This window comes from Streptomyces sp. NPDC051561, from assembly GCF_044454195.1.
Taxonomy (GTDB): Bacteria; Actinomycetota; Actinomycetes; order Streptomycetales; family Streptomycetaceae; genus Streptomyces.
On record NZ_JBITDM010000001.1, the window covers coordinates 56,212 to 113,882 of the forward strand.

General features: G+C 71.1%; 47 protein-coding genes and 2 pseudogenes (2 of these 49 only partly in view). 24 read left to right on the forward strand and 25 right to left on the reverse strand.

Annotated features, from left to right (window positions below; translation table 11 throughout):
• Positions 1 to 906 carry the start of a ThiF family adenylyltransferase gene (locus ACIA73_RS00255; RefSeq protein ID WP_399435947.1) on the reverse strand. 975 nt of this gene lie to the left of the window's left edge, so only the first 906 of its 1,881 coding nucleotides appear in the window; the start codon lies at positions 904 to 906; its stop codon lies beyond the left edge, outside the window.
• A gap of 337 nt (positions 907 to 1,243) precedes the next feature.
• On the opposite strand from ACIA73_RS00255, the gene ACIA73_RS00260 reads away from it, so the two are divergent.
• From ACIA73_RS00260 to ACIA73_RS00270, 3 genes are all read left to right on the forward strand, one after another.
• Positions 1,244 to 1,789, forward strand: a complete 546-nt coding sequence (locus ACIA73_RS00260; RefSeq protein WP_399435948.1) for an EF-hand domain-containing protein — start codon at positions 1,244 to 1,246, stop codon at positions 1,787 to 1,789.
• Between the two features lie 119 nt (positions 1,790 to 1,908).
• A complete protein-coding gene (locus ACIA73_RS00265; RefSeq protein ID WP_399435949.1) occupies positions 1,909 to 2,697 on the forward strand; it encodes an AAA family ATPase in 789 nt (262 codons plus the stop codon).
• A 234-nt stretch (positions 2,698 to 2,931) separates the two neighbouring features.
• Entirely contained in the window at positions 2,932 to 3,663 is a 732-nt protein-coding gene (locus ACIA73_RS00270) for a hypothetical protein (protein ID WP_399435950.1), read from the forward strand.
• 492 nt (positions 3,664 to 4,155) lie between these two features.
• Here ACIA73_RS00270 and ACIA73_RS00275 read toward each other — a convergent pair whose 3' ends face one another.
• The 3 genes from ACIA73_RS00275 to ACIA73_RS00285 all read right to left on the reverse strand — a co-directional run bounded on the left by ACIA73_RS00275 (position 4,156) and on the right by ACIA73_RS00285 (position 6,386).
• Complete coding sequence (locus ACIA73_RS00275; protein WP_399435952.1) at positions 4,156 to 4,518, reverse strand: DUF1304 domain-containing protein; 363 nt, start codon at positions 4,516 to 4,518, stop codon at positions 4,156 to 4,158.
• A gap of 338 nt (positions 4,519 to 4,856) precedes the next feature.
• Positions 4,857 to 5,180 (reverse strand): hypothetical protein, encoded by a 324-nt coding sequence (locus tag ACIA73_RS00280; protein ID WP_399435954.1) that lies wholly within the window; start codon positions 5,178 to 5,180, stop codon positions 4,857 to 4,859.
• A 141-nt stretch (positions 5,181 to 5,321) separates the two neighbouring features.
• Positions 5,322 to 6,386 (reverse strand): LacI family DNA-binding transcriptional regulator, encoded by a 1,065-nt coding sequence (locus ACIA73_RS00285; RefSeq protein ID WP_399435955.1) that lies wholly within the window; start codon positions 6,384 to 6,386, stop codon positions 5,322 to 5,324.
• 343 nt (positions 6,387 to 6,729) lie between these two features.
• Here ACIA73_RS00285 and ACIA73_RS00290 point away from each other — a divergent pair, with 343 nt between their 5' ends.
• The 4 genes from ACIA73_RS00290 (at position 6,730) to ACIA73_RS00305 (ending at position 9,619) form a co-directional block, all read left to right on the forward strand.
• On the forward strand, positions 6,730 to 7,083 hold the full coding sequence (locus ACIA73_RS00290; protein ID WP_399435956.1) for a hypothetical protein: 354 nt from the start codon (positions 6,730 to 6,732) through the stop codon (positions 7,081 to 7,083).
• 162 nt (positions 7,084 to 7,245) lie between these two features.
• On the forward strand, positions 7,246 to 7,770 hold the full coding sequence (locus ACIA73_RS00295; RefSeq protein WP_399435957.1) for a hypothetical protein: 525 nt from the start codon (positions 7,246 to 7,248) through the stop codon (positions 7,768 to 7,770).
• Between the two features lie 88 nt (positions 7,771 to 7,858).
• Positions 7,859 to 9,367 (forward strand): DUF4246 domain-containing protein, encoded by a 1,509-nt coding sequence (locus ACIA73_RS00300; protein ID WP_399435958.1) that lies wholly within the window; start codon positions 7,859 to 7,861, stop codon positions 9,365 to 9,367.
• A gap of 54 nt (positions 9,368 to 9,421) precedes the next feature.
• Entirely contained in the window at positions 9,422 to 9,619 is a 198-nt protein-coding gene (locus tag ACIA73_RS00305; protein ID WP_399435959.1) for a DUF3224 domain-containing protein, read from the forward strand.
• Positions 9,620 to 9,707: 88 nt separating this feature from the next.
• On the opposite strand, the gene ACIA73_RS00310 is transcribed toward ACIA73_RS00305, so the two are convergent.
• On the reverse strand, positions 9,708 to 10,979 hold the full coding sequence (locus tag ACIA73_RS00310) for an MFS transporter (RefSeq protein ID WP_399435960.1): 1,272 nt from the start codon (positions 10,977 to 10,979) through the stop codon (positions 9,708 to 9,710).
• A gap of 305 nt (positions 10,980 to 11,284) precedes the next feature.
• Between ACIA73_RS00310 and ACIA73_RS00315 the strand changes: the two genes are divergently transcribed.
• The 4 genes and pseudogenes from ACIA73_RS00315 to ACIA73_RS00330 all read left to right on the forward strand — a co-directional run.
• Entirely contained in the window at positions 11,285 to 13,201 is a 1,917-nt protein-coding gene (locus ACIA73_RS00315) for a transglycosylase domain-containing protein (protein WP_399435961.1), read from the forward strand.
• Positions 13,202 to 13,310: 109 nt separating this feature from the next.
• A complete protein-coding gene (locus ACIA73_RS00320) occupies positions 13,311 to 14,606 on the forward strand; it encodes a hypothetical protein (RefSeq protein WP_399435962.1) in 1,296 nt (431 codons plus the stop codon).
• A 9-nt stretch (positions 14,607 to 14,615) separates the two neighbouring features.
• Positions 14,616 to 14,699: pseudogene (locus ACIA73_RS00325) on the forward strand (AraC family transcriptional regulator); the annotation flags it as partial.
• Positions 14,700 to 14,762: 63 nt separating this feature from the next.
• Positions 14,763 to 14,882: pseudogene (locus ACIA73_RS00330) on the forward strand (cupin domain-containing protein); the annotation flags it as partial.
• On the opposite strand, the gene ACIA73_RS00335 reads toward ACIA73_RS00330, so the two are convergent.
• Positions 14,864 to 15,658 carry a hypothetical protein gene (locus ACIA73_RS00335; RefSeq protein WP_399435963.1) on the reverse strand — a complete coding sequence of 265 codons (795 nt, stop codon included), beginning with the start codon at positions 15,656 to 15,658 and terminating at the stop codon, positions 14,864 to 14,866. The pseudogene ACIA73_RS00330 and the gene ACIA73_RS00335 sit on opposite strands and share 19 nt — an antisense overlap.
• Before the next feature lie 202 nt (positions 15,659 to 15,860).
• On the opposite strand from ACIA73_RS00335, the gene ACIA73_RS00340 reads away from it, so the two are divergent.
• The 5 genes from ACIA73_RS00340 to ACIA73_RS00360 are packed head-to-tail and all read left to right on the forward strand — an operon-like array spanning position 15,861 to position 28,774.
• Positions 15,861 to 16,721: a DUF4132 domain-containing protein gene (locus ACIA73_RS00340; protein WP_399435964.1), complete on the forward strand. Its 861-nt coding sequence runs from the start codon at positions 15,861 to 15,863 to the stop codon at positions 16,719 to 16,721.
• A complete protein-coding gene (locus tag ACIA73_RS00345) occupies positions 16,718 to 21,889 on the forward strand; it encodes a hypothetical protein (protein WP_399435965.1) in 5,172 nt (1,723 codons plus the stop codon). The genes ACIA73_RS00340 and ACIA73_RS00345 overlap by 4 nt, the downstream gene beginning before the upstream one ends.
• Positions 21,886 to 23,112 (forward strand): AAA family ATPase, encoded by a 1,227-nt coding sequence (locus tag ACIA73_RS00350; RefSeq protein ID WP_399435966.1) that lies wholly within the window; start codon positions 21,886 to 21,888, stop codon positions 23,110 to 23,112. The genes ACIA73_RS00345 and ACIA73_RS00350 overlap by 4 nt, the downstream gene beginning before the upstream one ends.
• Before the next feature lie 3 nt (positions 23,113 to 23,115).
• Positions 23,116 to 26,835: a DUF5682 family protein gene (locus tag ACIA73_RS00355; RefSeq protein ID WP_399435967.1), complete on the forward strand. Its 3,720-nt coding sequence runs from the start codon at positions 23,116 to 23,118 to the stop codon at positions 26,833 to 26,835.
• A gap of 16 nt (positions 26,836 to 26,851) precedes the next feature.
• Complete coding sequence (locus ACIA73_RS00360; protein WP_399435968.1) at positions 26,852 to 28,774, forward strand: hypothetical protein; 1,923 nt, start codon at positions 26,852 to 26,854, stop codon at positions 28,772 to 28,774.
• Positions 28,775 to 28,818: 44 nt separating this feature from the next.
• On the opposite strand, the gene ACIA73_RS00365 is transcribed toward ACIA73_RS00360, so the two are convergent.
• Entirely contained in the window at positions 28,819 to 29,493 is a 675-nt protein-coding gene (locus ACIA73_RS00365; protein WP_399435969.1) for a molybdopterin-dependent oxidoreductase, read from the reverse strand.
• Between the two features lie 201 nt (positions 29,494 to 29,694).
• Between ACIA73_RS00365 and ACIA73_RS00370 the strand changes: the two genes are divergently transcribed.
• Positions 29,695 to 30,180: a DUF6314 family protein gene (locus tag ACIA73_RS00370; RefSeq protein WP_399435970.1), complete on the forward strand. Its 486-nt coding sequence runs from the start codon at positions 29,695 to 29,697 to the stop codon at positions 30,178 to 30,180.
• A gap of 228 nt (positions 30,181 to 30,408) precedes the next feature.
• Positions 30,409 to 31,113, forward strand: coding sequence for a hypothetical protein (locus ACIA73_RS00375; protein ID WP_399435971.1), 705 nt, complete (start codon positions 30,409 to 30,411; stop codon positions 31,111 to 31,113).
• A gap of 127 nt (positions 31,114 to 31,240) precedes the next feature.
• On the opposite strand, the gene ACIA73_RS00380 is transcribed toward ACIA73_RS00375, so the two are convergent.
• Together ACIA73_RS00380 and nirB are read right to left on the reverse strand one after the other, a co-directional pair.
• Positions 31,241 to 32,686, reverse strand: coding sequence for a NarK family nitrate/nitrite MFS transporter (locus ACIA73_RS00380; RefSeq protein ID WP_399435972.1), 1,446 nt, complete (start codon positions 32,684 to 32,686; stop codon positions 31,241 to 31,243).
• Positions 32,683 to 35,499, reverse strand: coding sequence for a nitrite reductase large subunit NirB (gene nirB / locus ACIA73_RS00385; RefSeq protein WP_399435973.1), 2,817 nt, complete (start codon positions 35,497 to 35,499; stop codon positions 32,683 to 32,685). Before nirB ends, ACIA73_RS00380 begins: the two co-directional genes overlap by 4 nt.
• Positions 35,500 to 35,664: 165 nt before the next feature.
• Between nirB and ACIA73_RS00390 the strand changes: the two genes are divergently transcribed.
• On the forward strand, positions 35,665 to 36,483 hold the full coding sequence (locus ACIA73_RS00390) for a sirohydrochlorin chelatase (RefSeq protein WP_399435974.1): 819 nt from the start codon (positions 35,665 to 35,667) through the stop codon (positions 36,481 to 36,483).
• Between the two features lie 127 nt (positions 36,484 to 36,610).
• Here the strand turns inward: ACIA73_RS00390 and ACIA73_RS00395 are convergent, their stop codons facing one another.
• The 16 genes from ACIA73_RS00395 to ACIA73_RS00470 form a co-directional block, all read right to left on the reverse strand.
• A complete protein-coding gene (locus tag ACIA73_RS00395; RefSeq protein ID WP_399435975.1) occupies positions 36,611 to 37,900 on the reverse strand; it encodes an MFS transporter in 1,290 nt (429 codons plus the stop codon).
• 96 nt (positions 37,901 to 37,996) lie between these two features.
• Positions 37,997 to 38,551, reverse strand: coding sequence for a DUF3291 domain-containing protein (locus ACIA73_RS00400; RefSeq protein WP_399435976.1), 555 nt, complete (start codon positions 38,549 to 38,551; stop codon positions 37,997 to 37,999).
• A gap of 52 nt (positions 38,552 to 38,603) precedes the next feature.
• Positions 38,604 to 39,014 carry a hypothetical protein gene (locus ACIA73_RS00405; RefSeq protein ID WP_399435977.1) on the reverse strand — a complete coding sequence of 137 codons (411 nt, stop codon included), beginning with the start codon at positions 39,012 to 39,014 and terminating at the stop codon, positions 38,604 to 38,606.
• A gap of 305 nt (positions 39,015 to 39,319) precedes the next feature.
• Complete coding sequence (gene ectB / locus ACIA73_RS00410) at positions 39,320 to 40,633, reverse strand: diaminobutyrate--2-oxoglutarate transaminase (protein ID WP_399436729.1); 1,314 nt, start codon at positions 40,631 to 40,633, stop codon at positions 39,320 to 39,322.
• 114 nt (positions 40,634 to 40,747) lie between these two features.
• Entirely contained in the window at positions 40,748 to 40,882 is a 135-nt protein-coding gene (locus ACIA73_RS00415; RefSeq protein ID WP_399435978.1) for a hypothetical protein, read from the reverse strand.
• A 341-nt stretch (positions 40,883 to 41,223) separates the two neighbouring features.
• Positions 41,224 to 41,493 (reverse strand): hypothetical protein, encoded by a 270-nt coding sequence (locus ACIA73_RS00420; protein WP_399435979.1) that lies wholly within the window; start codon positions 41,491 to 41,493, stop codon positions 41,224 to 41,226.
• A gap of 222 nt (positions 41,494 to 41,715) precedes the next feature.
• Positions 41,716 to 42,744 (reverse strand): hypothetical protein, encoded by a 1,029-nt coding sequence (locus ACIA73_RS00425; protein WP_399435980.1) that lies wholly within the window; start codon positions 42,742 to 42,744, stop codon positions 41,716 to 41,718.
• Entirely contained in the window at positions 42,741 to 44,408 is a 1,668-nt protein-coding gene (locus ACIA73_RS00430; RefSeq protein WP_399435981.1) for a methionine--tRNA ligase, read from the reverse strand. Before ACIA73_RS00430 ends, ACIA73_RS00425 begins: the two co-directional genes overlap by 4 nt.
• A gap of 128 nt (positions 44,409 to 44,536) precedes the next feature.
• Positions 44,537 to 45,400 carry a serine O-acetyltransferase EpsC gene (epsC, locus tag ACIA73_RS00435; RefSeq protein WP_399435982.1) on the reverse strand — a complete coding sequence of 288 codons (864 nt, stop codon included), beginning with the start codon at positions 45,398 to 45,400 and terminating at the stop codon, positions 44,537 to 44,539.
• Positions 45,387 to 46,595: an NAD(P)/FAD-dependent oxidoreductase gene (locus tag ACIA73_RS00440; RefSeq protein ID WP_399435983.1), complete on the reverse strand. Its 1,209-nt coding sequence runs from the start codon at positions 46,593 to 46,595 to the stop codon at positions 45,387 to 45,389. Before ACIA73_RS00440 ends, epsC begins: the two co-directional genes overlap by 14 nt.
• Positions 46,592 to 47,092 carry a cupin domain-containing protein gene (locus ACIA73_RS00445; protein ID WP_399435984.1) on the reverse strand — a complete coding sequence of 167 codons (501 nt, stop codon included), beginning with the start codon at positions 47,090 to 47,092 and terminating at the stop codon, positions 46,592 to 46,594. The genes ACIA73_RS00440 and ACIA73_RS00445 overlap by 4 nt, the downstream gene beginning before the upstream one ends.
• A 54-nt stretch (positions 47,093 to 47,146) precedes the next feature.
• Positions 47,147 to 48,484 (reverse strand): SidA/IucD/PvdA family monooxygenase, encoded by a 1,338-nt coding sequence (locus ACIA73_RS00450; protein WP_399435985.1) that lies wholly within the window; start codon positions 48,482 to 48,484, stop codon positions 47,147 to 47,149.
• A 40-nt stretch (positions 48,485 to 48,524) separates the two neighbouring features.
• Positions 48,525 to 49,895 (reverse strand): SidA/IucD/PvdA family monooxygenase, encoded by a 1,371-nt coding sequence (locus ACIA73_RS00455; protein WP_399435986.1) that lies wholly within the window; start codon positions 49,893 to 49,895, stop codon positions 48,525 to 48,527.
• A 514-nt stretch (positions 49,896 to 50,409) separates the two neighbouring features.
• Entirely contained in the window at positions 50,410 to 51,408 is a 999-nt protein-coding gene (locus ACIA73_RS00460) for a hypothetical protein (RefSeq protein WP_399435987.1), read from the reverse strand.
• A gap of 216 nt (positions 51,409 to 51,624) precedes the next feature.
• Entirely contained in the window at positions 51,625 to 52,842 is a 1,218-nt protein-coding gene (locus ACIA73_RS00465) for a hypothetical protein (protein WP_399435988.1), read from the reverse strand.
• 58 nt (positions 52,843 to 52,900) lie between these two features.
• Positions 52,901 to 53,281 (reverse strand): hypothetical protein, encoded by a 381-nt coding sequence (locus ACIA73_RS00470; protein ID WP_399435989.1) that lies wholly within the window; start codon positions 53,279 to 53,281, stop codon positions 52,901 to 52,903.
• 1,140 nt (positions 53,282 to 54,421) lie between these two features.
• Between ACIA73_RS00470 and ACIA73_RS00475 the strand changes: the two genes are divergently transcribed.
• From ACIA73_RS00475 to ACIA73_RS00495, 5 genes are all read left to right on the forward strand, one after another.
• Positions 54,422 to 54,802: a hypothetical protein gene (locus ACIA73_RS00475; RefSeq protein WP_399435990.1), complete on the forward strand. Its 381-nt coding sequence runs from the start codon at positions 54,422 to 54,424 to the stop codon at positions 54,800 to 54,802.
• Positions 54,803 to 54,898: 96 nt separating this feature from the next.
• On the forward strand, positions 54,899 to 55,282 hold the full coding sequence (locus ACIA73_RS00480; protein WP_399435991.1) for a hypothetical protein: 384 nt from the start codon (positions 54,899 to 54,901) through the stop codon (positions 55,280 to 55,282).
• 82 nt (positions 55,283 to 55,364) lie between these two features.
• Positions 55,365 to 55,739 (forward strand): hypothetical protein, encoded by a 375-nt coding sequence (locus ACIA73_RS00485; RefSeq protein ID WP_399435992.1) that lies wholly within the window; start codon positions 55,365 to 55,367, stop codon positions 55,737 to 55,739.
• An 80-nt stretch (positions 55,740 to 55,819) separates the two neighbouring features.
• Complete coding sequence (locus ACIA73_RS00490; RefSeq protein WP_399435993.1) at positions 55,820 to 56,200, forward strand: hypothetical protein; 381 nt, start codon at positions 55,820 to 55,822, stop codon at positions 56,198 to 56,200.
• A 313-nt stretch (positions 56,201 to 56,513) separates the two neighbouring features.
• Positions 56,514 to 57,671, forward strand: partial view of a hypothetical protein gene (locus ACIA73_RS00495; protein ID WP_399435994.1) — the 5' portion only. The gene runs 231 nt beyond the window's last position; the window shows 1,158 of its 1,389 coding nt (coding positions 1-1,158); it begins with the start codon at positions 56,514 to 56,516; the stop codon falls past the right edge of the window.

The following is a 57,671-nucleotide window of genomic DNA, read 5'->3' on the forward strand; positions in this document are numbered from 1 at the left end:
CTCCATGGTGTCCAGCACCTCGCGGACCGCACCCGATTCGAGGAGTTCCAGCAGGCGTGCCTCGTCCTGTGCGCGCCCGAGGTCGAAGTGCACGGGCTGCCAGCACGGTTCGGCGCCGTCGCTGCGCAGGCTCATGGCGGCAAGCCGCTCCGAGCAGGCGCGGAACCCGTTTCGCGATCCGCGCCCGGCCCCGGCCCCGGCCCGACGATCGCCGCCGAGTCCGGCCTTCCGTGCGGAGACCGTCGCGGCCGGGAAGACGTTCTCCAACTGCTCGACGAGTCCGGCATGTTCGCCCGCCGGGAATGCGGACCTGTACAGCATGATCACCACGTCCTCGGTGTACCGCTCGACGTAGCGGCGGCTCCCGGGAATCGGGCGAAAGCCGAACCGCTCGTGGAATCGGTCCTGGCCGTCCGCGGTACCAGAGGTGCCGATCATCGCCTTGGCGCCCAGGCAGCGTGCGGCAGCGATCGCGAAGGCATTGAGGTAGACCCCCAGACCCAGCTTGCGTGCCTGGTGCTCGACCACCAGGCGGCTGTGCTCGAACGTTTCGGCAGCGCCGAATCCGCACTCCCGGAGCAGCTCCTCGTAGCGCTCCGTACCCAGGTAGGCCCGCGTCTGGAAGAGGTCGCCCGTTTCGGGGGTGGAGAGCCGCACATAGCCCAGCGGGGGGCCGCCCGGCTCTCGCCTCCCGACGAAGTGCCAGGCACCGAGGTCCAGATCCTGGTCGTCGGCGTACCCGCCGTCCGTCGTACGGAAGTCGGGGCGGCGGCCGTGGTCGAAGAGAATCCTCGCCCTCAGCTCCCTGACGCGCCCGACGGCCTCCGCCTCCCCCTGCCCCTCTCCTGAGAGACGGAACGCGGATACGTGCCAAGGCCCGCCATCGACCCCGGGAAAAACGTTCATCCCTGGTAACCCTTTTCAGCTCTCATGGTCGTGCGCGCCCGGCGCACGCAGCGCATCGACGATCACAACGAGCGCCCCGCCGAACGGTTTCGCAATTCCGCACACCTCTGTCCAGGTCGGCCTTTCCTGCCGGTGGGGGGGAGGCCGCCGGCGTTGCCGATCGCGGAAAGCGGCTCACACGATCGGGTGGATCGCTCCGGGCCGATGAGCCGACCGGGTGACTCGCAGTACCGGCCGGGCCGGTGGCCTCTGCGATCGTTCCTCCCGTCCAGATCTCCCCCTGGCCCAGCCCGCCGCGCTACGGCAGCCCTGGGTCCCGCCAGTGAAGGAACGATTCATGCCCGATGTCATCCAGGACAAGTGCGACCGCCTTTTCGCGCTCTACGACGCTGACGGCAACGGCCACCTCGATCACGAGGACGTCAAGATCATGGTCAACCGGATCCTGATCGGCACCAACGTTCCGGCCGGCTCTCCGAAAGCCACCACGCTGCAGGCGGACTACGACGCGTGGTGGCAGGCGCTGCTCGCGCATGCCGATATCAACGGCGACGGAGTCATCACGCGGGACGAGTTCCGAGCCACGATGACCGGACTGTCCGCCGACAACCCGGCTCTGCACGGCACCGTCCGCAAGGCTGTGGACGCGGTGTTCACCGCCCTGGACTCCGACGACGACAACGCGATCCCGGCAGCCGCCCTGGTCGCGATGTTCACTCGCGGCGGTCTGAACCAGGACGACGCGGCAGAGGCCGCTCGCGTATTCGACCTCGACGGCGACGGAACCATCACCCGGGAGGAGTACGCCACACGCTGGCTGGACTTCTTCACCGCCGACGACCCCGAGGCCCCCGCGAGCCGCATCCTCGGCAAACTTTCCTGACCCCCCAAGCCATTTCCTGACCACCCCCCCAAGCCATACCGACGGTGCCCCCGTACTTATTACGGGGGCTACCGGCACCGCTCGGTCCGCTCCTCCTCGCACGAGGAAACGCCTGGACCGTGGGAGGGCGGATCCGTAAACTTCGCTTCCGGTTCGCGGAAGCACGCTCGACCGCGCTGTTCCAGCTCGCCACCGGGCTGCCTGCCGCGGTCCTCGCCCGCACCCTCGGGATCGGCATCGACATCGCCGTCACATGCCAGCGGGACACAGCCGCAGGCAGCCTGTTCGGAAGGGCCATGATGACCAGCAGTGCGAAGGCGTCGTCCAACGCGGGCGAGCACGGCAGTCCAGAGTTCCCGCAGCGCGAACAGGCGATCATCCTCATCACCGGCATCCAGGCTTCTGGGAAATCGACGGTCGCGCAGGCACTGGCCGAGCGGCTGCCGCGCTCCGTGCACGTACGCGGCGACCAGTTCCGCCGCATGGTGGTCAACGGCCGCTCCGACATGACCGCCACCCCCAGTGACGAAGCCGTCCGCCAACTGAGGCTCCGTCACCAGCTGACCGCACGCACCAGCGACGACTACTTCCGAGCCGGCTTCACCGTGGTCGTACAGGACGTCATCCTCGGCGAGCACCTCGCCCGGACCGTCGCGCAGTTCCGCGGCGCTCCCCTGCTGGTCGTCGTCCTCGCACCGGAGCCCGGCGCTGTCCTGGAGCGCGAAGCCGGCAGAACCAAGAACGCCTACGACACACTGAGCGTCCACATGCTCGACAAGGTCCTTCGCGAGGAAACCGCACAGCTCGGACTCTGGATCGACACCTCGTTCCAGACTCCCGCCGAGACCGTGGACGAGATCCTTGCCCGCGCCTGGACCGAAGCCCGCATCGGGGAGCCAACAGCCTGATCCAGCAGGCATTTTGCGGCTCGGCCCAGCCGACGCCCATGAGAAGGTCGCTCAGATGGTTCGATGGCCTTACGGCGGTACGGCGCTACAGCCCCCACGGGGTGCGCCCCGACTCTTCCGGCCAGGGGGCAGGGCGCGACGAGCGTGTCGGCGGGAGCCACGGCTCCTGCCGGAGAGGACACGGCGGGCGAATAATCGGATGTGCGTGCGGCGCGGGGTTGTTAGGTTCGCCGTGTGCCGAAGCTGAATCAGATCATCGCAGTCGAAAAGGGCGTCAAGTCCAAGGCCCTCCAGGAGCTCACCCAGGCTCACCAGGACGTGCAGAAGCCCGCCCTGCTAGCCGGTATCTCCCGGACCTACCAGCCCAAGGACGAGGAGGGCGAGCAGCTGCCGCCCGAGTCCACGCGGGTGCAGATCAAGGCCGAGGACGCCCTGCGGGCGACTGCCGGAACACTGACGCGGCTCTTCGACGTGACCGCGACGAAGGACTGGGCGAACCGGTCCGCGGTCGCGGACGTGGTGGTCGACGGTACGGTGCTGTTGCCCCAGGTGCCCGTTCCGTACCTGTTGTTCCTGGAGAAGCAACTCACCGACCTGCACACCTTCGTGCGCAAACTGCCGGTGCTCGACGCCTCCGAGTCGTGGAACCTGGACCCTTCGACGGACTCGTGGAAGACGGACGCGGTGCGGACCATTCGCACCAAGAAGGTTCCGCGCAATCACGTGAAGGCCGAGGCTACGGAGAAGCACCCGGCGCAGGTCGAGGTGTACTACGAGGACGTCCCGGTCGGTTACTGGACCACGGTGAAGTTCTCCGGCGCGCTGCCCGCCCGGCGGGTCAACGAACTTCTCGACCGGGTCGAGAAGCTCCAGCAGTCCGTCAAGTTCGCCCGCGAGGAGGCGAACAGCACCGAGGTCACCGACCAGCGGGTCGGCGACGCGGTATTCGGCTACCTCTTCCGGTAGCCCCACATACGCCCTCCGTCGCGAGCGGAGGGTGCGCGATGAGCGCAAGCTGAAACTGATGTTGAAGCTGATGAAGGGGTGTCAGTTGGGGGTTCGAATCCCTCTCCCCGCACCACGTGCGGGGATGGCCCAAGCCTGGCAGAGGCGGCCCCATGAAACTCAGATTCTCGCTCCAGTCTCAGTATTCGCCGCCGAACACCGGATCGACCGAGCGTGGGCGAACATCGACGGATGGGGGTTCAAGTCCCCTCGGCGCCTCTCTCGTGGCGCTGTAGTTCAAAGGCAGAACACGTCGATCTCAATATGACCCGCGGTTCTTAAACGCCGCCGGTGTGCGCAAATGGGTGGCAAGCTGGAGCCCGGGAGCTGGACATGCTCCCGGGCTCCGTCACGTTCCTGCCCGCGGCTTGTGCGGTGACCGGGGAGGTCCGCCGGGCGTGCGGCGTTGACGATGCGCTCGGGGATGTCCGGCTGGGCGAGGAAGAGACCGTGTCAGTGCGCGGCGAGCACCAGTGCCAGGCCGGCCACCGCGGGGACGGTCTGGACGAAGAAGATCTTCCGACTGGCCGTCGCGGCACCGTACGCACCGGCTACGGCCACGCACACCAGGAAGAAGACCTGCGCCTGGAAGCCCACCGGGTCGGCTGCCACCACGCCCCATACCAGCCCAGCGGCGAGGAAGCCGTTGTAGAGCCCTTGGTTGGCCGCGAGTGCCTTCGTTTCCGACGCGAACTGGACGCTGGTCCCGAAGGCGGCGCGGGCCCTCGGGCCGGTCCACAGGAACATCTCCAGGACCAGGATGTAGAGGTGGAGCGCTGCGATGAGCAGCACCACTCCGGTTGCGATGATCGACATGGGCACAGCCTCTCCCACGCGGCCCCCGGCCGGTCGCGGCGCCGGGCTCGTGTCGTGACGAAAGGATTCCGCTGCGGGTTCGCAGCCCTGGCCCTCCCGTTCAGAGCCTGTGTCTAAACCCCGGCCGGGCGCCCGCCGTCTGGCACGCACGCTCGCGGCGTTGCCGAAACGCCCTAGTAGCTCCTTCCCCGAGCTCTCAACTTCGTTCGAGCAGGGGAGACCCCAGCGAGGACCTTCCAGCGCCTTGCGATCGCACGCACCAGACAACGTTCGCTGATCCGACCGGGGTTTAGACACAGGCTCTCAGCTTCTCCGACGGGCCGCCGTGGCGCGCTGGATCAGGAACTGGTGCGCGCCGTCATCTTGGACTTGTACGCGTCGTTCTCCAGGGTGACGAGTTTGATGCGCACCTTGGGGTTCTTGGCCTCGAACGCCTTGGCCCGCTCGGGCCAGACGGATTTCGATGGCTCCGTGGTCTGGATGCTCCACAGTTCCACGACAGTTCGGCCCTCACTGTCGGTGGTGGACCCGGAGTCCGAGCAGGCGGACAGACCGGCCATACCGAGTCCGGCCACTGTCGCGGCCCCCAGAAGCCGGCGGCGGGGAAAGGAGGAGGACGCGGCGCCGAACGCGGATGCGGCGACTCGATCGGAGGCTGACACAGCACACCTTCCGGAAGTGTTCCGAGAATTATCGCGAGACGGACACGGAAGTTACGGGCATGCGGAAGGGGGTGTCAACGGCCCTGTCCGAACAGGCCGTTGACACCCCTGCCGAGCCCCTCGGCGGAAGCTAACGTTCCGCTAAACGCGTCGCGGGTTCGTCGTGCTCGCCCTGATCACCAACTCCGTCGAAAGCTCCACCCGCGGCGAGGCGGGCTCCACCGACCGGGCCAGGTCCAGCACCGCGCGGGCCGCCAACTTGCCCATGTCGGAGAGGGGTTGACGGACCGTCGTGAGGGGCGGGGACGACCAGCGCACCTCCGGCAGGTCGTCGAAGCCGACAATGCTCATGTCCTCCGGTACGCGCAGGCCGCGCTGACGCAGTGCCTCGATCGCGCCGAGCGCCATCTGGTCGCTGGCCGCGAAGATCGCGGTGGGCGGCTCGTCCAGGTCGAGCAGTCGATTCGTACCGGTGAAGCCGGACTCGTGGTAGAAGTCGCCGGGCACGATCAGCTCGTCGTCGACCGGCGCCCCGCCCACGTCGAGTGCGGCACGGTAGCCGTCGAGGCGGGCCCGGGAGCACAGCAGCCTGGGCGGGCCCGCGATGAATCCGATCCTGCGGTGGCCGAGCCCGAGCAGGTGCTCCGTGGCGGCCATGCCGCCGGCCCAGTTGGTGGCGCCGACGGTGAACACTTCCGTGGCGGGCGAACCGGCCGGGTCGATCACCACCAACGGCACGCCCAGCCGCCGCAGTTCGTCGTGGAGACCGGGACCGGGTTCGAGCATGGAGGTCACCAGGATCACGCCGTCCGAGGCGCGGGCCCGCAGGTTGGTCATCCACTGGCGGGCCGCGCCCGCCCGGTCGTGGATCGCGGAGACCACGGTGCCCATACCCTGCTCGTGCGCGACCTCCTCCACACCCCGGATGATTTCCACGGCCCAGGGACTGTCGAGGTCGTTGAAGACCAGGTCGAGCAGGGCCGCCCGAGCCCCCGGAGCCCCCGGGCGACGCCGGTAGCCGTGCCGGTGCAGCAGGTCCTCGACGCGGGCCCGGGTGCCGGGCGAGACGTCGGAACGCCCGTTGACGACGCGCGAGACGGTGGGCACGGACACTCCGGCCTCCCGCGCGATCTCGCTGATCGTCACCTTGGCCGCGCCCTCCGGGCCCTGCGTGCCTGTAGTGCGCTGGGCGCGTTTCCCGGCCACAGTCCCCCACCTCCGTAGCTGCGCGTCCGGAAGGGCTCCGGGCGCCTTCCGGAAACCGTAGGACATGCCCTCCGCCTTCTGCCGGCCGCCCCGCCCTGTCGTCCGACTCCTCGAACGTAGTCGGTCGTCTCCTCGCTCAGGCCACGGCGGGCTCGGAAGCCGGGTCTGCCGGAGGGGCAGAGGCCGCGTCTTCCGGAGGCGCAGCTGTCTGCAGGCCTCACAATCTGGTCAACTTGTTGGCCAATATTGACGCGTTCAGGTCATGAGGTTCCGGGCTAGCGTGCCGATCGATCAGTACAGCGATCAGTGCCTTCGTCACGTCCGACCAACACATGGGGAGCACATGAAGACAAAGCTGGCCACGGCGGCCGTTCTCGGTATGGCCGCACTCGGAACGGCCCTGGCCGCTCCCGCCGCCCACGCCGCCCCTTCCTCCCCCACGGGGGCCCTGGCCTGCCAGAACTGGACCGTGAGCAGCCCCGAGGGCAAGGCCTCCGGCACCCAGTGCGACAACGGCGTCGTCTCCGGCTGGGTGGAGGACACCAAGGCCGACGGCCGCTGCCCCTACGTGAGGCTCACCACCAGCAGCGGCACCAGGAACAGCCCGTCGGCCGGCCCCATGGGGGCCAGGGTGCACTTCTCCTACTCCGGGATCTTTGGCTCCGTGAAGTACACCATGGGTTACGTCAACTGCTGATCCGGCCCAAGCCCTGCGGAAGCGGGGGCTCCGGCTACCACCGGCGCGAGCCCCCGCCCTCCCACCCAACAGCCGTCAATCACCCTCTGTGCCGGATGAGTCGACGAGGTGCCGCCGGAATTGACGAGCAAGGGAGGCAACGGTGCTGGCATCGTGCCGCCCGTGACAGCGAGAGATGGTGCGTCCGAACCCGGTGCCCCCGTACGCCGCGCTCCGATGAGCCTGGAAGAGGCAGCATGGCTCTATCGGGCCGACGAGGTGTGCCCGAAGGACCTGCCGATGACCGCTGCCGAAGCACTCGCCGCAGGGGTGGACTCTCCGGCACTCCGCGAGCTCGCCGGGTTGCCGCGCAACGCGGACTCCCGGGACCTGTGTGACGCATTCGAGCAGGCGCTCGCGGAACTGGAGATCGCGCTGCCCGAGCCCGCTCCGGCCCGGCGCCATGCCCTCCGCCGACTGGCTGTCAGGTTTGCCGCCGGGGAGGTGGACCTCGCCGAGCTGGCGTCGGACATCTGGTGGGACATGGAGGCCGGGACCGCCGCGGAGCAGGCATTCCTGGAACTGCTCCGGACGTGTGCGTGCTGCAGCGCCTACACGCTGGGGCTCGACGAGAAGGCGTGGAAGTCCCAGCTGCGCCTCGCAGCGCTCGCTCTGGCCTCGCACTCAACGGTCGGGCCGAACTGCTGAGGTGGACTGGGGGCAGGGGCCAACTGCCGTGTCGGACCGCTGACGTATCCTTCCGGCCGCCCCACAACGACGGTAAGGACCATGCTCCGTGACTGACCTTTCTCCCTTCCCCCTGCCCTTTCTCACTTCCCCGATGACGGCGTATGCGGAGCCCCGCACGCTGCGCGAGCTGGAAATGATGCAGTGCAGCGCTCTGATCCGGACGAAGCCGGAGTGGTTCGTGAAGAGGAACGACCCGGAGATCGTCGCCAGGTGGACGCGGGAGGCGGTTGGCCAGGGCATGACGGAGGCTCAGGTCCGTTACGTGCTGGCAGAGTTGGCGTACTACGACGGGCTGCGGGACGAACGGACCGGCGTGGAGGTGTCGGCCGTGGACGGGGTGTGGCACTCGGACACCCTGGTCGAGGAGGGGCTGCGCGAGCGGCTGCGTGCGGCGGTCCGGGTTCTGGAGGAGGTCCCCGAGGAGGAGAGGGACTGGCACCCCGGCTCCGGCGGTCAGGTGCTGGACCTGGTGCATCCCTCGCTGTTCTGCCTCGTGCGAGGGGTGAGCGGAGGCCCCGAGCAGGCGTGGCAGCATCCGGAGGTGCGTGGCGCGCAGTACGAGTACTCGAAGCGGTTCCAGTGGCTGCCCACGGACGTCGAGGTCGCGGAGGGCGGCGAGGTCGCCTTCCGGTCGTACGTGAACAACGTCCACCCCGTAACTCACCGCGAACTGGCGGACGTCCTGCCCGATCTCTTCGCGCGCCTGCGTCCCCTGCTGGAGAACGTCCTCACCGATCTGCGGCGGCCGCGCCCCGCGCGGATCAGGGCCAACCCCTATGGGTGGTACGACGGCACCGAGCCCGTCGAGCCCGAGGGCGAGGACGGCGACGAGGGCTACGAAGAGGCCTACCTGGAGTACGAGAGGGCCCAGGACAACTGGTGGTACGACCGCGTTCCGGCGGTCCCGGACGCCCCGGAGTTCGTCGCGCCCGAACCGGTCGACGCGTCCGCGCGTGTGGACCTGCGGGGCCGTCGCCTCCAGGTCATCGTGAAGCTGGCCACCATCCACCTCACGCCGGAGGAGCCCGAGTACGCCGGCGGCTCCTGGCACGTCGAGGGGATGATGAACGAGCAGATCGTCTCCACCGGCATCTACTACTGGGACAACGAGAACATCACCGAGAGCCGGCTGGGCTTCCGGGCGGCACTCGACGACCCGGACTACGAACAGAACGACAGCACCGGCATGAGCGACGTCTACGGGCTCAGCAACGAGGACCCCCTCAACCAGGAGCTGGGAGCGGTGGAGACCCCGGAAGGCCGCTTCCTGGCCTTCCCGAACACCCTCCAGCACCGCGTCGGCTCCTTCCGCCTCGTGGACCCCTCCCGGCCGGGACATCGCAAGATCCTCGCGTTCTTCCTGGTCGATCCCTCAACGACGATCGTCTCGACCTCCGACGTACCGCCGCAGCAGCCGTGGGCCACCGCGACCTCGACCATGACGCTGGAGCAGGCCAAGGGCTTCCGTGAGGAGCTCATGCAGGAGCGGAAGTTCTTCGTCACCTCGCACAACAACGAGCTCTACGAGCGGGAGTTCTCCCTGTGCGAGCACTGACTCTCCCTGTGCGAGCAATGAGCCGATGTCGGTGCTGCGGCATACGATCCGGGGATGCGTGCTTCAGGAACGTTCACAGTTGCGGAGTTCACGCCCGCGCCGGTGCCCAGCCCGCCGATTGAGACCGCGGTGTCCGTGGGGGTGTCCACGATGGAGAAGAAGTACGAAGGTGAGGTGGCCGGAACCGGAGGGATGAAGGTCGACACGGACGGCACGCATCGGATCTGGTTCAACTACGAACTCGCACAGTGATCCGGCACGTGAGGCGCGAAGCCATGGGCGGATCGATCTTTCTCCTGACAGGATCTTGAGCTGACGCACCCCCTCGGCATGTTCTGTCTCAGGAGGGTTTGCGGGCGGCGGGCTTCGCGGCCTCGGCGCTCACCCGTACTCCTCGGAGGAGCACCGGGAGCCACAGGAGACATGCCAGCAGGGGGACCGCCGCGTAGGCGGCCATGCCCGTACTGGGGCCGAGGCCGTCCATGAGCGCGCCGAGGACGAGATAGCCGGTGCCGATGAGCGCCGACTCCACGAACGCGATCATCGACAGCAGGCTCGCCCGGTGGCGTGACGGCACGGCCTCGTTGAACACGTTGTCCACGATCACCGCGGTGATCTCGGGAATCCCGACCAGGACCAGGAACGCGGCGATGGTGACGCCGAGAAGGCCGAGGCCGCTCAGGCCGAGCGCCGCGGCGAGCGTCAGCAGGGACACCGGGACGACGTACCGGTGGCCGATGCGCCGGTCCGCGCGGTCCGAGAGCAACGGGGTGAGCCCGCCGACGAGGAATCCGGCCGCGATGACCACGCTGACCAGCGCGGGGCCCGCTCCTTGGGCGGAGAGGGTCTGCTGGGTGAAGATGATGTACGGCGTCAGCGTCGCATGCATCAGTCCGGACACCACGACGAGCGTCACGAGCACCGGGGTGGCGACCCGGAGCATCGCCCGCCATGCCGTGGCATCGGTGTGCTTCTCCTCGGCTGCGTCCTGCTCGTCGACGGCGTCCGCGCCGCGGATCTCGGGAACCCGTGACATCAGAACCACCACGGCCAGGACGAGGCAAGCGGCCGAACCTGCGTAGACAACTCCCCAGGAGATCCTCTGCAGTTGGCCGCCGAGGACGATGGCGGCGCCCGAGGTGACGGTCCCCAGCATGGTGAACCGGGACCTGATCCTGACGTAGCCGGCCGTCGCGCCGCGGCGCACGAGCAGGTCGTACAGCAGGGCGGTCTCCGAACCTGACACGCATGCCATGCCCACGCCCTGGGCGATGAACAGCGTCAGGAACACCCAGTAGGACGAGAACGCCACCTGACCGAGCAGGCACCCGGCTATCAGCAGCTGGCCGATGACGATGGCGGCGCGCCTGCCGATACGGTCGGCGATGACTCCCGTCGGCAGCTCCGCGAGTCCGCTGACCAGGTAGAGAAGTGTCTGGAGCAGGGCAACTTGGCCTGCGGAAAAGCCCCGTTGGAGGAGGAAGAGGATGAACACGCCGCGTTGGAAGAGGGTGTTGGCGAGCACGGCGTACACAGAGAAGGGCCGCGTGACACTTCGTGCCGTCTGGTCGACTCGTGTCGGCCCGCCGAGGGGTTCCGTGGTGCCGGGCATGCTGCGGGCTCCCTCGTGCGGGTCGGGTGGCGAACGATACGTCGAAGTCGAAATTCGGGCACGGGATCGAAATTCCGGCCCTTTACCGGCCGTTCACACTCTGGCGCTGGTGGGACGGCGACACCTTCCTGTTATCTTTACGTGACTTCGCGGCATGACTCTCCGTGACGCTTCGGCCTGGGATCGCTATCAGCAGGACGGGAATGACCAAGCACGACAGATTCGACTTCAACAGGGCAACGCAGGTCGCACGGGGGGCACTGGCACCGGGGCGGGGCAGGAGGAAGCGGTCCAGGACGCGGTTCATGAAGCTGCGGCTGCCCGGGAGGCCGGACTATCCCCGGTCCGGGCGGCGCGGCTGGCGTCGATGGGTGCCCTCGTGGCGCCAAGTGCTGGGCGCGGCAATGGCGTTCATCGGTCTGCTGACGGCGACCGTGGCCCTCGCGTACGCCCGCACGGAGATACCCGACGACCTCAATGCCTTCGCCACCCAGCAGGACAACGTCTATTACTGGGCGGATGGCAGTCCCATGGCGCGCACCGGTTGGGTGAGCCGCCAGGAGATGAGCCTGGAGAAGGTACCCGAGCACGTGCGCGGGGCGGTGCTGGCCGCGGAGAACAACGGCTTCTACTCGGATCCCGGTGTCTCGGTCCAGGGGGTCACACGGGCGTTCTGGCAGACGGTCAGCGGTGGGGACACGCAGGGCGGGTCCACCATCACCCAGCAGTACGTGAAGAACGTCTATCTCTCACAGGACCGCTCCTTCACGCGCAAGTTCACCGAGATGCTCATGGCGGTCAAGCTCGACCGGCAGCGGAGCAAGGACCAGATCCTGGAGGACTACCTCAACACCAGCTGGTTCGGGCGTGGTTCCTACGGGCTGCAGCGAGCCTCCCAGGCGTACTACGGCAAAGAGGTCACCCAGCTCAACGCCAGCGAGGGCGCGTTCCTCGCCGCCATGCTCAAGGGCGCGGCGCTCTACGACCCCGCTCTGGGCCCCGCCAACCGCAAGCGCGCCATCGAGCGATGGAAGTGGACGCTGGACCGCATGGTGGACGTGGGCAGGCTGAGCCGGGCCGAGCGAGCGACGTACACCGAGTTTCCCGAACCCAGGGCGACCCCCAGGACGACCAGCGCCAGCGGGCAGGACGGATATCTGGTGGCGCTCGCGGAGTCGTATGCGAAGCGCACGGGAAAGATTCCGGATGCGGCCTTCGACCTCGGCGGCTACCAGATCTACACGACCTTCGAGAAGCCGCGGATGACCGCTCTGACCGGAGCGGTCAAGAAGTCGCGCGACAGCCTGGATCCGAAGGGCCGGGTCACCGACCGGTACGCCAAGTTCGGGGCCGCCACGGTCGCTTCCGACGGGCGGATACTCGCCGTGTACGGGGGCCCCGACTTCCAGCGGCAGGCCTTCAACGAGTCCAACACGGCCACGGTCCCCGCGGGTTCGGCGTTCACCCCCTTCGTCTACGCCGCCGCCCTGGAGCACGGCGTACGGCGCGCGCGCACCGGCCCCCGCACTCCCGTCTTCCCCGCGACCGTGTACGACGGGAACGACGACGTGCCGCTGATGACCCCGGAGGGCCCCTACTGGGACCGGGGCGGCAAGATGGTCAAGGGCCAGAACGCCGGCAACCGCTCGTACGGGCGCATCCCCCTGCGGGAAGCGGTGACACGGGGCGCGAACACCCCCTTCCTCCAGCTCGGCATGGACGTCGGGCTCGATCTGGTGCGGGCAACCGCCGAGAGGTCCGGGATGCTCGCCTCCAACTTCGGCCCGCCGGTGCCCGCCTTCTCCCTGGGCAACTCCACTCCGAGCGCCATCCGGATGGCCGGTGCCTACGGCGTGTTCGCGACCGGCATGCACACGGATCCGTACTCGGTCGGGAAGATCACCCGCAACGGCGAGCCGGTGCCGCTGCCCCGCCCGCGCTCGGCGCGCGCCCTGAGCCGGGCCGTGGCGGGCCAGGTCACCGAAGCGCTCACCCGTACCGGCGATGACTTCGCCGGCAAGACGGGCGTCACCCCTGATGACACCGCGCGCTGGTACGTCGGCTCCACCAAGGCGGCGTCCACGGCCGTCGTCGTCTACCGCATGGACCTCTCCAAGAGCCTCGCCCCCCTGCCTCTGGACACGCTGGGACGCAGTCCAGCGGCCGCCGGGAAGATGCCGGCCGAGATCTGGGGCCGGTACACGGCCGCCCTGCGGCGGTGACACGCGCGGTGAAACCGTCGCCCCGGTCCGCTCCCCCGCTGTCCTGTGAGTCCTCTGTCCTGTGTGCCCCCTGTCGGGACCTGTGTGTCCTCTGTCTGGAGCAGTCGCGATGATCTGGAAGAAGTCGGCCACGCTGCGCGCTCGGATCCGAACCCGGCCCAGCATCAGTCTCGGTGTCGCCGGGGTGCTCGTCGCCTCGCTGACCACCGCGGTCGCCGTCTCGGCTTCGGACGACTCGTCGGGCGAGGCCACGAACTCCGCGGCCGGATCGCAGGCGACCGCCGCAGCCCCGAAGCCCACCGCGGGGAAGAAACCGTCGGGTACCGGCAAGGACAAGGAGGAGAAGTGGGACGGGAAGGTGCGGGTGCTGGGCGACGGCTCCACGTCGTACACCGGCCCGCAGCCGGGCCAGTTGAAGGCGAAGCGCCTCAAGCCGGGTGAGAAGCCGCCCCAGTTCGTGGTGTTCTCCTGGGACGGCGCGCTGGAGAGCGACAACCGGCTGTTCTCCCGCTTCCGGCGCGTGGCGAAGGAGAACAAGGCGCACATGACGTTCTTCCTCACCGGCATCTATCTGCTGCCCAAGGAGAAGAAGGACCTGTACGCGCCGCCGCAGCACAAGACCGGCGCGGCGGCCATCTCGTACCCGACGGACGAGCACATCCGCATGACGCTGGAGCAGCTCGGCGGGGCCTGGAAGGAGGGGAACGAGATCGGGTCGCACTTCAACGGCCACTTCTGCGGCAAGAAGGGCGGCGGTGACTGGAGTGCGGCGGAGTGGACGTCGGAGATCGACCAGTTCTACTCCTTCGTGCAGAACTGGAAGACGAACACGGGCATGAAGGAACTCGCTCCGCTGCCCTTCGATCCCACCCTGGAGGTCGTGGGCGGGCGGGCACCCTGTCTGGAGGGGCAGAAGACCCTCATACCGGCGACCAAGCCCTTCGGCTGGCGCTACGACGCCAGCTCCGCGGGGGACTTCCAGATCTGGCCCGCCAAGAAGAACGGCGTGTGGGACCTGCCGCTGCAACTGCTGCCCTTCCCCGAGAAGCAGTTCCAGGTGCTCTCCATGGACTTCAACTTCCTCTACAACCAGTCGAAGGAGAGCACCCAGGGGGACCCGGCGATGTACCAGGTCTGGCGGAAGCAGGCCAGGGACGCCTATCTCGCGGGATTCCAGCGGGTGTTCCACGGCAGCCGGGCGCCGATGTTCATCGGGAACCACTTCGAGGACTGGAACGGCGGGATCTACATGGATGCCGTCGAGGACGTGATGAAGGACGTCTGCCCGCGCGAGGGGGTGCGCTGTGTGTCCTTCCGCGAACTGACCGACTGGCTGGACGCCCAGGATCCGAAGGTGCTGGCGCGGTGGCGGCTGCTGGATCCCGGTCAGCCGTCGGGCTGGTAGCGGCGGGGCGACGGCCGTCAGCAGGGCGTGCAGGTGTCGCTGACACCGCTCGGGGCCCGCGTCGTCCACGGCATGCCTGCCGCTGCGTTCGCCCAGCCGCGGTGGACGCATTGCTCCTGCGGGCCGTCGGTCGCGGCGGACGGCGCCGAGGGCCGGATGCCGGGTGAGGCCACGGTCAGCCCGGCCGGGGCATGGCACGCGGTCGACGCGGCGGGACCGTCGTCCCTGCTGACCCTCGCGGCGGGCCTCGGCACGGATCACCGCCCCCGTGGCGACGTCGGTACGTCCGCGGGCGCTCGCTGGTCGGTCTGCGGTTCGTCCGCGCGCGTCGGCCCGTGGCCCGCCAGTTCCTTGAGGGCGGTGGGGGTTTCCACGCCCCGGAGCGGGTGCCAGGTGTTGCCCACCTGGGCCGTGAGGACGATCAGGGCTGCCAGGAACACCAGTGAGGCCAGCACGAAGGAGCCCTGGAGGATGTAGGTGTCGTGGGGGTCGGTGCGGCGGAGGATGAAGAAGGCGTGCACGGCCGGGGCTGCCGCGCCGAGGCCGTAGCACCACAGGGCGAGGTCGTTGAGCAGGGTGCCCAAGTGGCGGCGGGTGGCGGGGGCCTGGGCGAAGAGGGCGTTCAGGTGGGTGCGGACGGCTGCCCGGAAGTCGGGGTCGCGGCCGATGTCGCCCTCGCGTGGGCGGTCGCTGACGTTCCCCCACCGGGCGAGGGTGCGGAAGGCGGCCGCGGTGACCGGGTGCGCGGGCTCGGCCGCATCCTCCACGAGCGTCATGCGGTGCCGGTCGAGCAGGCTGTCCTCGCACAGCAGCCGCACGGCCACCGAGGCCGCGCGGTGGGAGTTCTGCTGCAGCCTGCCGGGTTGGTGGCCGGTCCAGCACAACGGCTCGGAGGTGCTCAACAGGTCCGCGTGGTACGCGTCGAGCCCCGGCCAGGCGCGCACCTGCCGGACCGTCCGCGCCTCCATCCACCGGCGCCAGGGGCGGGTCGCCAGGCCCAGTACCAGGTTCACGGCGATCAGTGAGAGCAGGCAGGTCGTCAGCAGCTCCATGTCATGACGATCGGCGACGCGGTGGGCGGGCCGCAAGACCTGGGGCGGGGGCTGTCCGTACGGCGAAGCGGAGGGCTCTCGAACGCATTGTCAGAGGTGACCTCTAGAGTCTCTTCCACTCGTCACGGTGTGTTGCCGCGGGCGGGATTCGTCAGCGTGCCGCCGGTTGGGCGGCCGTCCGCAGCACCGGGGAGAACAGCGCATGGGGTGGGATCGGGCGGGCGACTACGAAGTCGCCCTGGAGGCGGGCAAGGTGGTCTGCCGCAACGGGAAGGGCCGGCGGCTGAAGTCCGTACCGGCCAAGTTGAAGGACGACCCGGCGGTGGTCGGGCTCCGGCAGCTGATCGAGTGGCTGGAGCGGCACGAACGTCAGTGCCTGACCGAGGTCGAGCAGTGGATGGTGCGTTCGCTGCCGGTCCCCACCGCCGTGCTGGCCCAGCTCTGGCCCGACCCGGCGTGGCAGGCGGCCCTGCGGGACGTGGTGGTCACCGGCGCGGACGGTGGCGTCGCCGGGTTCCTGCGCGATGTCGACCCCGACCGGGGAATCGGCCTGGTCGACCTGGACGGCGATACGGTCCGGATCACCCCGGACGCGGTCAGCGTGCCCCACCCGGTCCTCCTCGACGACCTGGACGAACTGCGGGAGTTCGCCGTCGAGTTGGGGGTGGGGCAGCACGTCGAGCAGCTGTTCCGCGAGGTGTGGCGTCGTCCGTCGGGCCTCGCCCAGGACGCCACCTCCGTGGACACCTACGCCGGCGGCGTGTTCAAGGAACTGCGCTTCCTGCACGGCCGTGTCACCCAGCTCGGGTACAAGTCGCGCGGCGGGTACGCGGTCTGCCCGGTCATCGAGGACGGGGTGAGCGTCGAGGCGCGCATCTGGATCGGTGAGAACGACGGCTACGGCGAGTACGACACCGAGACGGGCCCGCTGAGCTGGACCGACCCCACTGGCCGCGCGCTGACGGCCGCCGAGGTGGGCCCCGTCGCGTGGTCCGAGGGCATGCGCATGGCGGCGGCGCTCTACGCGGGCCGCGACGTTGAGGACGAGGAGCGGGCGGCATGAGCACCACGACGACGAACACCCCCACCGGCACGGCTGCGGCGGGCGCGTCGATCCCCGCCCAGGCCGCGGGCGAGAACGGCTCCGCCGCCGGAATTCGCGCGGCGGCCCTGCTGGACGCGGGCGCGATCCTCCCGGCCGGTACCACCGACCGCGACGACGCCGACGCGCTGACCGCCCGTACCTACACGCACAGCGCCCTCGGCGACCGCCCCGTGGTCCGGCTCGTGCCCGGCACGCTCGGTGAGGCCGAGGACCTGGCCCTGGAGTTCCTCGGGCTGGCCCGGACCGCCGAGGCCCCCGTGGTGGGGCAGGTGCGCCGCGAGACGCTGGGCTTCCCCGCCTGGGCCCTGGTCAACGATCCGGCCAACGGGCACCACGCACTGGCCCTGGTCAAGGACATCGAACGGCTGGGACGGCAGGCCAGGACCCGCGCCGGAGCCGCCAAGGAGGGTTTCGACGCGCTGGGCACCCGGCTCGGCCGGGCCGTGCCCCACTTCCTCCCCACCTTCTACGAGCAGGTGGCACGTCTCTTCCTCCAGGCCGAGAACACCACGTACGCCGCTTCCTTCTTCGGCAAGGCCCGTGAGGCCGAGCGGGTGCACGGGCTGGTCGTGGACGAGGACCGGCAGCGGGCCGTCTTCCTGGAGTTCGCCTTCGCCGGCGCACTGACCGTGAAGGCGCTGCGGCAGTACGTGCGCGACCTGGCGGCCCGGCTCGAACCGGCGGACGCCTGGGCGCAGTTCCGCCGTCTGCTGGTCGAGCGCTGTGCGGCCGGTGTGCCGCCGTACGCGGCGCTGCCGCAGGACGTGCGCACGCTGGTCAAGGCCGCCGGGCTGGACCGCGAGAGTGCCGAGGGCGAGCTGGTGGCCGATCTGATCGGGTCCCCGGGAGTCGTCCGCGCCCCGGCCTCGTTCTGGGCCGCCTACCGCTCCGCGCTCGTCGCCCTGGCCAGGCGGGACGCGGCCGTACGGGCCCGGCTGCTCGGCTTCTTCCCGGAGACATTCAGCGAGAGCGGCAAGGAGACGGACGGCGAAGCCGAGTGGCTGGCGCTGCTGGCCGAGTGCGGGGCGGAGGACCTGCTGACCGCCCTGCCGGACACGTCCGGCCAGGCCCCCGGCTCCCCCGCCCCGGTGTCCCCTTCGGACTGGCTGGCGCGCTGGGAGGCGCACCGCCGGCGCAACCGGGCCACCGCGGGCCGCAGCCCGCAGACCCTCGACCTGGCCGCCAGGATGGCGGACCGGCTGCGCGCCGACGGGTGCCCCGTCGAGCTGTTCCAGGGTCGCTGGCAGCGCAACGCCGACCTGGACCTGCTCGACCTCTGCCTGGCCTCGGGCATTCCCGTCGCCGAGCCGGACGCCCACGACACGGGCGCCGGGCAGCCGCCCGCCGTCCCGGTCGGACCGTGGCTCACGGACGCCGTGCCCGGTGCGCGGGACCTCACCGCCGTCGCCGGACGGCCGGTCTTCCGCGCCCTGCTGAGCCGGAGCGTCGGCGGTCTCGGCGAGCCACGCGGTCGGCGCACGGACGAATCGGGCCTGGCGAAGCTGGCGGCACACCCGGTGCTGTCGGAAATCCTCCGGGAGTGGCTCACCGCGCGCGCCGAGGAGTACGTGGCCGCGCGCGGGCTCCCCGGACTGCGTACCGCTCTGCACCAGCTCTCGGCGTTCCGCTCCGTGGTCGCGGACGTCGCCCCCGAGGCCGTGCGGCTCCTGGAGGGCCACGACGTCGTACCGCTGCTCGCGTCCACCCTGCGTACCGGCGTCCTCGACGAACTGGGGTGGCCCGCGCTCGACGAGACCTACGCCGAGCTCGCCGCCGAGCTCGCAGCGGCCTCCGCCGCACCTCAGCGGCATCACCGGTCGGAGAGCGTCGGTGTCACCGGCGCCTGGCCCGCGCTGATCCTGAGCACCCCCGAACGGGCCGTCGTCGTCGGCCCGCAGGGCGTGCTGCTGCGGCACACCCTGCGGCTGCCCGCCACCGTCGACCACTGGTCGACGTCCGCCTTCCGGTACGTCGACGGCGAGTTGCTGGTCATCTGGTGGGAGGACGGGAAGCAGCGCGGCTACTGGTCGCACCGTCCTTCCGAGGTGTTCGCCGTCGCCGGTGAGCAGCTCTCCCGCTGGGGCGGTTCCGGGGCCTCGGAGGAGGTCTGTCTGCCGCTGCCCGGTGGCGGCCGCGCCACCGGTGGCAAGGCCCTGCACGCGGGCGACACCTCCCTCCCGCCGCAGCGTGCCGTCATCTCCGACGGGACCGGTCTCTGGCGGGAGGGTCACCAGGGCACCCAGCGGGTGTGGCTGGAGTACGACCCGGCCACCGGTACGCACGGCCGCGCCTCGCTCCCCGCCTTCCTCAACTCCGGTGTGCGCGAGGGCAGTCGGCTGCTCGCCGAGCACTGCCAGGTGCTGCCGCTCCAGCCCGGTCTTGAGGGCACCCCGTTCGGCACGGACGGCACGGTCCTCGGCCGCTGGGTCCGCCGTACGGTCAGCGAACCGGGTACGGCCGACCCCTCCGACGGGCATCGCATCGTCGCCGGCACCCCCGACGGCCGCACGGTCACCCTGCCGCACCCGCTGCCCGGCGGCGGCTCCCCGGTGCCGCTCGGCACCCTCGCACTGCCCGGTGGTTCACGGCCGCTGGTGGCCCTGAACCACCGGTCCGTCGAAGCGCATCGGGAGGACACCGACGGCACCGGTGGCAACCTGTGGTCGGTCACCGCCGGCTCCCCTGGCGGGAACGACGCCGCGGGCACTCCCTACGTACCTCCCCTCTCCTGCTGGCACGCCCTGCGCCCGAGGGACGAGCGGGGGTCCACCGCACTGCGGAATCTGACGGACTCGCAGGTGGGGGAGCTGTTCGAGGAGGTAGCCGCAGCGGTCGGCCGGCACCTGGAGGCGTTCCGGGCCGCCGAGAAGTACACCGGGCCCTCGGCGCAGGAGATGAGCGAGGAGGTTGTCGCCCGGGTGCTGCCGGAGGTGTCCGACGCGCGGCTCCGTTCTGGCGTCACCGCGTTCGTCAGGAACGCCGTGGAGCGGGCCGCCGCGGCCGCCCGCTATCTGCAACCGCCCGAGCCCGCACAGCCCGCCACCAGTACCGCGCGCACCCGGGGCATGTTCTTCGACCGCGAGCCGGAGCACGCCGACGACACGACCCTGCGCGACGCCACCGCCTGGAGCGCCGAGCGCATGCACGGCGGCTGGTGGGGTGGAGGGAGCCGGTGGACCACCATCCGGCAGATCCTCGCCGTCAACCACGTCCTGGGGGGCGAGAGCGCGTTCGGCCCGCCCACGCCGCCGAAGGCCGCGTTCGCGGCCGTGGACGGCTGGCAGCGGGACGAGTACACCGTGCCCGGCGACGGCCTGAGCTGGGCCCCGCTCCTCGACAAGCTGCCCCAACTGGCCTACCGGGCCGCCTCGGAGACCATCTCGCCGGAGCACCGCGCCGGACTGCTCGTGCTGCTGGAAACCCTTGCCGCGGGCCCGCTGGCCGACCCGGCGGGCACGGTCCGGCAGGTGGAACTCGTCGAACCGCTGGGCGGCGGCTCGGGGTCGGGACGCCACGAGGCCGTGCCCCGCCTCGGCCAGGTGCTGCGCAGGGGCGCCCGCACCGTCGTGGTCATCTCGGGCCGCGGCTGGAACGACCGCACCGGCGCGGCCCGCTGGCTCGCCCTGGACCACGACCCGACCGGCGTCTTCGGTCCCGTTCCCGGCTTCACCCTGGACCGCGAGCACGTGCACCGGCAGGGCATCGACCGCGACCGGCTCACCCGGCTGGTCGCACGGGTACGGGAGCAGGGCCCGGCGCCCTGGCGCCCGGAAGCGGCCGAGGCCTTCCACACGGCCACCGGCATCGGCCACCTCCAGTCGGTCGCCCTGCTGTCGGCCGCTGTCGCGGAGCCCGGCGCCGAGACGCTCACGCTGCTCGGGGTGAAGACCCGCGCCTTCGAGGCGGCACAGGCCGGGCTGGCCGCCCTGCCCCAGGAGGAACGGCACGACCTGCTCCAGGCCCTGCTGCCCAAGGACCCGGCCGAGCTGTGGTCGACGGGCCCCGATGTCGGCGCCGCCGCCGAGGTCTGGCAGCAGCGGCTGGCCTCCCTCGTCCGCGTTCCCGAGGAGCTCGACCTGGACCTGTCGGGCACCACCCCGGGCGCCGTCGACCTGATCCTCAACGCGGGCTCCCGGAACTGGCTCACGCACGGCACCGACGTTCCCGACGGCACGGGCCGCCAGGGGCTGCGCCGGGTGGCGGCACGCGGCGCGGTCTTCACGGCCCTGGCCGCCCTGCGCACCCTCGCCTACACACTGCCGTACGGGCACCCCCTGCGGGCGCACCTGCCCGTGGGGCTCGCGGTCCTGCGCGACCGTCTCGCCGACCCGCACCTGGTGCTCGAACTCGGCCTGGACTGGACCGAGTCGGGGAACTCCATCGGCTCCGTGATCCGGGCCGCCCACGGGCTCCCCGAGTCCGGCGGCGCGGGCCCCGACGGCCTGGTCAGAGCCGGTACGGCGCTGCTCCTCGCGCCCGGTCACGGGGACAACGAGCGGTTGCTGATCCGCCCGGCCGGTCTGGCAGGACCCGAAGATCCGGCGTTCGGCCTGGTCGAGGGCACCGTCGGCCCGCACCTCACCGGTGACCTGTTCGCCCTGCGCACCCTGCTGGGCGACGAGGCCGACGCACTGGCCTCGGCGGGCGCCCCCGACGGCTCCCCGCAGCACCCGGCCCAGGACCCGACGCGTACGGCGCCGGAGCTGGTGGACCGGGCCGCCGACACCCTCGGTCTGAGCGCGGACGCCGCCGCTCTCTACCTGATGCTGCTCGCCCTGCCCGACCCGACGGACCGCAACTGCGTCCGCTGGACCGAGTGGAAGCCGGCGCGCGTCAAGAAGGCCCGGGCGGAACTGGCCGCCACCGCCCTCGTCGTGGAAGCCAAGCGCTCCCGCGCGGGCCGCAGCCTGTTCCTCCCCTGCGGCTGGCTCGAACGCAGTGCCCCCGGGCTGCCGTTGGAGACCTGGAAGGAACGCCTGTACCCGGTGGTGGGATCCACCCGGACCCTGCCCCACCTCCCCGTGCCCGCGCTGTACGCAGCCGCCTGGGCACGGGTGCGCGGCGGCGACGCCCCCGCCTTCGAGGAACTGGACACCCGTGCACCCCGGAAGGGCCGCCGCCGATGACGAACGACACCACGACCACCCCGGACACCGCCTCCGATACCGGCTCCGTCCCCGGCCCGGCGGCGGAGCCCGGCCGGGAGCAGCGCCAGGTGGCGCTGCCCGAGGACCGGTACGCCACCGAGCTGGCCTTCCTCGCGGCCCACGACTCCGGGCCCCGGCCGCCGGGGTGGCTGCTCACTCCGCGCGCCGTCGTCACCTTCGTGACGGGCAGCGCGGACGAGGCGCTGAGCCTGCCGAAGGGTGCCCGGCCCGGGGCCGGGGTGCCGCGCCGCCTGGTGATCGAGCAGAAGTTCGTCGGCGAACGCGCCCTGGTCGAGCGGTGCGTGGTCACCCTCGCCGGAGAGCGTGGGCTGCTGCTCGTGGGTGAGCCCGGCACCGCCAAGTCGATGCTCTCCGAGCTGCTGTCGGCGGCGGTCTGCGGGACCAGCGCACTCACCGTGCAGGGCACCGCCGGCACCACCGAGGACCAGCTCAAGTACGGCTGGAACTACGCGCTGCTGCTCGCCCAGGGCCCCACCGAGCAGGCCCTGGTGCCCTCCCCCGTGCTCTCCGCCATGACACGGGGCGCCGTTGCCCGCGTCGAGGAGGTCACCCGCTGCCTCCCGGAGGTGCAGGACGCCCTGGTGTCGCTGCTCTCCGAGCGCCGGATCGCGGTCCCCGAACTCGCGGGCGGCGAGGGCGCCCAGGTGCACGCGGCCCCCGGGTTCACCCTCATCGCCACCGCCAACCTGCGGGACAAGGGCGTTTCGGAGATGTCCGCGGCACTCAAGCGCCGCTTCAACTTCGAGACCGTCGGCCCCATCGGCGACGTGGACGCCGAGACCGCACTCGTCCGGCGGCAGTCGCGGGCGGCCGTCGAACGGGTGGGAGCCGCCTATCAGGTGGACGACGCGATCCTCGAAGCGCTCGTCACCGCCTTCCGGGACCTGCGCGAGGGCCGCTCCGTGGAGGGCTGGGAGGTGGAGCGTCCGTCCACGGTGATGAGTACGGCGGAGGCGGTCTCCGTCGCGGGCTCGCTGGGCCTGGCCGCCGCCTACTTCCCCGGCGACCGGGACGTGCTCTCCCTGCTGCCGGGCCATCTGCTCGGCGTCGTGCGCAAGGACGACCCGGCCGACGCGGCACGGCTGCTGGGTTACTGGGACGGACCGGTGCGCAGACGCGCGGAGCAGGGGTCGGCGACCTGGCGTGCCCTGTGGGACCTGCGCACGGTGCTGGAGAACTGACCGATGCCGATGAGCTTGCCCAGCACCCGCGAGAAGGCTCCGACGGCCGGGCCCGTCACCCCGGAGGACGCCGTGGCGGCGCTCGCGGCGTCCGGGTCCGGGTCGCCGTTCCTGATCGGGGTACGTCATCACGCACCCTCGTTGGCGGCCGCCCTTCCGGCGCTGCTGGACGCGGCGGCTCCCGACGTCCTGCTGGTCGAACTGCCCGCGGAGTTCCAGCCGTGGCTGGGCTGGCTCGCCCATGAGGAGACCGAGGCTCCGGTGGCCCTGGCCGCCGTACCCGCAGACGGATCAGGGGCCGGGGCCGGGTCGGCAGGCGAACGCGGTCCGGCCTTCTACCCGTTCGCGGACTTCTCGCCGGAGCTCGTCGCGCTGCGGTGGGCGGCGAGGCACGGCGTCCCGGCGGTGGCCTGCGATCTGCCGCTGGCCGACCGGGCGTGGGCGCGGGGCGGTCCGGATGCCTCTTCGCCCGCTCCTGGCCCGGACGTTCCTGGCCCGGGCGCCGACTCCGCGCCCGTACCGGGGACGGGGTACGGGCTGTCCGATGCGCTCCGGTCCCGGCTCACCGGCCGGGACGGCGACGATCTGTGGGACCGGCTGGTGGAGGCCCGTGCGCCCGGATCGACACCCGAGGCGCTGCGCCGTGCCGCCCTGCTCACCGGCTGGGCGCTGCGGTACGAGGCCGAGGCGCGGGGCGGGGTGCGGTCCACGGACCTGGCGCGTGAGACGTGCATGCGCGGGCATGTCGCCGAGGCCCTGGCGAACGGGCGGCGTCCCGCCGTGGTGGTGGGGGCCTTCCACACCCCGGCGCTGCTGACCGCCGCCGCAGGGGCCGAGGGGGGCTCCGTACCGGACCCGTCCGAGACGTCGGGCGTGCCGGACTTGCCGGATGCGGACGGTCGCCCGGACGGCGCCGCCGGGACAGCGATCGAGTGCACCGTCTCGCTGGTTCCGTACGCGTACCCCCTGCTCGACTCACGGTCCGGATATCCGGCCGGCATCCGGGACCCGGAGTGGCAGCACGCCGTCCTGGACGCCGTCGGGGACCCGGCCGCACTGCACGAGGCGCTGATCCGGACCGCGGTCCTGGTCTGCGCCGCCCTGCGTGAACAGGGACACCCCTACGGTCCGGCGGACGGCATGGAGGTCGTCCGGGTGGCCGGTGACCTGGCCCGCCTGCGCGACCTGCCCGCCCCCGGCCGGGGTGAGCTCCTGGAAGCCGTACAGACCGTGCTGGGGCGCGGCGAGACCTACGGCGCGGGCCGTGCCGTCGCGCGTGCTCTTGAGGACGTACTCGTCGGAGGGCGTACGGGGCGGCCCGCGCCCGCCGCACCGCGCAGTGGTCTGGGCCCCGCCGTCGAGACCGAGACCGCGGCGCTCTCCCTCCCGGGGCCGGCGGACGCGTACGAGAAGACGCCGCGCGATCTGCGGCTCGACCCGGCGCGTTCCACCCTGGACCGGCGCCGCGAACTGCTGCTGCGCAGGCTGACGGTGTGCGGCATCCCCTACGCACAGGAGCAGGCGGTGACCGGCGCGGCCGGCACCGAAGGGCTCACGACGCGCTGGCAGGTGCGGTGGACCCCTGCGACGGCCGCGATGCTCACCGCGGCCGGCGCCCGCGGTGTCACCCCGGCCCAGGCGGCCGAGGGCGTGCTGCGGCAGCGCCATGCGGCCGAGCGCGCGGAGGGCGGCCCGACGGCCGCCCAGGTCGTACGCGGTCTCACCGAGGCCGCCGAGTGCGGGCTCCCCGCGTCGGCCGACGAACGGCTCACGGAACTCGCCGCCGTACTCCCGGCAAGCGGAACGCTGCCCGAACTCCTCGCCGGACTGGACCTGTTGGACCGCATCGACGCCGGTCATCTGCCGGGCCTGGCCACGGCTGACACCCCTGCCGCCCGTGGTGGCACCGGCTGCGCCCGGACCGCGCACGCCGCCGAACTCCTCACCTCTGCGGCGGTCCGCCAGGTCGACGGTCTGACCGGTTCGCAGGAGCCGGGGGACGCCCGTGCGCTGCTCGAACTGGCCCAGCGCGCCGACCGGTTGGGCGGTATCCGGCTCGCCGACGCCCTCGCCCGGCTGGCCGCCGACGGCACCCCGTTGATCGCGGCGGCCGCCGGAGCGGTCAGGGTGCTCACGGGCCACGACGGCGCCGAGGCCTTCGGGGGGCGCGTCGCCTCCTGGGTGGACGGAGCCGTGGACGGAGCCTCCCGAACGGCGCTGACCGCCCGCCTCACCGGCGTCCTGACGGTGGCGGGTCCACTGCTGGCCGTCGGCACCGGCGCCCTGGACCCGTTGCTGCACCGGGTCGTCGAGCTGGACGACACCGCGTTCCTGGCGCGGCTGCCCGCCCTGCGCGGTGGCTTCGACACCCTGAGTCCGGCGGCCCGGGACCGTCTCCTCGACACCGTGGAGGAACGGCTGGGCGAACGGGTGGACACCGGCGACGCGGACGACCCCGCCGACCTGGCGCACCGGGCAGCCGCCGACCTCGCGGCCCGCGCACTCCTGAACTCCCTCGGCCTGCCCGTCCCGCCCCCGGCGCTCGACGACCGGTCCCCGGCCTCGTCAGGCCACCCGGCCGAAACCGCCCCCGACCCCATTCCCGCGCGGACGCTCGCGCCCGCCGACCGCTGGCGGCTCGTACTGGGCCGTCGACCCGATCAGCTGCCGTCCGGCGCCGCCCGCCTGGCGACCGCACTCGACGAGCTCTACGGCGCGGGACAGGGCGAAGGCTCCCGCGCGGGCCTGCCGGGCCGGGGCTCCGGACAGCGCGGCGGCCGGGAGCCGTCGTTCCCCGGCGTCCGCGAGTGGTCCCAGGAGCTGGCCGCGCTGTTCGGTCCCGGCATCCGCGAGGAGGTCCTCGCCGCCGCGGTCGGGACAGGTCGCCAGGACGTCCTCGCCGCACTCGACCCGGCGGCCGTCACCCCTTCCGTGGAACTGCTCCGTACGGTCCTGCGGTACGCCGGCGGCTTGCCCGAAGCCCGCCTCGCGGCACTCCGGCCGCTGGTCCGCCACCTCGTCGACGAACTGACCCGGCAACTCGCCACCCGGCTGCGGCCGGCCCTCACCGGCACGATGACGGCCCGGCCCACCCGCCGCCCCGGCGGCCGCCTCGACCTGCCGCGCACGCTGCGCGCCAACCTCGCCACCGCCCGCCGGACGGCCGACGGAACCGTGCGGGTGATCCCCGAGAAGCCGGTGTTCCGCAGCCGTGCGCGCCGGTCGGCCGACTGGCGTCTGATCCTGGTCACCGACGTCTCCGGATCCATGGAGGCGTCCACGATCTGGTCCGCGCTGACCGCGTCCGTACTCGCCGGGGTGCCGACCCTGAGCACCCACTTCCTGGCCTTCTCCACCGAGGTCGTCGACCTCACCGGCCATGTGCACGATCCCCTCTCCCTCCTGCTGGAGGTGAGCGTGGGCGGGGGTACGCATATCGCCGCCGGGCTGCGGCACGCCCGCAGTCTGGTGACGGTGCCCAGCCGCACCCTCGTCGTCGTCATCAGCGACTTCGAGGAGGGCGCGCCGCTCGGTGGGCTGCTGGCGGAGGTGCGCGCCCTGGTGGCCACCGGCTGCCACGTCCTGGGGTGCGCGAGTCTCGACGACGCGGGCAGGCCGCGCTACTCGACGGGCGTCGCCGGACAGCTCGTGGCCGCCGGCATGCCCGTGGCGGCCCTCAGCCCACTCGAACTGGCCCGCTGGATCGGGGAGAAGACCGCATGACCGGGGAGAAGTACGTATGACCACCGCCCAGTTGCCACCCGTCGCGCCGGACGTCACGGCCACGCTGGTGGAGAACCTCTCGCCCCGGCTGCGCAAACGGCTGGACGCGGCGGTCGCCAAGCTCGGCAGCCGCCCGACGCGCCGCGACGGGGACACCGTGCTGATCTCGGTCGACGACGAGACCGAGTTGCGCCTGCACGCCCCGAGCGGCGTGGTGACCACGGTGGACGATCTGACATGCGGCTGCCTGCTCGCTCCGGCCTGCATCCACCGGGCGGCCGCCGCCTGCGCCGCCCCGGCGGCGGACCCGCCCTCGGCTCCCGCCGAGCCCGCCAAGGCCGTTGAGCCCGCCGATCCCGTCAATCCCGTTGAGCCCGCCGACCCCGTCGGCGCGGTCCCCGAAGCCGGCTCCGCGACGGGCCCCGGGCCCGATTCCGCCACGAGCCCGGACTCCGACTCCACGTTCTCACCCACGCACACGTCCACGCCCCTCACGCGCACGCCCCCGCCCGAAGCCGCAACCCCCGCCGAACGCGACGCGGCCGACGCCCTGTGGGCCGCGGGCGCGGCCGTGCTGGAGTCCGGGGTCGACGGGGCCGGCGCCGTCACCCAGTCGGTGCTCCTGCGAGCCGCGCACACCGCCCGGCTCCGGCAGCTGCCCCGCGCCGCGGGCGCCGCGCTGGCCGTCGTGACGCTGCTGCGCGCGGCCCGCGCCGGGGACCCGTCCTACCGCACCGCCGACCTCGTCACCGCCCTGGCCGAACTCCTGGGCACCGCGCACGGGGTGAGGACGGCGTCCGGGACTCAACTGGCCGCCGTGCGAGGCGTCGCGCGCCGCCCCTACCTCCCGGACGGTTCGCTGCGGCTGTACGGGCTGTTCACCGAACCCGTGGTCACGGACTCCGGGCACGGCGGCGCCCGCACCTGGGTCGCCGGTTCCGACGGCCGCCTCTTCACCGTCGGCGACGTGGCACCCGGCGGTGCCGGACGCGCCCTGGGCGTGGCCGACCGGGCCGTACGCCTCGGGGACACCGCGCTCACCCACCGGGAGCTCGGCCGGGCAGGCCTGGCGGTCGCGGGGGCGACGGTCTCACCGGACGGCAGGCTGGGCGCCGGGAAGGGCGTCAAGGCGGTTGCCGCCCGCGGCGCGTCCTGGACGGAGCCGCCGCTGGCCGCCCTGTGGGAGACCCCGCCGTCCGAACAGGCCGCCCGCGCACTGCGGTTCGGCTCCCGCTACGCGCCCCCGGACGGCGGCGGCAGCGACCTGCTCTTCCTCGACGTCGAACTCCTGGGCGCCGTAAGGGAGTCCGGCGGCAGCTGTCTGCTCGCCGTGTGCGAGGGAGGCGTTCCGGTCCGGCTCACCGTCGCCGACGACGAACCCGCGCTGGCGCACCGCGACAACCTGATGCTGCTGGCCGCGGCGCCGGGAACACGGCTGAGGATCATCGGCCGCCTGATGTCCGCACCCCACCCCCGGCTCGCCCTTCTCGCCTGCTCGCACCCCACCGGCGAGGGCACGGTCGACCTCGGCCTCGACCGTCTGCGCCGCGCCGACCTCCCGAACCCGGCCGGCCCCGCACATCTGGCCCCGTCACCGCCCGACTCCGGTACGCAGGCGCCCCTGTACCTCCTGGAGCGGCGCGTCGAGCAGGCGCTCCTGGCGGGCCGCGCCGCCCTCGGCATGCTCGGCGACGTCACCGCCGAGGCGCATCGCATCCGCCGCAAGGGCCTGCCCACCGCCGCCGGTCTCCTCACCGCCCTGTGCGCCTCGGCGGCCCCACGCGACCGCGACCACTTCGGCCGCCTCCTGCCCGCCGACACGGACGGTTTCGCCACCCACTGGCTCGCCTGTGCCCGGTACACGGCGGCGGTTGCCGAGTCACTGTGCGCGGCGGGCTGGGAGCAGGCCCCGTCGGTCCCGGCCGGGGACGCTCGCTAGCGGCGGCGAGCAGCGCGGCCGGGCCTGGAGGATGCCCCGCCGTCTCAGCCGCGCTCCCGCCTCCGTCCCTGCCGCGCGCTCGCCGCCCGGATCGCCGCGACCAGTCCCCGGTACACCGGCCGCACCACCCTGCCGGGCAGCCGGCGGTGCCGCTCCTCCTTCCACACCCGGGCCCGGGAGTGCGCCGCCAGGGGCGACCAACGGTCGGTGAGCGGGGGCGCCGCCACGTGGAACTCGACGCGCACGAGGTGCTTGACGTTCACGTATCCGTACTGCCACGGGCTGACCAGCCGCACCGGTGCTCCGTGCGCGCCGGTGAGCGGCTCGCCCCCGAGCCGCTCGGCGAGGAGCACCTCCTCACCCAGCGCGTCCTCCAGCATCACCACCCCCCGCACCCCGTCCGCACCCACGAACACCAGGTGACTCACCACCGCCCCGGGCCGCAGCGCCGGTTCCACCACCTCCCGGTAGAAGTCCCGGAACGCGACTCCCTCCCACACCAGCCCGGTCGCCGACCACCCGGCCACACAGTGGAAGTCGGCCCGCACCTCGCGCCGGGGCAGCTTCGCCAGTTCCGCCACCGGCAGTGTGATGTCCTCGGTCAGCGCGCCGACCAGCTTGATCACCGGGTCGGCGGGGACGGGTGGCGGCGGGCTCTTCAGGTCCTTGCCGAACCTGGGAAATCCCCCGACGGCACGTTGTCCTGGCGGAAGCTTCATGTCGGTCCTCCGGTCTGCACGCAAGTCGGTTACGGAGCAACTCGGTTACGGAACAACCTACTTGAGCTGATATCGGGTGCACCCGGCGGCCCCGGCAAAGGGCTGCCGGGGCAGGGCCCGGACCCAGCACGGACAACTACCGGAGCAGCGCCCGGACCGAGGACGGACATGAGGACGGACATGAGGACGGACAATGGGTACATGTTCCACGCGCGCCTGCCCAAGCCCGCCCCGAGCCGCCCGTACCGCGTCTCCGACACCGCCGGATACCTCGCCGGTCGCTGGAGTGTCGAGCGCGTCGTCCTCGACCGGGCGATCGGCGCCGAGGGCAGGTTCGTGGGGACGGCCGACTTCCGCGCCACCGGGGGGCAGCGCGGCGGGGTGCTGTCGCACGAGGAGGAGGGCCATCTCGAATGGGAAGGCAGAACGTTCCCTTCCAGCCGTACGCTGCGGCTGCTCCCCCGTGGCGACGGGACGGCGGAGGTGGAGTTCGCCGACGGCAGACCCTTCCACGACCTCGATCTGCGCGGGGGCTCCTGGCACACCGTCCACCCGTGTGCCGCGGACCGGTACGAGGGAGCGTTCACGGTCTGCTCGGCGGACGAGTGGCACCTGGAGTGGCGAGTCACCGGCCCGGCCAAGGACCAGTTGCTGCGCTCGGTCTACCGGCGGCTCCTCGACCACTGACACCGCGCACTGCGACCATTGGCACCGCGCGAGTACGGGGCACGCGACACGGACACCCCGCGGCCGGTGCCCTGTCGCCGGGATCACAGCGCGCCCCACGGGAACCAGCCGCGCGGCTGGACGCGTCACGCCACAATGAGGGCCCAAACCGGTGACCTCCGGCGCCCGGGGGGAGCCGTCGCGATCTGCCGTGGGGGCCAACCACCCTTACTGGAAGTGGAGTTGGACGTGCCGACAGTCACCAGCCTGACGCGTACCGTGCTCGCCTCGTCGGCTGCCGTCGTCCTCCTGGCCGGCTGCTCCAGTGAACCGCCGCCGCTCGAATTCGGAACGGCGAAACCTTCCGGCCCACGCCTCGACGCACAGGCTCCCAAGGGTGGTGCGCTGCCCCTGGCGCAGTGGCCGGACGCCTGTGAGGTGCTCCTGGAGGACGAGGTCCGCGCGATCCTGCCGCAGGCCAAGGACTTCGAGCGGGAACCGATCAAGGTCTCCGTCCTCAACTTCAACCCGCTGGCCGAGTCCGCCCCGGGAACCACCGGTGACGTGCCGAAGGGCGGTTGCGAGGTCGAGTTCGGGCTGCCGGCCGAGTACGTGAGCAAGCAGAACAGCAGGATCACCCTCGTCTTCCAAGGGCTCGCCGATCCCGCACTGGTGGCCGAGGGCTACGCGAAGGACCGCGCCTACGAGGTGAAGCACGGTGGGAAGGGGCCGGAGAAGTTCAGGGACCTCGGGGCCTCGCTCGGGCCGAAGGGCTGCTTCACCAAAGGGCGCGCCGGGCTGGTCTGCCACCAGGGTCCGTACGAGTTCGAGGTGGACGGTTCGTCGACCGCGGACGGTGTCGGCGAGTACACCGAGTCCCCCAAGAACTGGCGCGAAAAGGTGCTGGTCCCCGTGGTCCGCACGCTGAGCGCCCGCATGCCCGGCGGCGTGTGACCGTCGGTCGCCGCGCCGTACGTGAACGGGGCACCCTGCCAGGTGGTTTCCCGGCAGGGCGCCCCGCGGCCGATGCGGGCCCGGTCTGGCTGGGTGCCTCGGTCCAGGTCCACTTGAGTGCCTCGGTCTAACTGGGTGCCTCGGCGCCCTTGCGTGCGTAGAACCACCACGTCACCGCGACGCCGCTCGCGTAGAAGGCGACGAATCCCCACATGGCGCTGGTCACCGCGACGGAGGCGAACAGTGCCGGGATGAAGAAGAAGCCGTACGCCGCGATGGCGGCCGTGAAGCCGGTGACCGCGCCGGACTCCATCTCGGCCTGCTTCAGCGCCTGGTCGTAGGCGGGGGTGCCTTCGACGAGGCCCTTGAGGTGGGTGGTGCGGAAGATGACCGGGATCTGGCGGAAGGTCGAGCCGTTGCCGATGCCGGAGAAGAGGAAGGCGAACAGGAAGCAGACGAAGAAGCCCCAGAAGGACCCGTTGTCACCGCCGGAGGGCAGGAAGTTGATCACGCCGATGATCGAGACGCCCATGCCGACGAAGGAGAGGATGGTGACGCGGGCGCCGCCGAGCTTGTCCGCGATCCAGCCGCCGGCCCAGCGGGCGAGCGCGCCGATGGCCGGGCCCATCCAGGCGTACGTCGCCGCGGAGTAGGCCGCGTCGATCGGCGTGAAGGTGGTCTTGATCAGCAGCGGCAGGGCGGCGGCGAAGCCGATGAAGGAGCCGAAGGTACCGACGTACAGCCAGGTCATCACCCAGTTGTGCTTGCGCTTGAAGATGACCTTCTGACGGCTGAAGGGGGTGGAGGCGACCTTGAGGTTGTTCTGCCGGAACCAGGCGAGCGCGGCCAGGACCACCAGCACCGGCACCCAGACGAACGCGGCGTTCTGCAGGTAGACGGGTGTGCCGTCGGCCTTGTGCTGGGCGGAGCCGATCGCGATGGTCGAGAAGGTGATCAGGATCGGGGTGAGCAGCTGGACGACGGAGACGCCCAGGTTTCCCAGACCGCCGTTGATGCCGGTGGCGTTGCCCTTCTCGCGCTTGGGGAAGAAGAAGCCGATGTTGGCCAGCGAGGAGGAGAAGTTGGCGCCGCCGATGCCGCAGAGCGCGGCGATGGTCGCCAGGACGGCGTACGGGGTGCTGGGGTCCTGGATGGCGATGCCGAGCCAGATCAGCGGGATCACCAGGATCACCGTGGACAGCGCGGTGAAGGTGCGCTGGCCGATCATCGGGCCCAGGAAGGTGTAGAGGATGCGCGCGGTGCCGCCGGTGATGCCGGGGATCGCGGTCAGCCAGAACAGCTGGCTCTGGCTGAGGCCGAAGCCGACGTCGGTGAGATTGGTCGCGGTGATCGACCAGACCTGCCACACCACGAAGGCGACCAGCAGGGCGGGGACCGCGATCCACAGGTTGCGGCGGGCGACCTTGCGGCCGGTGCCGCGCCAGAAGGCGGGGTCCTCGGGCCGCCAGTCGGTGATGGTGCCGCCGGGGCGGTACTGCTGCGGGTCGGCGACCGCTCTGTCGGCGTCCGTGCTGGTGCCGGCGTCTGCGCCGGGTGCGGTGAGCGAGCTCATGACTGCTTCCTGTGCGTCTGGTGCGTCCGGGGACCGTCGTGGGTCAACTGGTGCACGGGGATGAAGACTTCGGGGTCATCGAGGCATTGGCCGGTGCGCAGGTCGAAGGCCTGCTTGTGCATCGGGGAGGTGACGACGGGACGCTCGCCCACGGTGCCCATGATTCCGTCGGCCAGGACGTCGGCGCCGGAGAAGGGGTCGCGGTTGCCGACCGCGTAGACCTCGCCCGCCGCGTCGCGGAAGACCGCGGCCCGGCCCTCGCCGTCGGGGAGGAAGGCGACCCGGCCACGGCCGGTCTCCAACTCCTCGACCTCACCGGTGAATTCGCCGAAGCGTCCCAGCTTGGCCGGGTCTTCGAGGACCGCCTCCCACTCGTCGCGGTAGGCGTCGACATGGCGTTCCATCTGCTCCTCCAGCTCGGCGCAGATGCCGAGGGAGTCCTCGACGAGGACCTTCTTCAGGTTCTCGATGCCACCACCGCCGTCGGGCCGTTCGATCCACGCGGCGGTGCGCTCCAGGCGCTCACCGGTGCGCAGGTAGTACATGAGGAACCGGTCGGTCAGGCGGAACAGTGCGGCGCTGTCGAGGTCCTGGGCGAGCAGGTCGGCGTGGCGGGGGTTGGTGCCGCCGTTGCCGCCGACGTACAGGTTCCAGCCGCCGGCCGTCGCGATGACGCCGATGTCCTTGCCGCGCGCCTCGGCGCACTCGCGCAGGCAGCCCGAGACGCCGCCCTTGAACTTGTGCGGGGTGCGCAGCCCCCGGTAGCGCAGTTCCAGGTCGACGGCGAGCTGGAGGGAGTCGCCCTGCCCGAAGCGGCAGTAGCGGGCGCCGACGCACGACTTGACGGCGCGCAGCGACTTTCCGTACGCCTGTCCCGACTCGAAGCCGTGACCCGCCAACCTGCGCCAGATGTCGGGGAGTTGATCCTTGCGCGCGCCGAAGAGCCCGATCCGCTGAGCGCCGGTGATCTTGGTGTAGAGGCCGTACGCCGCGGCGACCTCGCCGAGTGCGACGAGCTGCCCGGGGGTGATCTCGCCGCCGGCGACGCGCGGGATGACGGAGTAGGTGCCGTCCTTCTGGATGTTGGCGAGGAAGAGGTCGTTGGTGTCCTGGAGGGCCGCCTGCTCGCCGTCCAGGATGTGGGCGAGGCCGAGGTCGGGTCCGAGGGTGCCCAGGACGTTCGCCACGACCGGCTTGCAGACGGCGCAGCCTTCGCCGCCCGCGCCGTGACGATCCCTCAATTCGCTGAAGGAGCGGATCCTTTCGGTGCGTACCAGGGCGTAGATCTCGGAGCGGGTCAGCTCGGGGAAGTGCTCGCACAGTCCGCGCGCCTTCTCCACGCCCGCCGCGTCGAGGACAGCTTGCAGGGTGCCGATGCAGCCGCCGCAGCCGGTACCGGCCTTGGTGCAGCGCTTGACGCCGCCGATGTCGGTGACGCCTTCCTCGGTGACGGCGGCCCGCACCTGTCCCTTGGTGACGTTGTGGCAGGAGCAGACCACGGCGTCGTCGGGCAGCGCATCCGCGCCCGGGAGCTCCGCAACGCCACTGCTCGGGATGATGAACGCCTCGGCCGGGCCCGGGAGTTGCCGTCCGGCGTGCGGCTGCAGTGAACCGTACGCCGCCGCGTCGCCGACCAGGATGCCACCCAGCAGCTGCCCGTCGGGACCCAGCAGCAGCTTCTTGTAAACACCCTCCCGTTCGTCCGAGAAGACCACCGCGACGGCGTCCTCCGCGACGCTGAACGGGTCGCCGAACGAGGCGACGTCCGCGCCCATCAGCTTGAGCTTGGTGGAGGTGTCCGCCCCGGTGAAGACGGCGTCCCCCTCCCCCGCCAGGGCGTCCGCGACCGTCTCGGCCATCTGGTATCCGGGCGCGACCAGCCCGTACACCCGCCCGTCGACGGACTGCGCGCACTCCCCCACCGCGTAGATGTACGGGTCGGAGGTACGGCAGCTGGCGTCGACCGCGACCCCGCCCCGGTCTCCGACGGCGAGTCCGCACTCACGCGCGAGCCGGTCCCTGGGACGTACACCGGCGGAGAAGACCACCACCTCCGCGTCGATGACCCGCCCGTCGGAGAGCTTGAGCCCGCTCGCCACGCCCTCGTCGTCGCGCATCACCTCGGTGGCGCCGACCCCGGTGTGCACCGCGACGCCCATCGCCTCGATGGTGGCGCGCAGCGCGGCCGCGCCGCCGTCGTCGACCTGAAGAGGCATCAGACGCGGGGCGAACTCCACCACATGGGTGCGCAGACCGAGGGTGCGCAGCGCACCGGCCGCCTCCAGGCCGAGCAGTCCGCCGCCGATGACGACACCGTCGCGGGCCCTGTTGGCGTACGCGGTGAGGGAGTTGACGTCGTACTGGGTGCGGTAGGTGAAGCAGCCCGAGACGTCCGCACCGGGGATCGGCGGGACGAACGGGTACGAGCCGGTGGCCAGCACCAGCGCGTCGTAGGAAATCCTGGACCCTGAGGCGGTGGTGACGGTCCGCAGGGTGGGGTCGATGAGCTCGACCGGGTCGCCGAGCCGAAGGTCAACCCCGTGCTCGGCGATGAACTCCGGTGCGCAGACGGAGAGTTCCCCGGCGGGCGTACCGGTGAACAGGGAAGAGAGATGGACCCGGTCGTACGCCGGAACGTCCTCCTCGGCCAGGACGACCGCGTGCCAGCCGGGCGAGCCGGGTGCGGTGAGCGCGCCGCGCTCGGCAAGCGCTTCCAGAAGCCGGTGGCCGACCATTCCGTGACCGATCACCACCAGGGTCTGCGTCCCGGGCCACTGCGTTCCGGCGCCCGGGGCCCTGCCTGCGTGCGTCATGCGCGAATCTCCGCTCGTCACAACCACCCGGTACCGTGCCGGGCAACTCTGACGCTAGACCTGCTCAGGCCCCGGAACCGCCGCCGAAAGTCCCAGGTCACAGAGCCATGAGCCTCTTGTGGTCGGGACGTTCGACAGCGGCGCGACAGGCTGCGGAGCCATAGCGTGAACAGCGGACGTCCCCTGCCCACCCCCCTGTCCCGGCCCCCTCCGCTCGCTCCCCTCCCCACCCTCTGCCCCGCCCCTCTCCACGCCCCGGAGGCACGGATGCTGGTCCTCGCCGTACACGGCAGCGCGGTCCCGGAGGCCGGCGCGACGATCGCCCGGCTGGCCGACCGGCTGACGGCGATCACCGGAGCACGTCCGGTGGTCGGCCATCTCGACGTGCAGCAGCCGAGGTTGGGTGACGTGCTGGCGCAGCACCCGGGCGCGGTGGTGGTGCCCGTGCTCCTCGGCGACGGATACCACCGGAAGGTCGACATCCCGGCCGTGGCACGGGCGTACGACTGCACGGTCGCGGAGGGGCTCAGCGCGGAACGGGACGTGACGCTGGCGGTGCACGCGCGGCTGCGCGAGGCACAGGCGCCGCTCGGGGAGCAGGCGGACGCGATCGTGGTGGCGGGCGCGGGCTCCACCCGCCCCGGCGGCAACGACGGCACGCTCGCGGTGGCCGAGGGGCTGCGGGAGCTGCTGGAGGTCCCGGTGGTCGCGGCCTACTGCTCGGCCACGGAGCCCACGGTCGAGCAGGCGGTGGAACGTCTGCGCGCCCAGGGCCACCGGCGCATCGCGATCGCCGCCCACCTGCTGGCACCGGGCCGCTTCACTCACGCCCTGGCAAAGTGCGGGGCCTGGGCCGTCTCGGCGCCGGTCGCCGATCACCCACGTATCGCCCGACTGGTCGCGGGCCGGTACGCGGCACACGGGGCGGGGGTCACGGCCGATGAGTGCGGGCTTCGTGGGCCCTCGCCGGTGGGGTCGGGGTAGGGAAATGCAGCGCCGGCCGGGACCGTGAGGGTCCCGGCCGGCGCTGGTTCGGGCGGCGTCCGTGCGGAGGGAGGGGGAGGGGTGCCGTGCTCTGCCCCTACGAGGGTGGCGGCCGGCCTTGCGGTGGCTAGCGTTTGTCCTCGGCGGGGGCCGGGGTGATGCTCACCAGCAGGCAGGCGCATGCTGCCAGGGTGGCGCTGGCCAGGGTGGCCACGGCGTAGCTGCCGGTCAGGTCGGCGAGGGAGGCTCCCGCCTGGCTGCCGATGGCGGTGCCGGCCGCGTGCACCGCCCAGACCAGGCCCATGCCGGTGCCTCGTACCCGCTCGGGCAGGGCGCTGGCGGCCCACATCGTGGTGGCGACCACGGTGGCCAGGTAGCTGATGCCGAAGATGATGCCGAAGGCCATCACCGGTACCGGCTGCTCGGCCACGCTCACCAGGAGCATGGCCCCGCCGCGCAGGGCGTAGGCGCCGATGAGGACGGCCTTGATCAGGCCGCGGTCGCAGAGCCAGCCGGCGAGGAGTCCGCCGGCGACCTCGAAGATGCCCAGCAGAACGAGGGCGGTGGAGCCGGTGGCCTGCGTCAGGCCGTGGTCATGGACCATCGGGACGAAGTGCACGTCGATGAAGGCCATGGTGACACCGCAGGAGAAGAACGCCAGTGACAGCACCCGCAGTTCACGGACCTGGGCGGCGGCGCGCAGCCGTGCGCCGAAGGTCAGCTTCTGCAGTGCGGCCTGCTGGACCTTCTCCTCCGACGCCGCCGGGTTGGCGGCTTCTTCCTCACGGTCCTGACTGGTGAGCTGTCCCGCCTTGCGGGCCGTCTGCACGGCGAGCGGGGTGAGGCCGAAGAGGAAGACCAGACCGGTGACGAGCAGTACGGAGCGCCAGGAGACCTGGGTGCCCAGCCAGGTCCACAGCGGCACCAGCACGATGAAGCCGACCGCCGCACCGTTGGTGAGCAGTGCGTATATCAGGCCCTTGCGGCCGTTGCGGAACAGTTCGTCGACGAGTACGCCGAGCGGTACGAACGACAGCATCGCGAAGGCGAAGGCCGCGACGAGCCCGTAGACGACGACGAACAGCCACAGCTGCCCCGCCAGGGCGCATCCGACGAAGGAGACGCCGGACAGGGCGGTGCCGATCGCCAGGGTCGCCGCACCGCCGAGCCGGTCGGCGAGGCCGCCGACCAGGGGGGAGGCGACGGCGGTGGCGACGGCGAAGAGGGTGGTGGCGGTGGCGAGGGCGCCGCGGGAGCTCTCAAAGGTCTCCGCCATCGGCAGGAAGTACACCTGGATGGTGTTCTTCAGCGACGACCCGGCGAGGGTGAGCAGGAAGGCGGAGGCTGCGAGGAGCGGCAGGAGCAGCCGGCCGGTACTTCTGCGCTGGGGGGAGGGACTCAGTCCCGTGGAGGTCATGGTGCGGATCCTGACGCAGGGGGTGGACTGGGGAGGAAGCGGGGGTGGGGCCAGGGGGTGAGGGTGGGGACGGAGAGCTGGGCGCGGGGGCCCGGCTCAGGCGGGGATGGCGGAGTCCGTGGGGCGGCGCATGCGGTAGGAGGCGCCGTCGGCGTCGAAGGCCTCCCGGAAGTCGAAGGCGCGGGGGCTGGACCCGTGGGTGTCTATGTACTCAAGGCGCTCGCAGGCGTCCTGCCAGGTGGGCACGGTGCCCTCCGGGATCCACCAGGCCGCGTAGAGCTTGTTGGGCAGGTGGACGAACCACTCGCGGCGGTTGCGCAGGGCGTGCAGGTGGATGTCGGAGTAGGCGTAGGCGAAGACCGATTCCAGATCGTTCCAGACCGAGAGGGTGGAGGCCCGGCTGTCGGATGCGTCGTCCTTGCCGCCCGTGTAGTACGAGGGCGCCTGGAAGGTTCCCCAGTCACCGTAGTCCCGCCCGAAGTTGGTCCACTCCGTGGTGACGGTGTCGACGGCGGTGGCGCGGGCGACGAAGCCGGGGCTGGTCTCGGACGCGCCGAACACGAGCGGTTCCAGGGCGTTGAAGGTGTCGTTGTCCGCATGGGCGTAGGGGTGCTTGAGCACGGCGAACGTGGTGAAGGCGACGTGGGCCACGGCGGGATCCTCGAATCGGGTCAGAGATAAGTCGGTGAGGTTCAGGGGGAGTTCAGGGGGAGGGTCGTTCGGCGGGGAGGGGGTGCAGGAGGGCTGCGAACGGGTCGGTCCGGGGGCGGGAGGTGAGGGTCAGGCTGGAGCGGGCCAGACGATGGGGAAACCATCTGTCCGGCCGCGCGAGGAGGACGACGAACTCCCAGGAGTGCAGGGCGCGGTACTGGCCCTGGGGCAGCCCGCCGGCTCGTGGGAAGGCGCTCACCGCCCGCCAGCGGTCCTCGAAACGGTGGGCCGTGACGCGCTCCCCGTTCTCCGGGGCGTAAAGGTCCGGGCGCACGTGGAAGGACCAGCGGCGTGCGCCGGAATCGCAGTTCCAGTGCCAGGCGGCCTCGGGGACCAGGGCGCCTTCGGCGTCCAGCCGCAGCAGGCCCCGGAACTCCGGGAGCGGTACCTCGTGGACGCGCATGTGGCCCTCACCTCCCGTCGCCAGGCCCGGCACCAGGGGCGGTGCTTCCCTCGGGCGCGGCGTCAGGAGGAGTCTCGCGCGCCGCTTGCTGTCATGTCAGCAGCAATCGGAGGCATGAACTCGCGGTGGCATCTTTGTGTCAGCTTCCCGGCCGGGGCAACGGGTGGGCGCCGTCTTCGGTGCGGACCGCTCACAGGACCGCCCGAGGACCGCGCTGAGGACTGCCCGAGGACCGCCCGGAGAACCGCGCTGAGGACCGCCCGAGGACCGCCCGGAGGACCGCGCAGAGGCAGATCAGAGGCCGATCAGAGGCAGTCGCGTGCCGACCGGGCGAGCAGGCTCAGTCCCTCTTCGAGTTCTGCCGGTGTGACGGTCAGCGCGGGGAGAAGCTTCACGACCTCGTTGCGCGGGCCCGAGGTCTCGATCAACAGCCCGCGCTGGAAGGCACTGTTGGCGATGCGGCCCGCGGCGTCCGGCCGGCGCAGTTCCATGCCCCAGGCCAGTCCGCGCCCGCGCAGCGAGACGACGTCGTCCGGGTGTTCCGCGCCGATCTCCGTCAGCGCCGCCTGAACCTGCTCGCCGCGGAGTCTGGTCTGCTGCTCAAGTGCGGTGTCGGTCCAGTAGGCCTTCAGCGCGGCGGTGGCGGTGACGAAGGCAGGGTTGTTGCCGCGGAAGGTGCCGTTGTGCTCACCGGGCTCCCACACGTCGAGTTCCTCGCGGAACAGGCAGAGCGACATGGGCAGTCCGTAACCGGAGATGGATTTCGAGAGGGTGACGATGTCGGGGACGACACCGGCGTCCTCGAAGGAGAAGAAGGCGCCGGTGCGGCCGCAGCCCATCTGGATGTCGTCGACGATCAGCAGCATGTCCCGGCGCCGGCACAGTGCGGCGAGTGCCCGCAGCCACTCGGGGCTCGCGACGTTGATGCCGCCCTCGCCCTGGACCGTCTCCACGATGACCGCCGCGGGGTGGGACACGCCGGAGCCCGGATCGTCCAGCAGCCGTTCGAAGAGGGCGAGGGAATCACCGGAATCCGGGTATCCGTCGAAGGGCAGGTGCGTGGTGTGCGCGAGCGGCACTCCCGCACCGGCCCGCTTGCGTGCGTTGCCGGTGACGGCGAGGGAGCCCAGCGACATGCCGTGGAACCCGCCGGTGAAGGAGACCACCTGGGACCGCTGCTTCACCTTGCGGGCCAGCTTGAGCGCGGCCTCGACGGCGTTGGTGCCGGTGGGTCCGGGGAACATCACCTTGTACGGCAGGGACCGCGGTTCGAGCACCACGCTCCGGAAGGTTTCCAGGAACCGGCGCTTGGCGGTCGTCGCCATGTCCAGGCCGTGGGTGATGCCGTCGCTCTCCAGGTAACTCATGAGGGCGCGGCGGAGAACCGGGTTGTTGTGGCCGTAGTTGAGAGCGCCGGCCCCGGAGAAGAAGTCGAGGTAGTCGCGGCCGTTCTCGTCGGTCAGCCAGCTGCCGCGGGCCCGTTCGAAGACGGTGGGCCAGCCCCGGCAGTAGCTGCGGACCTCGGATTCCAAGGACTCGAACACGTTCGGCGCGGGCGTGGTGTCACCGTCGGCAACCGGGGTGACCTCGCGAAGGGGCGGAGGGGCGGAAACAGTGATGCTCACGGAGTGCTCCTGGGAGGCAGCGGGAGAGGACGGGAAACGGTCGTTGCCGTCAGCGGTTTCGGTACGGCGTGGGCGGCACCGGCGGCGAGGTCGCGACCGGGAACCGGGTCAGGACCAGCCCTGGTCGTCGGGGCGGGCCGCGCCGGCGGACCATCCCTGGTCCGCGGACGCCGCCGAGGCGGTGATCACCGTTCCGAAGGACAGGCCGGCGAGCAGAAACAGGACCGTGGCGCAGCGAAGCATGGCGAACTCCTGTAACAGGGAGGGAGGGAAGGCGCTGAAGTGGAGGCTCCGGGCATGAGGCGCGGTGTCGTCGGGCCGACCGGTGAGGTGCGGCGACAGCCCCTACTTTTCACCAGGCGGACGGGGTCGTCACCGTCTTGCGCATGGCACAAACTGCCGGTGTCACGACTGTGTCAGGGGACGGTGTCCGCGAGCCCGTGCCGATCGGCGGGGACGGCCGCCCAAGGGAAGGGAACCAGCGGAGCGGGGCAGGCGGAAGCAGGGCCCGGGGGCCCTGCGGAGAGCCTGCGGCCGAGGACGAAGTGACCGCGCGCGGGGAGTGCGGAAGCCTCCGGTGGCGGTCAGAAACCCGCGATGCGCCACCTGGACAGCTGAGGGACGCCGGCCAGGGCCGCGGTGCAGATCTCCAGGCAGTGGGCGCGGGCCTCCGCGGGCCCTGGAGCCAGGAGGAACAGGACGCCGAGGGTGCCGTCGCGCGAGGTGTGCACGCGCACGTGCTCGGCGCCGCGGTAGGCGTCGACCTCTTGTTTCAGGGCGGCACAGAGCGCCTGGGCCTCGGCCGGATCGGCCGGCGGGTTCGGGGCGGAGATGCGAAAGGCAACGAGGTGCATGGTGAGTCGATGCTGGCACGGTGTGACCTGATGGCACGGAGACGTTGCAGTGGCGTGTACGTGCCATGGCCGCAATGTGACGCTTTCACACATACGGACACGTCGGCATATAGTCGCCACCTTCTGGCCCCCGGGCACGCGTGACGCATGACCGGGGGCATGGCGCCCCCACCGGGAGCGGCACTCCACGACATCCGAGAAACGGCAGCCCAGGAGGCCCCGTCAGCGAGCCGCCCGCGACCACCGGCCCCGGCGACGCAGGGCAGCCGCCGCCGCGAGGACCAGAATGGCCGCGGTGGCCGCACCGGGCAGCAGGAACAGCGCGGCGGCGGGCAGTTGGGCCGACTTGGCGAGGAACAGTACGGCGACGGCTGTTCCCGCCGCGACCCAGACCCCCGTAGCCGACCCGTGGGCACCGCCCGGAGGGCCCCCGCTCCCCAGCAGGAGCGGCCAACGCCCCCCGCAGGCAGCCAAGTTGGTGACACAGTAGGCGGTGAGCACCAGGGCGGCGCACACTCCGGCCACGCCGGGCGCGGACGCGGCGTCCGGCCCCGGCCGCGGTGCGCTCAGCAGCAGCGTGAGCAGTACGGCAGCGAGTACCGGCCCGTACAGGAGCCGCGCCCGTGCACGTACTCGCCCGTGCGGCGGAGGGGGCACGTCGCCCTCCATCCCCACCCACGCGAACAGCACCACCAGCGCGGTGGCGCCCACCCCCCACTCCCCGCCGCCCGGCAGTCGGCCGTCGAGGCTCAGCAGGCCGGGCAGCAGCCACCAGCCGGCCGTCAGTGCCAGCACGGAGACCAGCCGCAGACGGCGGCCGCGCGGCCCGGGCAGTACCCCGGACACCGCGCACCCGGTCGCCACCGCGAGCACCGCGGCCGCCACCAGGGTCGCGGCCGTGCCGTCGGCCGCGAACTCGCCCGCCGCCCCGGCCACCGCCGCCTGCCCGCAGGCGATGCCGGTGAAGTAGCAGGCGTGCACGGCCCGCCCCGCGACCGGCCCCCACGCTTCGGCGACGAGCCCTGCCACCCCCCGGCCCCTGGTGCCGCCCGCTCTCGCCACCAGGACGTACCAGGCGAGCAGGAAGGCAGCCACCGCCGACGCGGTGAACGGCGCCCCTGCCCGGCCTTCGAGCGCCGCGGGAACCAGCAGGGTGCCGGCTCCCGCGGCGGCGAGCAGGGTGCGCCGGGACCGCAGGTCGGTCACCGTGCCGGCCGGGGGCGCCGCCGCGCGTCCGGTCGGTGCGCTCACGCGATGTCGTGGAAGAACGCCGGGAGCGAGGGCGGCAGAACGGTGCCGCTCGCCACCAGTCGCGCCCCGTCCGTGGGCCAGGCCGGCATGCGGGTCGACGGGTCGACCGTGAGCCCCAACTGCTTGGCGAGGTACGCCGACCAGCCTGGCATGATCGCCGCCGAGGTGGCGGCGACGGCCGCGAGCGCCTCAAGGTGGGCGACGAGTCGGCGTGCGTGGGCCTCGCCACTGCCGCGCAGCTGCTCCAGCTGGTGCAGGTCGGCGACGGCGACGGCGATCGTCGAGGCCAGTTCGGTGGCGGCTCGCTGCGGGGAGAACTCGGCGGCGGCGAGCGCCTTCGCGACGGATCGGGTCAGCTCGGCGGGCACCGCGACCAGGGGCCCGTCCGCCGCCGTGGGCAGCGCGGCGGGGACGGTGCCGGCGAAGTCCTGGGCCAGGGCGGCGAGTACGGTACGCGTCCAGGTCTCCACGCCCTGCACCAGCACCGTTTCGACGGTGGAGGCGAACTCCTTGGCGGAGAAGTTGGTCTGCTGTCGCTCCGGACCGGTCAGGCACAGGTGGAAGCGGACGGCGTCGGCGGAGACCTGGCGCAGGAACTCCCCGCCCCAGATGGCGTGGTCGCGGCTGGTGGAGAACTTCTCACCCTCCAGCCGGTAGAACTCGTTGATGACCACCTGCGCGGGCAGCGTCAGTCCGCCGTGGGCCATCAGCAGCGCGGGCCACAGCACGGCGTGGGAGAAGGAGCAGTCGAAGCCGAGGAAGTTGATGATCCGGGTGGCCGGGTCGGACCACAGGCGCTGCCATTCCTGCGGCTCGCCCTGGGCGGCGGTCAGGGACGCGGTCGCCGCCACATAGCCGAAGATGCCGGAGAACCAGGTGTCCAGGATGTGCCCCTCCCAGCCTTCCAGCGGTACGGGAATGCCGTAGTCGCCGCGCCGGGAAATGGGGGTGAGGGGCAGTTCGCGGGAGAACAGCTCGTCGAGGTAGGCGCGCAGCCGGGGGCGCCACTCGGCGTCCGACTGCGCCTGCTCGTAGTAGGCCAGGAGCTGGTCGCGGTAGTCGGCCAGCGGGAGGCACAGGCGCTCCAGTTCGCGGATCTCCGGTGTGCTTCCGCAGGCGGTGCAGTGCGGGGCGGCGAGCCCGGCGGGGTCCTGGGGCAGCCCGCACGCCTCGCAGTACACGCCGTCGGAGGGTTCGCCGCAGAACTGGCACTCCCCGCGCACCTCGGCCTCGTACAGTTCGCGCGTGCAGGTCGTGCACCAGAAGACCGGCAGGACACGCACGTCGAGGCGGCCGTTCTCCCACAGTTCGGTGAAGAACCGCTGCACGATCTCGTCGTGCCGGGGAGTGGTCAGGGGGCGGCTGAACCAGTCGTGGTGCATGGCCCCCAGGGAGAGGGTCTCCTCCATGCGGTCGCCGAAGGCCAGCGCGGTGCGCGGCGCGGTGGAACCGAGTTCGGCGGCACGGCGGGGCACGTAGCAGGAGTGTTCGTCGGAGTAGCCGACGTAGTGGACGGCGTTGCCGCGCTGGCGCAGGTGCCGTGACAGTACGTCGGCGCCGAGGAACGGGCCGGAGAGGTGCCCCAGGTGGAGGTCACCGTTGGGGTTCGGCGGGGCGCTGGTGATGATGTACGCGGGGGCGGTTTCGGTCTGCGGCTGGTTCATCGGTACGTCCTCGGTGAGTGAAGGGTCGGCCGGCGGGCGGACGGGGTGCGCGGTGGATTCGGCGGAGCGGGTGGGGCGATCGGCAGGTCGGGTGGAGCAAGCGGTGCGGCGGGTGGGGCGAGCGGTGGCTAGGGGCCGGCCGCCGGTGGGATGAGTTGGGGGCGCGACGCCTTTGCGGTGGACCGGGCGGCGCGTCCGTGCGAGGGACGTGCCCGTCCCGGTCCGGTGGTCGCCGCCGGTGTGACGGCGGGCGCCGGGGCGGGCAGCGGGGACGGTACGTCGCCGGAGCCGGCCCTCCCCTGTGACACGACGGCCTTCGGGGGTCCTGCGGACGGCGGACGGGTTTCCACCGGGGTCTCGGTCGGGGCCTCCGTGGGCGGTGGGCAGATCTCCGCGGCGGGCACGGTGGCCCGCGCTCCCGGCGCGAGGCTGGTGAGGACCACGGTGTGCGCGCCGATGCGCGCGCCCGCCCCGATCGTGACGGGTCCAAGGACGCTCGCCCCGGTGCCGATGATGACGCCGTCCTCCAGGACGGGGTGCCGTCGTGCGCCGGAGGGTCTGCGGAGGTCCTTCCACCAGCCGACCGAGCCCAGGGTGACCTGGTGGTACAGCATCACGTCGTCGCCGATGCGTGCCGTCGCACCGATCACGACCGCGGTCCCGTGATCGATGAAGAACCGGCGGCCGATGACCGCGGCCGGGTGGATCTCGATGCCGGTGACGGAACGCGCGCCCAGGGAGAGCGCCCTGGCGGTCAGCCGGTGGCCGCGACGCCACAGTCCGTGTGCCACGCGGTAGGTCCACAGTGCGTGAATGTGCGGGTAGAGCAGCACTTCGCGGCGGCGTTCGGCGGAGGGGTCCTTGGCCTGGACCGTCGCGACGTCCTCCCGCATCCGGTCGGCGGCCCGTGCGAGACGGCCACGCCCACGGTCGTCGCCGCGGTCAGCTCTGCGGCCGTCTCCACGGCCACCCCTGCGGTCATCCCCGCGCATAGGGTGCCTCCGGGACGATCTGCCGGCCGGTGTCGAACCGCTCCAGCCGGTAGGGCCTGAGCAGGTCCTGTTCGGCCTTGCCGGCCACCGCCTGTCCCTCGACGATTTCGGCGGTGGCGAGGTCGGCGACGGCGGGTGCCGTCTTGAAGCCGCCGCCGCTGAAGCCGAGCGCCAGGTAACAGCCGTCGGGTCCGGCAGCTCCGATCACGGGCCGCTTGTCGGGAGTGTATCCGTCGAGTCCGGCGCGGGTGCCGGTGAGGTGCGCGGTGGTGACGGCGGGAACCCGGCGTGCGACGGCCTCCAGTGCCGAGGAGATCTCCTCGGCCGTGAGGGGGGCCACGTCGTGCCCGAGTGCGACGTCGGGGTGGGAGGGCACCCCGAAGTAGAGGTGGTCGGTGCCGTCCGGCCGGAAGTAGCTGCCCGTGGTGTCGTCGATGCAGGTGGGCACGGAGGCCGGGCCCGCACGGCGGCCGACGTCCGGCAGCCGCGCCTGCGCCAGGCCGATGCGGCGCGCCGTCACCGGCACCTGGACTCCGAGGCCCGCGGCCGGGCCGGTCCCCCAGGCCCCGCTCGCCAGCACGACGAGCGGGGCCGAGATCCGTCCGACGGTCGTCTTCACGCCCGTGACGCGTTGCTGCGAGGACGCCGTGAGCACTTCATGCACCCGGACTCCCTCGTAGACCTCAACTCCCGCGCGTCGTGCGGCTGTTGTGGCGGCGCGGGCGGCACGCACCGGGTCCGCGTATCCGCCGTCCGGCTCATGGGCTGCCGCTGCCACGCCGTCCAGCGACAGGCCCGGATAGAGCCGGCGTACGTCGTCCAGGCCGAGCACTTCGGTACGGCCAGGGCCCGCCGCGGTGGCCACCACCGCGGTGTTGGCGGCCAGCGCCTGGGCGTACTCCGGGCCCACCAGCTGGAGGAATCCGGTGCGCCGGTATCCGCAGTCGCCGCCGATCACGTCCGCCCACTGCTCGAACACGGGAAGGCTGCGGGCGGCGAGTTCGGTGTCGCTGCGGACCGTGTGGTGCAGGCGCAGGAGGCCGCCGGACCGGGAAGTGGCTCCGTGCGAGGCCAGCCGAGCCTGCTCGCACAGCACGACTCGCCGCACTCCGGCCTCGGCGAGACGAAGAGCGAGAAACGCCCCGACGATGCCTCCGCCCACGACGACGGCATCCGCCGTGTCGATGCGGCTCACCGGCCGCTCTCCTCTGCCGCTTCTCCGGGTGCCGCTCCTGCGAGTGCCGCTGCCGCGAGTCCCGCTCCTGCGGGTGCCGCCGCTCCGGAAGCGGGCACCAGGGCCGGGTCCTCGATGCCGAACTGCGCTGCCCAGTAGGCGCGTTCGGCGGCGATCGCCTCGGCGCTGCCCCACCAGATGGTGATGAACCGCAGCCGGGCGGTCCCGTCGTTCGTCAGGTCGTGGTCCTTGAACGGGGTGATGAAGACCGTGTCACCGGCGGCGACACGGCGTTTCTCGTCACCGATGCGCATGACGCCGGCGCCCTCGACGATGAAGAACATCTCGTTCTCGTCGTGGGAGTGGGCGGCGGAAGTGGCCCCGGGCTCCACATCGATCCAGGCCCCTCCCCAGAACGGCTCGGCGACGGCCTCCTTCCAGGGGAAGATGCGGCGGCCGGCGACGTTGTACTGCTCCTCGAAGAGCATGTCGTCAGGACCGGTGGTGAAAATGTGCACAGCAGAACCTCTCGGGTGGTTCGGGACGGTGGTGCGGGAGGGAAGACCGGGCGCTCAGACGGTGACGGGCGCGGGGCGGGCCGCGGACTCCCTTTGCCGGGCGAGCTGACCGCGCAGGTCGCGGTGGACGGCGTCGGCCTTCACCGCCATCTGGCTGAAGGAGGCCGCGCTGGCGATTCCGTGCCGCCACTCGGTGAGACCGTCGAGGTAGATCCCGACCTCACAGCCCTCCACCGTCTCGGCCCGGTGGCCGCGGGTGACGGCCGGCAGACCGTCGTCCTCGCGGGCGAGCAGGGAGGCGAACGGGGCCAGCGCTTCGGGCACGTGCGGCTCGGTGTAGCCGGTGCACAGCACGACGGCGTCGACCTCCAGCCGTCGCCGCTCCCCCGTGAACACCTCGGCCGTCTCCAGCACCACGCCCTCGGGCCGGACGTCGACACCCGTGACCTCGGTGCGGCGCTCCATCGACAACCGGTGCGTGCCGGTCAGTTTGTCCTGGTAATGGGCCGTGTACAGAGCGGTGGAGACGTCCGGGTCGACGGCGGCGTAGTTCGTCGCGCGCGCCTGGGCCATCACCCGTTCGCGGGCTCCCCGCTCCAGCCCGTAGACGTACTCGGTCTCCTCGGGGAAGTACACCTCGTTGCTGAAGTGCCCCAGTTCGTACATGCGGAAGCCCGCGTGCCGCACCAGCGAGTGCACCTGGGCGTTCGGGTCGGAGCCGTGCAGGTGCAGCACGATCTCACCGGCGGTCTGGCCGGCGCCGATCACCGCCCAGCGCAACGGCCGCCCTTCGGGCGCCGGGGGCAGTGCCGCCGTACGCAACAGGAACTCGCTCGCGTGGAAGACGCGTTCGCCGACCGCTTCCCGGAACACCTCGGGCACGTGCGGGCGGTGTCCTGTCGCCACCGCGACGTTGCGGCCGAAGTCCTCGTAGCGACGCCCGTCCCGTGGATCCCGGCTGACGACCCTCGCCGTGCGCACCACCCCGTCGGCGTCGGCCACCGGCTCCACGGCGACCACCTCGCGGTGGTAGGCGGGCCGTCGGCGTACCTGCTCGGCCGCCCACTGGACGTACGCCGACCACTCCAGCCGGCTGACATAGCCGCCGAGCAGGGTGAACTCGTAGAACCGTCCGCTCTGTTGGAGGAACGGCACGAATCCGAACCGGGATCCGGCGGCCCTGGGGGTCGCCAGATCACGCAGGAAATGGTGCTGGATATCGGTTCCCGGCAGCACCTGGTGTGGCTGCCAGGCCGAGTCGGCGGCACGCTCCAGATAGGCGGCGGTGAGCCGTGGCCGCTCCGGGTGCGCGTCGTCGTGGTCCTCGACGGCCGCGGCCAGCGCGATGCCGGAAGGGCCGAATCCGGCGACCACCAAATCGTTGACATGCACAGCAGATCCTCTTTCCTTCGCAGGGGTCACGAAGAGTCGGTCAGACGGCCACGGCGGGTACGGCGGACGCCGACCCGAGTTCCACGGCGCACCGCATGGGCTCCGCGACCCCGGTGCGGTGCGCCAGGGCGGTCGCGAGCGATTCGGTGAGCACGCCGGCCCGCAGCGAGAGGAGGCTGAAGGACCCCGCGTCGCCGATGCCGTGGCTGGACTCGCACAGGCCGTTCAGGAAGAGCGGCGGGAGCGCGTCCGTGGGCACGGCGGGCAGCAGCCGGTAGTCGGCACCGACCTCCAGCCGGCCGTCCGGCTCGGTGGCCAGCCGGGGCGCCAGCGGTGCCAGCATCGGCGGGTGCAACTCCTCGTGGGCACCCGGGCCCATGTTGCGGAAGCCGGTCGCCAGCACCGCGAAGTCCACCGTGTCGCGCACCTGCTCGCCGGTGTGCACCTCGCGGAAGTCGATGGTCACCGACCGGGAGTCCGCCGACACCGCCGTCGCCTCGTGGTTGCCGCGTACGAACAGCCGCTGCTCACCGTCGAGTTCCTGCTCGTACATGGCCAGGTAGAGCTCCTTGAGGACGTCACCGTCCGCCGAGGAGTAGTTCGTGGGCTGCATGTACGCGTCGAGCTTGCGACGGCTGGCCGGGGAGGCCGCGTGGTAGTAGGCGGAGAACTCCGGGAAGTACCCCTCCTCGCTGAAGGGGCTGGTGTCCTTGAGCCGCAGGGAGTGGGAGCGGGTGTAGGTGACGACGCGGGTGCGCGGGAACCGCCGGGACAGGTCGAGCGCGAGCTCCACCGCGCTCTGGCTGCCGCCGATCACGGCGACCGCCTCGGGGGCACGGTCGGCGGTGAGGGCGGCGACCTGCGGCAGATAGCGCGTCAGGTGGAAGACCCGGGAGCTGTGCACCTCGTCATAGGGGTGCGGCACGTACGGGGTACGGCCCGGCGCCATCACCAGGGTGCGGCTCAGGTAGCGCCGGCCGGTCTCCGTGACCACGTCGTACAGCTGCTCGCCGTCCTGCTCGACCGTCCCGACGGAGGCGGCACGCTGCCCGCAGTCCACGACGTTCAGGAAGTGGCCGGCCGCCCAGCGGATGTAACCGGCGTACTCCTTGCGCAGGGGAAACTCACCGGGCAGGTTCAGGTGACGCAGCAACCGCCCGCTCTCATGCAGGTAGTTGAGGAAGCTGAAGCGGCTCCGCGGGTTGCGGAGCGTGACGAGATCCCGGCTCGGGTGGTTCTGGATGTCCGAGCCGTCGAGCAGCATCCCCGGCTGCCAGTCAGGCGAGGGACGCGCCTCCAGGAAGCGGGCTTCAAGGCCCGGGTGCGTCTCCCGCAGTGCGATCGCCAGGGAGAGGTTGGCGGGGCCGAAACCAATGCCGAGGATGTCAAGTACCGGAACAGATGCAGACAAGGTGGACTCCTTTGAGTCGCGCGGGCCCATGGGGCGGCGCGTTGCTGACGAAGTGGCCCAGTGAAAAAAGGTCAGAAAGGGGGCTCGGACACGACGAAGGGCGAGTACGGACCGACGCCGGCCGCGGCTTCACCCCGTGCCGATGACGTGCCCCGCTCCCGGGAGGGGCCGGCAGAACTGACCGGCTGCGGCCTCTCGGAACGCCCGCCGGGGGAACCCCCGTTGGTGAGCGGGTACGAGAAGTCTGGCCCGGAGCCGGTGTCATGTCACGGCCCGGACCGTGGCACATACCGCCCCTGGCACCCTCGTGCCGTGGCCTGCGGCCTGCGCGGTACGTGCTGCGGTACGTGCACGAGGAAGCTGCGGTCCGTGCACGAGGAAGAGGTGCGCCGAGCAGCGGAGGCCGGGCAGCGCACACGCCAACGGGGCGGTAACCGGTGGCCTCACCACCCGTTACCGCCCCGCCCGCAACCGCTCCCCGTGGCTGCCTGCGACTGCCTGCGACTGCCTGCGCCTAGAGGAAGCCGTGCTCCATCGCCCTGTGTCCCAACTGGAAACGGCTGTGCGCACCGAGTTGCTTCATCAACTCCGAGATGAGCCTGCGCTCGGTACGCAACGACACCCCCAGCCGGCGTGCCGCGGCCTCGTCCGTGAACCCCTGCGACAGCAGTCGCAGCAGCTCACGGTGGATCGACCCGGGGTCGGTCAGCCCTCTGCGGGGCGGATCCCCCAACGGCAGCGAGGTCGCCCAGACCGCCTCGAACAACGCCACGAACGCGGCCACGGACCCTTTTTCACGGACCACCGCGGCCCCGCGGGAACTGTCCTCCGGGTCCAGCGGGACGAGCGCGACGGCGCTGTCCACGATGTGCAGCCGCATCGGCAGCACGGCCGCCGTCCGTATCTGATTGCCGCGCGCCACATGCCACTCGGCGTGTTCCACACTGGCCGGATCATTGCGAATGCTGTCCTGATAGACCGTCCTCGCCGTGATCCCGCGATCGACCAGCCGCTGGGCCACGGGCCGGCTGGCGGTCCGGTTGTCGGCGGGCTGTGCACCGCCCGGTGCGAACGAGGCCGTGTCGCGTTCGGCCCGGTCCGCCAGTTCTTCGATCTTGCGCCGGACCGCGTCCACGCCGAGCAGCTTCTCCGCGCCCTCGAAGCGCTGCCGCTCCTCCTGCTCCCCCGAAGCGCCGTATCCGGCGATCAGTGCGGCCGCCGTCGCGCGGCTCTCGGCGAGTTCCTGCTGCCTGCGTGCCACCTCGGCCGACTGCCGGCTCAGCAGCAGGTCCAGCGCGATCTGTGGGCTGACCACCCGCAGTTCTCCGGACCCGCCCCCCAGCGGAGTGCACAGCAGTGACAGGTCGGCGAGTTCGTCGAGCCCTGCGCGCACCGCCTCTTCCGGCCAGCCCAGGGCGGTCGCGAGCGAGGTCACCCCGTAGTCGGGCTTGGTCAGAATGATGCGGTAAAGAGCGTCGGTGTCCTTGGACAGTCCAAGAGTTGTGAGTGCCACGGCATCCCCCCTGTGTGCGTGGTCAACGCTGTCTGTGCATGTCCGCCTCAACCGCAAGCGCCATGAAAATCACCCCAGAAGCATAGGTAGCGTGGATACCGGAACGGTAAACCGGCCGAACAGTGAGACGGCGTTCCAGCCAGTGGACTGTCCGGGCGGGAGCCACGCAGCGGGCCGGCAGTCGACGGCCCGCCGGCCGCTCCTCCCGGGGGCCGGTCAGCGCTTGGTGAATATCGGATTCCACCGGTCGTCGTCCTTGAGGCTCGGCCGGCGGAATCCGGTGAGCGGAGTCACCGACTCTCCGTCCAGGCCCGCCAGGACCAGCTGGTTGCGGAACTCGCCCTTGCCGGGCGAGCACTGCTTGGGCTCGCAACGCCAGGCGATCAGCGCGTCGTCGTCCGCCCACGCGAGCAACTGCTGTCCGGGTACGAGCGCGGCCCGCTTGCCCGTCTTCACGTCCCGTACCTCGGAGACGACCTGCTCGGCCGTGCCCACGAACTCACCCGTCACTAGCTTCTTGTCGGGTGAGAGAACCGAACCCGGGGCACCGAGTCCCGTTTCCGTCTTCGGTACGGGCACTTCCCTGCCACCCGGCTCGACGAACACCTTGCCCGCCTTGTTGCTCCAGGGCTCCCACAGAACCGTTCCGTCCCGGTTCCAGCTCATGTCCTGGCGCCCACCGCCGACGACGTACCCGCGTTCGTTCTTCTTCGGCGGGCGCGCGGTGAACTCCGCCTTGCCGGAGGCGACGTCGATCACGTAGAAGCCGGTGCGGCTCGGCTTGGGCCCCGGCACCTTGGTGTCGTTCACCTGGTACGACTCTTCCTTGTACAGCCTGTCCGGGTCGGCGCTGTACGCGGTGGCCACCAGGCGCTTCCCGTCGGGCGAGAACCGCACTCCGCCGACGCCCTTGTCCACCTTGATCCACCGCGTCACTTTGTGCGTGGCCAGGTCCAGCAACCCGACCCGTTTGGCGGGCAGTTCCTTCTCCAGCACCACGGCGGTCCGCATGCCCGGGGCGATGTCGACCCAGGACCAGTCACCCTTCGCGTAGGTGCCGGTGGTCGAGTTGATCAGGTTCCACTCGAACTCGACGGATCCGTTCCCGTCCGACTGCGTCACGGACTTCGTCGTGTAGTACCCGGAGACGGCAACGCGCCCTGCGGCGACCAGCTTGCGCGGGGGCGACTGACCGGGGTCGGCGGCGACCCCCGTGGCGGGAGGCGTGGCAGTGGTGGGCTCCTGCGCATCGCCGCCGCCGTCGACGGCCAGCGCCACCACCACACCGAGAGCGACGACCCCCGCCACGGCTCCGGTCACCACGGCCGCCCGCACCTTGCGCCGACGCGCTGCGCCGGGCGCCCCCTGCCGGGGTGAACGCACCGTCGTCCCGTCCGCCTCCGGGGCCTCGGTGGCCAGCTGTTCGCGTGTCATGGACGTACCTCCGGAGGAGCGGGAGCGGGGTGGAAAACAACGCGGCGGATGCAGGCTCTTACTCGTTGAACCAGCCGGAGTGGACTTCCGGGTCCCCACCGTTCCAGGAGAGCTGCATCTGGTACGAGGCGAACTGGCCGACGTCGTAACCCTTCTTGTCGCAGCCGGCGTCGCCGCCGTCCTCGATGTAGACCTTCTCCCTGTACGCGTCGTCGATGAGACGGCCCGAGACGCCGTGTCCGTCCGCCTTGGTGTCACAGACCTGGAACACGTCACCGTCGTCGAAGAAGGTCATCGTGCCCCGGCCGTCGCGGAGCGAGATCTTCTTGTCGGTGATGAGGACTCCGGCCTCGGACGCCTGAGCCGTGGACACCGTGCCCGCGAAGACCGTGGCAACGGCGACGCCGGTCACCGCAAGGCGAGTGATGGACTTGATCATTGGTTCCTCTTTCGCTGCAGAACTGCGGCACGGCCCCGAGGGGCTCCGCTCGATCGGCCCGACCATAAGCACCCCGTGACGCGTTGGTAAACGACTTGAGGTTGACATGAGCATTCGCAGGGATGACGCAATGTGACCGGAACAAAAAGTTCCGGGCCTCGGTCGTCCTGCCAAACAGGCACAGAAACGAGCGCAATCGGACCTCAGAGGCACACGCTCCGGGTACGGACACCTCGCCGGAGTGACCTACATCACGTTTTCACGGCCGTCCGCGTGGCCTTGCCGTTGGCGATGCGAACGATCATCCAACGTTAAAACAAGGGAAGTTGAGCCACCTTCAGGCGAACTCGGCTTACACGTGACCACGCAGCGACGTCACACACCCATTGCATACGCGACGCAGGCCGGTCGGCCCCGATGACGCCTTGGAGCGGGGCTCACGCCCCCCACGCGGAGCCCCTTCCGCCAGGCGCGTCCCGTCGGCCACTGCGCGGGCGCCGCGCATTCGGTCACTGACAGGACGTCACACTCCTTACTCCTGGGTCGTGTTGGACCGCCAGCTACCAGTCGGCCACATTGACCCCTGACCTGTGACTTCACGCTCACATCACAACAGCCTTGTACACACAGGCAGTTGACGGGCCGCTGACGGCCAACGACGCAGACGCAGACACTCGCACCCCATCGCGCAGGCGAAGGAGCGCACCCTCCCACGATCAGCGACGACCCCCAACTGGGCTTCTGGCACACGGAGTTCACCTCGGCCGTCCGCCTGCGCAAACTTTGGAATCCAGCCCTTCCAGGGCGCCCCCGCAAGTCGCCGGCCGACCCCACCGGCTCGATTTCGAACCTGTTGCACAGCGTCCACAAGGCGATCTCACCATGTGATCCATGTCACACGCGCATCGCTCTTGCAATCGGAGCGTGTGCCTGAGAGGTCCGATTGCGCTCGTTTCTGTGCCTCTTTGGCACGTGAGTCAATGCCCGGAATTTCCCATTCCGGTCACGTTGCGTTATCACCGCGAATGCTCAGGTCAACCTCAAGTCGTTTACCAACGCGTCACGGGGTGCTTATGGTCGGGCCGATCAACCGGTCCATCCCACGGGCTGCGTCGCAGTCCTGCTGCGAAAGAGGAACCAATGATCAAATCAATTTCCCGTATTGCCGTGGCCGGCGCAGCTGTCATCACGGTATTCGCGGGCACCGTTTCAACGGCTCAGGCAGCCGAAGTCGGCACCCTCGACACCAACAAGTACATCAGCGCCCCGCAGGGCCGCGGAACGATGACCTACATCGACGACGGCGACATGTTCCAGGTCTGTGACACCAAGGCCGACGGCTACGGAATGACCGGCCAGGTGGAGACGACAAAGCCCGTCACGGTCCTCACGGTTACGGACGGCGGCGACGCCGGCTGTGACAAGGGGGGCTACAACGTCGGCCAGCTCCAGTCGGTGCGTATGAAGCTCACCTGGAACGGCGGCGGCGGCTCCGTCGTCTCCGAGTTCTTCAACGAATAAGCCGCACTGCCGCACAGCCCGCACTCCATACGAATTTCGTTTCGGGCGAGCTGCCCTCGGGCTCAGCTCGCCGACCAGTAGAAAAGGTGGGAAGCAATGGGCAAGAAGATTACTCGCATTGCCGTGGCCGGTGCTGCCGTCGCCGCGGTGTTCGGCGGAACGGCCTCGACGGCTCAGGCAGCCGAAGTCGGCACCCTCGACACCAACATCGTCATCTCGCTGCCGGACGGCCGCGGGAAGATGACCTTCATCGACAACGGCGACATGTTCGAGGTCTGTGACACCAGGGCCGACGGCCACGGCGTCGAGGGCGCGGTCATCGACGACCAGGGCCGCAGAAAGATCACCGTCACGGACGGCGGCGACGCCGGCTGCGACAAGGGCGGCTGGAACGTCCCCAACGGCTGGGACTACTTCCAGATGACGCTCGCGTGGGACGGCGGCGGCCCCACCGTCTACTCCAGGTCCTTCAACGAGTAGAAGTCCGGTATTCCCACCGCATTTCCATGGGGTCGGGAGCCCTCAGGGCCCCGACCCCGTTCTGAAGCGAAGGAAGAATGAAATGGCCAGTTCGTTGACCCGCATTGCTGTGGCCGGTGCCGCCGTTGCCGCGATATTCGCCGGTACCGCCTCGGCGGCCCAGGCGGCCGAAGTCGGCACGATGGACACCAACAAGACCATCAGCAACGGTCACGGCAAGATGACGTACATCGACAACGGTGACATGTTCCAGGTCTGCGACACCAAGGCCGACGGCTACGGCATGACGGGCCAGGTAATCCGCCCCGGGGGGAATCCCCTTCTCACCGTCACTGACGGCGGCGACGCCGGATGCGACAAGGCCGGCTACGACGTCGGCCAGATCTGGTCGGTCCAGATGGCGCTCGTGTGGGACGGTGGCGGCGACTGGGTCTACTCCGAGCACTTCACCGAGTAATTCGGTACACCCGCTCAACTCAGCATCGGACGGAACATTTCTCGGACTGTTCCGTTTTCTCACAGAGAAAGAGAAGACACATGGTGAAGTCGCTTACGCGCATCGCTTTGGCGGGTGCCGCCATCGCCACGGTGCTCGCCGGAACGGCCTCCACGGCTCAGGCCTCCGAGGTCGGCACCCTCGAATCCAACAAGTACCTCTACCTGACCGAAGGCCGCGGAACGATGACCTTCATCGACGACGGTGACATGTTCCAGGTCTGCGACACCAAGGCCGACGGTCACGGTGTCGAGGGGCAACTGATAGATGACACCGAGCGGCAGATGCTCTACATCACGGACGGCGGCGACGCCGGCTGTGACAAGGCCGGATACAACGTCGGCAACAGCCGCCAGTACCAGATGAAGTTCTGGTGGAGCGGTGGCGGCGGCACCCAGTACTCGCAGTGGTTCAACGAGTAAACCGGTGAGGATGTAGTCACCTGAAGGCCCGTCAATTCATGGTACCCACATCAGGTCATGAATTGACGGGCCATCGTCAGATATGTGCGTACATAAGGGAGTTGTCTCAGAAGCCGGAGCAGGGAGCAGGTGGTGGAAGAGCCCCGTGGAGGGTGGCGGAGAAGTCGTCGTCGCGGCGCACGCAGCACGTCCGGGTGAACGTCGCCGGGCAACGGGCTGCTGGGGCGCTTCGGAGGGGTCACGGGTGGTAGTCAGGAGCGGGCCCACCGAGCGTGCGGTCCGACAGGACGACACCGCTCGTGAAGGAGAGTTCTTGCACCCCCATGCCGAGAAGAACCGGCCCGCGCAGACGACTGCCGGTCCGGATCCGGAGCTCCTGCTGCGGGCCTCCATCCTGCTTGCCGAGGCTGCCCTGGAGTTGCGCCGGGCCGGTGCCGGGCTCACCGCGGGAGTGAGCGGCTGGCGCTTCGCGCTCGACGCGGTGCGTGAACCCGTGCCGGCGGCCATGGCCGCCGCGTCGGTGGCGCGGGCGTTGTTCAATCCGGCCGGGCTCGGGTTCGGACCGGTGGGCGGGGCGGTCGGGGAGGCGTTCCGCTGGGCCGGGGCGGTGACCCGGCGCAGGTCAGCCGCGGTGGAGATGGCGGCGGACGCGTTCGACATGCGGGTGAAGGCCGCGGCGTACGCGCACCCCAATCTGGAGTCACCGCTGGTGGCCGATCTGGTCGCGGCAGTGGGCGCCGGGGACCGCCCGGGGACGGTGAGGGCCTGGTTCGCTCTGGTGGAGCGGCTGGGTGTCACCCGGGCGCTGACCACCGTCGGCCCGGTGGCACAGGAACTGCTCGCCTGGGCAGGCCTGTTCGATGAGAACCCGTTCAATGACGATGCCGCTTGGGCGCTGCTGCACGGTGAACTGCCGCCCACCGACCCGGTTTTCGGCCTGCCGGCCGGTTGGATCTCCTCCCTGGAGAGCGGCCCGGGGCACGCCAGAGCGGTGGATCCCGACCCGCTGCTGGCCCAGGTGATGGCCGAGTCCGTGAACGACATCACCAGTTATCTCGACAACATGGCGGCCCTGGGCAACCACGGAGCCGCGCTGCTCCGCCGGATCAACTGCACCGACGGGGTGACCCGTTACGTCCTGCTGCTGCCGGGGCTGTCCTTCGCCAAGCTGAGCAACAACACGCCCGCGGACATCATGGGCGGAATCGACAACACGCTGCACACGGACACCACGTACACCCGAGCGGCCCGGCGGGCGCTGGAGTCCGCGGGGGTGCCGGCCGGGGCGGAGCTGATGATCATCGGGCACAGTCTCGGCGGGATGGCCGCGATGAACCTGGCGGCGGACCTGGAGTTCGTCACGACGTACCGGCTCACCCACGTCCTGCCGACGGGCTCGGCGATCGACGACAAGCGGCCCGCCGACCCGGACACCAAGGTGATCAGCCTGGTCAACGGGTACGACGTCATC

Bases quoted from the DNA above. Each gene is read 5' to 3' on its own strand.
- ACIA73_RS00260 (WP_399435948.1), top strand. From the start codon at position 1,244: ATGCCCGATGTCATCCAGGACAAGTGCGACCGCCTTTTCGCGCTCTAC.
- ACIA73_RS00275 (WP_399435952.1), bottom strand. From the start codon at position 4,518: ATGTCGATCATCGCAACCGGAGTGGTGCTGCTCATCGCAGCGCTCCAC.
- ACIA73_RS00290 (WP_399435956.1), top strand. From the start codon at position 6,730: ATGAAGACAAAGCTGGCCACGGCGGCCGTTCTCGGTATGGCCGCACTC.
- ACIA73_RS00305 (WP_399435959.1), top strand. From the start codon at position 9,422: ATGCGTGCTTCAGGAACGTTCACAGTTGCGGAGTTCACGCCCGCGCCG.
- ACIA73_RS00310 (WP_399435960.1), bottom strand. From the start codon at position 10,979: ATGCCCGGCACCACGGAACCCCTCGGCGGGCCGACACGAGTCGACCAG.
- ACIA73_RS00315 (WP_399435961.1), top strand. From the start codon at position 11,285: ATGAAGCTGCGGCTGCCCGGGAGGCCGGACTATCCCCGGTCCGGGCGG.
- ACIA73_RS00320 (WP_399435962.1), top strand. From the start codon at position 13,311: ATGATCTGGAAGAAGTCGGCCACGCTGCGCGCTCGGATCCGAACCCGG.
- ACIA73_RS00335 (WP_399435963.1), bottom strand. From the start codon at position 15,658: ATGGAGCTGCTGACGACCTGCCTGCTCTCACTGATCGCCGTGAACCTG.
- ACIA73_RS00340 (WP_399435964.1), top strand. From the start codon at position 15,861: ATGGGGTGGGATCGGGCGGGCGACTACGAAGTCGCCCTGGAGGCGGGC.
- ACIA73_RS00345 (WP_399435965.1), top strand. From the start codon at position 16,718: ATGAGCACCACGACGACGAACACCCCCACCGGCACGGCTGCGGCGGGC.
- ACIA73_RS00350 (WP_399435966.1), top strand. From the start codon at position 21,886: ATGACGAACGACACCACGACCACCCCGGACACCGCCTCCGATACCGGC.
- ACIA73_RS00355 (WP_399435967.1), top strand. From the start codon at position 23,116: ATGCCGATGAGCTTGCCCAGCACCCGCGAGAAGGCTCCGACGGCCGGG.
- ACIA73_RS00360 (WP_399435968.1), top strand. From the start codon at position 26,852: ATGACCACCGCCCAGTTGCCACCCGTCGCGCCGGACGTCACGGCCACG.
- ACIA73_RS00365 (WP_399435969.1), bottom strand. From the start codon at position 29,493: ATGAAGCTTCCGCCAGGACAACGTGCCGTCGGGGGATTTCCCAGGTTC.
- ACIA73_RS00370 (WP_399435970.1), top strand. From the start codon at position 29,695: ATGTTCCACGCGCGCCTGCCCAAGCCCGCCCCGAGCCGCCCGTACCGC.
- ACIA73_RS00380 (WP_399435972.1), bottom strand. From the start codon at position 32,686: ATGAGCTCGCTCACCGCACCCGGCGCAGACGCCGGCACCAGCACGGAC.
- nirB (WP_399435973.1), bottom strand. From the start codon at position 35,499: ATGACGCACGCAGGCAGGGCCCCGGGCGCCGGAACGCAGTGGCCCGGG.
- ACIA73_RS00395 (WP_399435975.1), bottom strand. From the start codon at position 37,900: ATGACCTCCACGGGACTGAGTCCCTCCCCCCAGCGCAGAAGTACCGGC.
- ACIA73_RS00405 (WP_399435977.1), bottom strand. From the start codon at position 39,014: ATGCGCGTCCACGAGGTACCGCTCCCGGAGTTCCGGGGCCTGCTGCGG.
- ACIA73_RS00415 (WP_399435978.1), bottom strand. From the start codon at position 40,882: ATGCTTCGCTGCGCCACGGTCCTGTTTCTGCTCGCCGGCCTGTCCTTC.
- ACIA73_RS00420 (WP_399435979.1), bottom strand. From the start codon at position 41,493: ATGCACCTCGTTGCCTTTCGCATCTCCGCCCCGAACCCGCCGGCCGAT.
- ACIA73_RS00430 (WP_399435981.1), bottom strand. From the start codon at position 44,408: ATGAACCAGCCGCAGACCGAAACCGCCCCCGCGTACATCATCACCAGC.
- epsC (WP_399435982.1), bottom strand. From the start codon at position 45,400: ATGCGCGGGGATGACCGCAGGGGTGGCCGTGGAGACGGCCGCAGAGCT.
- ACIA73_RS00465 (WP_399435988.1), bottom strand. From the start codon at position 52,842: ATGACACGCGAACAGCTGGCCACCGAGGCCCCGGAGGCGGACGGGACG.
- ACIA73_RS00470 (WP_399435989.1), bottom strand. From the start codon at position 53,281: ATGATCAAGTCCATCACTCGCCTTGCGGTGACCGGCGTCGCCGTTGCC.
- ACIA73_RS00475 (WP_399435990.1), top strand. From the start codon at position 54,422: ATGATCAAATCAATTTCCCGTATTGCCGTGGCCGGCGCAGCTGTCATC.
- ACIA73_RS00480 (WP_399435991.1), top strand. From the start codon at position 54,899: ATGGGCAAGAAGATTACTCGCATTGCCGTGGCCGGTGCTGCCGTCGCC.
- ACIA73_RS00485 (WP_399435992.1), top strand. From the start codon at position 55,365: ATGGCCAGTTCGTTGACCCGCATTGCTGTGGCCGGTGCCGCCGTTGCC.
- ACIA73_RS00490 (WP_399435993.1), top strand. From the start codon at position 55,820: ATGGTGAAGTCGCTTACGCGCATCGCTTTGGCGGGTGCCGCCATCGCC.